The sequence below is a fragment of the Bacteroidales bacterium genome (assembly GCA_023229505.1).
Classification (GTDB): Bacteria; Bacteroidota; Bacteroidia; order Bacteroidales; family JAGOPY01; genus JAGOPY01.
In genome coordinates this window covers 1-55057 of the sequence record JALNZD010000029.1, presented here as the reverse complement: position 1 = coordinate 55057, position 55057 = coordinate 1, and the positions used below count along the sequence as shown (strand labels likewise).

The 55057-nt window shown below is 42.3% G+C and carries 38 protein-coding genes; 12 read left to right on the top strand and 26 right to left on the bottom strand.

The window, feature by feature from the left end; all coding sequences use genetic code 11:
• On the top strand, window positions 1-240 hold a 240-nt coding region (locus tag M0Q51_11150), incomplete at its 5' end, for a transposase (GenBank protein ID MCK9400535.1).
• Window positions 241-408: 168 nt separating this feature from the next.
• Here M0Q51_11150 and M0Q51_11145 read toward each other — a convergent pair.
• From M0Q51_11145 to M0Q51_11105, 9 genes are all read right to left on the bottom strand, one after another.
• The gene (locus M0Q51_11145) at window positions 409-1419 is read right to left on the bottom strand and encodes a pyridoxal-phosphate dependent enzyme (GenBank protein ID MCK9400534.1); all 1011 of its coding nucleotides are present in this window, start codon (window positions 1417-1419) and stop codon (window positions 409-411) included.
• Window positions 1400-2620 (bottom strand): hypothetical protein, encoded by a 1221-nt coding sequence (locus M0Q51_11140; protein MCK9400533.1) that lies wholly within the window; start codon window positions 2618-2620, stop codon window positions 1400-1402. The genes M0Q51_11145 and M0Q51_11140 overlap by 20 nt, the downstream gene beginning before the upstream one ends.
• Complete coding sequence (locus M0Q51_11135; GenBank protein MCK9400532.1) at window positions 2604-3992, bottom strand: hypothetical protein; 1389 nt, start codon at window positions 3990-3992, stop codon at window positions 2604-2606. The genes M0Q51_11140 and M0Q51_11135 overlap by 17 nt, the downstream gene beginning before the upstream one ends.
• A gap of 3 nt (window positions 3993-3995) precedes the next feature.
• Window positions 3996-4778 carry an ABC transporter permease gene (locus M0Q51_11130; protein ID MCK9400531.1) on the bottom strand — a complete coding sequence of 261 codons (783 nt, stop codon included), beginning with the start codon at window positions 4776-4778 and terminating at the stop codon, window positions 3996-3998.
• Window positions 4762-5523: an ABC transporter ATP-binding protein gene (locus tag M0Q51_11125; GenBank protein ID MCK9400530.1), complete on the bottom strand. Its 762-nt coding sequence runs from the start codon at window positions 5521-5523 to the stop codon at window positions 4762-4764. Before M0Q51_11125 ends, M0Q51_11130 begins: the two co-directional genes overlap by 17 nt.
• A gap of 18 nt (window positions 5524-5541) precedes the next feature.
• Window positions 5542-6492: an ABC transporter substrate-binding protein gene (locus M0Q51_11120; GenBank protein MCK9400529.1), complete on the bottom strand. Its 951-nt coding sequence runs from the start codon at window positions 6490-6492 to the stop codon at window positions 5542-5544.
• Window positions 6493-6963: 471 nt separating this feature from the next.
• Window positions 6964-7371, bottom strand: a complete 408-nt coding sequence (locus tag M0Q51_11115; GenBank protein ID MCK9400528.1) for a class I SAM-dependent methyltransferase — start codon at window positions 7369-7371, stop codon at window positions 6964-6966.
• Window positions 7368-8600 carry an insulinase family protein gene (locus M0Q51_11110; protein ID MCK9400527.1) on the bottom strand — a complete coding sequence of 411 codons (1233 nt, stop codon included), beginning with the start codon at window positions 8598-8600 and terminating at the stop codon, window positions 7368-7370. Before M0Q51_11110 ends, M0Q51_11115 begins: the two co-directional genes overlap by 4 nt.
• A 37-nt stretch (window positions 8601-8637) precedes the next feature.
• A complete protein-coding gene (locus tag M0Q51_11105; protein MCK9400526.1) occupies window positions 8638-9183 on the bottom strand; it encodes a hypothetical protein in 546 nt (181 codons plus the stop codon).
• Between the two features lie 171 nt (window positions 9184-9354).
• Here M0Q51_11105 and M0Q51_11100 point away from each other — a divergent pair, with 171 nt between their 5' ends.
• On the top strand, window positions 9355-9561 hold the full coding sequence (locus M0Q51_11100; protein ID MCK9400525.1) for a DUF2892 domain-containing protein: 207 nt from the start codon (window positions 9355-9357) through the stop codon (window positions 9559-9561).
• 103 nt (window positions 9562-9664) lie between these two features.
• On the opposite strand, the gene M0Q51_11095 is transcribed toward M0Q51_11100, so the two are convergent.
• The gene (locus M0Q51_11095; protein MCK9400524.1) at window positions 9665-12634 is read right to left on the bottom strand and encodes a phosphoenolpyruvate synthase; all 2970 of its coding nucleotides are present in this window, start codon (window positions 12632-12634) and stop codon (window positions 9665-9667) included.
• 292 nt (window positions 12635-12926) lie between these two features.
• Between M0Q51_11095 and M0Q51_11090 the strand changes: the two genes are divergently transcribed.
• The 5 genes from M0Q51_11090 (at window position 12927) to M0Q51_11070 (ending at window position 19105) form a co-directional block, all read left to right on the top strand.
• The gene (locus tag M0Q51_11090) at window positions 12927-14213 is read left to right on the top strand and encodes an SLC13 family permease (protein MCK9400523.1); all 1287 of its coding nucleotides are present in this window, start codon (window positions 12927-12929) and stop codon (window positions 14211-14213) included.
• Between the two features lie 1205 nt (window positions 14214-15418).
• On the top strand, window positions 15419-16297 hold the full coding sequence (gene era / locus M0Q51_11085; GenBank protein MCK9400522.1) for a GTPase Era: 879 nt from the start codon (window positions 15419-15421) through the stop codon (window positions 16295-16297).
• A 27-nt stretch (window positions 16298-16324) separates the two neighbouring features.
• Complete coding sequence (der, locus tag M0Q51_11080; protein MCK9400521.1) at window positions 16325-17629, top strand: ribosome biogenesis GTPase Der; 1305 nt, start codon at window positions 16325-16327, stop codon at window positions 17627-17629.
• 6 nt (window positions 17630-17635) lie between these two features.
• Window positions 17636-18046 (top strand): RNA-binding S4 domain-containing protein, encoded by a 411-nt coding sequence (locus M0Q51_11075; GenBank protein MCK9400520.1) that lies wholly within the window; start codon window positions 17636-17638, stop codon window positions 18044-18046.
• 6 nt (window positions 18047-18052) lie between these two features.
• Window positions 18053-19105 carry an endonuclease/exonuclease/phosphatase family protein gene (locus tag M0Q51_11070; GenBank protein MCK9400519.1) on the top strand — a complete coding sequence of 351 codons (1053 nt, stop codon included), beginning with the start codon at window positions 18053-18055 and terminating at the stop codon, window positions 19103-19105.
• Between the two features lie 23 nt (window positions 19106-19128).
• On the opposite strand, the gene M0Q51_11065 is transcribed toward M0Q51_11070, so the two are convergent.
• From M0Q51_11065 to mfd, 13 genes are all read right to left on the bottom strand, one after another.
• Complete coding sequence (locus tag M0Q51_11065) at window positions 19129-19560, bottom strand: hypothetical protein (protein MCK9400518.1); 432 nt, start codon at window positions 19558-19560, stop codon at window positions 19129-19131.
• A 12-nt stretch (window positions 19561-19572) separates the two neighbouring features.
• A complete protein-coding gene (locus M0Q51_11060; GenBank protein MCK9400517.1) occupies window positions 19573-20949 on the bottom strand; it encodes a dihydroorotase in 1377 nt (458 codons plus the stop codon).
• A 51-nt stretch (window positions 20950-21000) separates the two neighbouring features.
• Entirely contained in the window at window positions 21001-21732 is a 732-nt protein-coding gene (locus M0Q51_11055; protein MCK9400516.1) for a polyprenol monophosphomannose synthase, read from the bottom strand.
• 96 nt (window positions 21733-21828) lie between these two features.
• Window positions 21829-24048 carry a phospholipase D-like domain-containing protein gene (locus M0Q51_11050; protein ID MCK9400515.1) on the bottom strand — a complete coding sequence of 740 codons (2220 nt, stop codon included), beginning with the start codon at window positions 24046-24048 and terminating at the stop codon, window positions 21829-21831.
• A 63-nt stretch (window positions 24049-24111) separates the two neighbouring features.
• Complete coding sequence (locus M0Q51_11045) at window positions 24112-26877, bottom strand: TonB-dependent receptor (protein MCK9400514.1); 2766 nt, start codon at window positions 26875-26877, stop codon at window positions 24112-24114.
• 11 nt (window positions 26878-26888) lie between these two features.
• Window positions 26889-27878 (bottom strand): lamin tail domain-containing protein, encoded by a 990-nt coding sequence (locus M0Q51_11040; GenBank protein MCK9400513.1) that lies wholly within the window; start codon window positions 27876-27878, stop codon window positions 26889-26891.
• Window positions 27879-28169: 291 nt separating this feature from the next.
• Window positions 28170-28616 (bottom strand): cold shock domain-containing protein, encoded by a 447-nt coding sequence (locus tag M0Q51_11035; protein MCK9400512.1) that lies wholly within the window; start codon window positions 28614-28616, stop codon window positions 28170-28172.
• Between the two features lie 939 nt (window positions 28617-29555).
• Window positions 29556-30344, bottom strand: a complete 789-nt coding sequence (locus M0Q51_11030) for a DUF3825 domain-containing protein (protein ID MCK9400511.1) — start codon at window positions 30342-30344, stop codon at window positions 29556-29558.
• Between the two features lie 547 nt (window positions 30345-30891).
• On the bottom strand, window positions 30892-33330 hold the full coding sequence (locus M0Q51_11025) for a tetratricopeptide repeat protein (GenBank protein ID MCK9400510.1): 2439 nt from the start codon (window positions 33328-33330) through the stop codon (window positions 30892-30894).
• 3 nt (window positions 33331-33333) lie between these two features.
• Complete coding sequence (locus tag M0Q51_11020) at window positions 33334-34230, bottom strand: hypothetical protein (GenBank protein MCK9400509.1); 897 nt, start codon at window positions 34228-34230, stop codon at window positions 33334-33336.
• 436 nt (window positions 34231-34666) lie between these two features.
• Complete coding sequence (locus M0Q51_11015; protein ID MCK9400508.1) at window positions 34667-34981, bottom strand: type II toxin-antitoxin system RelE/ParE family toxin; 315 nt, start codon at window positions 34979-34981, stop codon at window positions 34667-34669.
• Window positions 34969-35151, bottom strand: a complete 183-nt coding sequence (locus tag M0Q51_11010) for a hypothetical protein (protein ID MCK9400507.1) — start codon at window positions 35149-35151, stop codon at window positions 34969-34971. The genes M0Q51_11015 and M0Q51_11010 overlap by 13 nt, the downstream gene beginning before the upstream one ends.
• An 87-nt stretch (window positions 35152-35238) precedes the next feature.
• A complete protein-coding gene (gene mfd / locus M0Q51_11005) occupies window positions 35239-38604 on the bottom strand; it encodes a transcription-repair coupling factor (protein MCK9400506.1) in 3366 nt (1121 codons plus the stop codon).
• Window positions 38605-38672: 68 nt separating this feature from the next.
• Here mfd and M0Q51_11000 point away from each other — a divergent pair, with 68 nt between their 5' ends.
• Together M0Q51_11000 and M0Q51_10995 are read left to right on the top strand one after the other, a co-directional pair.
• Window positions 38673-39944: an aspartate kinase gene (locus M0Q51_11000; protein ID MCK9400505.1), complete on the top strand. Its 1272-nt coding sequence runs from the start codon at window positions 38673-38675 to the stop codon at window positions 39942-39944.
• Window positions 39945-40010: 66 nt separating this feature from the next.
• Window positions 40011-41228, top strand: coding sequence for a 6-phosphofructokinase (locus tag M0Q51_10995; protein ID MCK9400504.1), 1218 nt, complete (start codon window positions 40011-40013; stop codon window positions 41226-41228).
• Window positions 41229-41232: 4 nt separating this feature from the next.
• Here M0Q51_10995 and M0Q51_10990 read toward each other — a convergent pair whose 3' ends face one another.
• Window positions 41233-42312 carry a hypothetical protein gene (locus tag M0Q51_10990; GenBank protein MCK9400503.1) on the bottom strand — a complete coding sequence of 360 codons (1080 nt, stop codon included), beginning with the start codon at window positions 42310-42312 and terminating at the stop codon, window positions 41233-41235.
• 126 nt (window positions 42313-42438) lie between these two features.
• Here M0Q51_10990 and M0Q51_10985 point away from each other — a divergent pair, with 126 nt between their 5' ends.
• From M0Q51_10985 to M0Q51_10975, 3 genes are read left to right on the top strand one after another with little or no spacing between them, the layout of a single operon-like run.
• On the top strand, window positions 42439-44844 hold the full coding sequence (locus tag M0Q51_10985) for an MMPL family transporter (protein MCK9400502.1): 2406 nt from the start codon (window positions 42439-42441) through the stop codon (window positions 44842-44844).
• Window positions 44845-44848: 4 nt separating this feature from the next.
• A complete protein-coding gene (rfbA, locus tag M0Q51_10980; GenBank protein MCK9400501.1) occupies window positions 44849-45715 on the top strand; it encodes a glucose-1-phosphate thymidylyltransferase RfbA in 867 nt (288 codons plus the stop codon).
• 25 nt (window positions 45716-45740) lie between these two features.
• Window positions 45741-46715: a polyprenyl synthetase family protein gene (locus tag M0Q51_10975; GenBank protein ID MCK9400500.1), complete on the top strand. Its 975-nt coding sequence runs from the start codon at window positions 45741-45743 to the stop codon at window positions 46713-46715.
• A 7-nt stretch (window positions 46716-46722) separates the two neighbouring features.
• On the opposite strand, the gene M0Q51_10970 is transcribed toward M0Q51_10975, so the two are convergent.
• Window positions 46723-48684, bottom strand: a complete 1962-nt coding sequence (locus tag M0Q51_10970) for an ABC-F family ATP-binding cassette domain-containing protein (protein ID MCK9400499.1) — start codon at window positions 48682-48684, stop codon at window positions 46723-46725.
• Window positions 48685-48730: 46 nt separating this feature from the next.
• Window positions 48731-54826, bottom strand: a complete 6096-nt coding sequence (locus M0Q51_10965) for a T9SS type A sorting domain-containing protein (GenBank protein MCK9400498.1) — start codon at window positions 54824-54826, stop codon at window positions 48731-48733.
• Between the last annotated feature and the right edge of the window lie 231 nt (window positions 54827-55057).

Below are 55057 nucleotides of genomic sequence, written 5' to 3'. Positions count from 1 at the left end.
TTCTTTACAAACCAAAATGTTCCTTTCGATAACAATCTGGCAGAACGCGACTTGAGAATGATAAAATTAAAACAGAAAATATCCGGTTGTTTTCGTACAAGAAAAGGAGCAGAGGTTTTTTGCAGAATACGTTCTTATATTTCCACAATAAGAAAACAGGGGTATAATATTCTTGATTCAATACAACTGGCTATTGACGGTAACCCTGTAGATTTTCTGTTAGCTACCGCTGAACAGTAACGTTTTTTATTAATTTACAATAATTAAAAATACTTTCAACTTGAAAAATTTCATACTGTAATTTTATAATCAGTTGGAAATGTTTTAACTAAGACGCAACTTGAGTGGGTTAAATTTTAGAAACTTTTACTTTATAAATAATAGAATAAAATACAATCAATTTTTCTTTTACTTAAAATTCAATAATCCATTTCCTGTGTTAATGACAAGTACTACATCTTTTTTAGGGTCAAATTTTGAATAAATATTTTTAATATTTTTCACCATAGCAAACCCCGCAGCAGCGCTTGGCTCTGAACTAATTTGTAACTTCTTTAACTCTATTAGAGAATCCAAAATATCTTCTTCTTGAATATTATATACGTAATAAGGTTCCCTTAATCTTCCTTTTTTATCTATTTTATTATATAAAGTCTCTCCTTTGCCATATTGTAATAGAGATTTTGTATCAACCCAATAAGGTCCATATAACATTAAAGCAATTGAATTGGGATTCCCTGTACTCACAGGAATTACTTTTGTTTTTAATTTACGGTCATTAATATAATCAATTATTTCATTACATAAAATTCCTGCACCAAAAGGAACAATAATATAATCAGGAACAGTTTTTAAATCGTCAACTGATTCAATAAATAGTTCATCATATACAGGATATTCAAGTCCCTCCGAAATATTCTTAAAGATTTCAATTTCAGGAAATCTGCATTTTGCTTTTTCAAGTAAATCATTATCAGTATAAAATTTTTTATCAATATCTATCTTGATTATTTTACAATATCTTGATATTTCCTTTAACATTGATATTGCTTTAACATATTTTCCATCAGTATCGGGACCTAAAGTTTTTTCCTTTAATTTACTAGGTACAAAGACTATGGCTTCGCATATTTCTTTATTATATAATTTATTTATTTCATTGCAATAATAGCCCAAACTATATGCAGTATTCCCGTATGATATACATCCAAAATAATTTTTTTTATTTTTTTCTATATCCTTTACAAACTGTTTTATTAAATGAAATGAAAGCCTATCTTTAAAGGTATGAGTAGGATTAGTACTTTCATCTTTAATATAAAAATGAGTAATTCCTAACATCCCATTAATTTTAATGATAGGTGTATTAAATGGTTTTTTAATTTTCATTATCATTTTCTCAAGATATTTTTTTTCCATATTTAGCAAGTATATATTCAACAGTAAAATAAGCAGCAATATCAGCACAAAAAGATTGCCATCTTTTGTCCTTATTTGCAGTTGACCAATCGCATACTGATTTAATTATTCGAAATTTGGATTTATTATTAACAACTTTATAACAACCCGAAGCTTCCATTTCAACTGCTAATACATCAGAAAAAGTATTTTGGATGTTAGTCTTATGTCTTTCCTCTTTCACAACTGCAGGTCCTGAAACAAAATAACCCATGTAAACGTTACTTGTTTTATTTTCTTTTTTCTTATCTTTAATACGAGGTCTTTTTTCATATATTTCTTTAGGCTGCCATTTTTTTTTATCAATTATTGATGGCTTTGAATTTTCTAATGGGATAACATCTTTTTTGCTGTAATCAATTTCTATATTTAACTTTTGGGGATATGCATCATAAAAACCTGTCGATATCACAATATCCCCTTTTTTAACGATATTTTTTTTATCCATTTGACCAGCTATTCCAACCAGTATTATTTCTTTCGGAAATCCTTTTAAATCCGTATATCCTTTTAAAGCTACAGAAGAATCTATTGAGCCATATTCAGACAAATTAATAATTGCAATTTTCGCAAAAACATTTTCGTTTTTTATGATTCCGAATGCTTGTAAATCCCTTCTAAGTTCTTTTTCTTTATCTTTTTTTCTGTCTAAAGCAACTTCGAGACTTCTTAAATCAGTGACCTCAATCATTTCTTCTAAGTACCTATAAATAGCTCTGAATTCAACAGGTACAGCAACTATAACTACACAGCTGACGGGTTCAATAGAAAAAAAGGAATAAACTCGATTCCTTTTTTGTGCAAGTGATTTTGTTTTTAACAGTACCTCATCTTGAGAGAATTGATTATACAATAATTTTAATTTTTCAGTTAAAATATTTATTTCATATTTTACTTTTGGCGTTTTAGCAAATTCATATGTTAAAAAATGCTTAACATTATCAATCCATTCAATCTTATTAAAAGTTGTTACATTTTCATTTTTAATTATTATATCTAACAATATATCAGCACGTGAATTTTTATCTAATACGGAATCTAATAATAATCGAAATTCATTTGGCACATACCTATTAAAAAAATCATAAGTTTCTTTATTAATCTCCGTAATTTCAATTAAAGTTTCCTTTAATTTTGAAATTGCACTATTTACTGCTCTCATTAAAATAATTTTTGAACCTTTTCCTTAAATAAATATCTTGCACTAATTTATCAAGAGCATTGAACTTTTTATCAATTTCATAAGAGAATTTTTTTAACCAAAATAATTCTTCCCCGATTTCAGCTATTTCGGTAATTGCTCCACCATCAAACAAATAAGGTGATGGATCTTGTAAAAACAATCCATAAAGCACTCTACAAACAAATAATTCATCTTGCACATCTTCTATATTATCAGCATGCGCAACCGTTCCAAATGTATCGTCAAGTTTTAAATTTACAATACTGCCTAAATGCCATCTTGACCTTAGTATTTCTACTAAATTCAGAAGTGTTGGAATAACATAATAACTAGGATCATTATTTAAATTCGGAGTAATCGCTAATGCACTTCTTTTTCCAATCGTATAAAATAAATTTCTATGATGAGAATAATTTTTTAATCGTATGCCGTATTCATGTCCGCCATCACCATTACATATAAAGCATCCCAATGAATTATAAATATATTCCCTTTTCAATAATTCATAATCGCTCAATATACGGTCATTGTCTAAAGTTAATTTAACTGCAATAGAACCTATTTCTTTTATTTTCTCTCGTGTTGGATTATTTTCAAATTCTTCATACTGCTTTTCATCTACTTCAGCAATAGTTAATATATAAGGTGTTTGCCAGTTTTTAAAAGTTCTATTATTTCTTTGTATTACTTTTTTATCATACCATAAGTCTTTTTCATTCCAAATTTTGGGCATCAATCCATTTGTTATAAAATGGTCATATAATTCAGTTAAGTGAATGTTCTTTTTATTATTATTATCTAATTTATTGAATTTTTCATAAATGCTATCTGAAACTGGCAAATAAGAAAAAGTTAAATGTCCAATGTCTTTATTTTCTGGACCCAAAATTATTCCTGAAGCGAGATGTAAAATGTAGTGTATATGTTGAAATGTTATATTCTTTGATAAAGTAAATGAAAATGTACAATTTCCAGAACCATTCTCATAAATACGCAGATCATAATTTAGTTCTGCTTTTATTTTTTCTGATGTAACTTTCCGTTTTTCTTTTTTTGATGGAATATAAATTTCAGCATTATCATCTATAAGACCAGAACGTTGTATTACTAATAAATTTTGAGAAACAATATTAGGGCGATAAAATAGCTGATTCTGGTTTTCTATCCAATTCACAGGTCTGTTAAATAATTCGAAACTTTTAAATTCAGTTTCATCATTGGCTTTAATACTTTTTAAAATATCTTCAAAAGAACACTTTGTTATATCCCACGAAAAGGAATAAATAAAATTTATAATTACTTTTTTATAATCAAAAAAGGAATTTTTCGTACTATCAATTATTTCATTCATTTTTTATACATTTTTAGACCATGGTAAAAATTTCTTTTCCAAAAGAATATATATTCTATTTGTTACAAAACCAGTAATTCCTAAAATTATTATTGTTGCGTACATTTCAGGGATTCTATATTGTAAATAGTAGTCATATATCATTTTCCCAATGCCTTCGTTTGCACTAAGAAACATTTCTGTAACAACAACTAAAACAAAGGATAATGAGAGACAAACCCGAATGCCTGCTGAAATACCGGGTAAAGCATCTCGGCATATTGCAAATGTAAAAATTTGCAAGTTTGAAGCTCCAAAGCTTCTCAACATGTTTATCCTGTCTAATTTCTCTTGATTTGGTAATGCGCCATAATATGAATTAACTAACATTATTAATGAACATGCATAAAATACAACTCCAATTTTTGAAGCGTTTCCTATACCAAAAAATAAAATAAATAATGGGAATAATGCTGATGATGGAATTGCTCTGAAAAATTCTATTGGTAATTCGAAATATTTGTAAATCCAATTTATTCTTCCAAAAATCAGTCCTGCAGGTACTCCAAATGCAATTGCTATCAATAAACCTGCTATTGCTCTATATACTGTAAATCCCAGACTAATATATGTTGTCTTATCATATAATAAATGTTTGGCGCTTATAAAAGTATCATCAATTTTAGGTATAAATAATGCATTAACAATTTTAAAATATCCTATACCACTCCAAATTACTATAATAACTAATATTGAAAGCAAGGTCTTACTGTAGTTTGAAATATTTTTTTTACTGAAAATCTGCATATTCAAATTTTAGTATTTTCTTTCTTAGTTCTATAAAAGTATCAGAGAAAACAATTTGTCTTGACCTGGGTCTTGCAATATCAATTTTAAAGGAAATAGAAAAAGTTGCAGGTTTTCCTTTTAAAACATAGACGACATCAGAGAGATATAGAATATGATCAATTTCATGCGAGACTAATAACATAGCTATATCCCTTTGTTCATGAATATTTAATAAAACATCCTGAAGTTCAAGACTTGTCTTATAATCAAGATTTGAGAATGGTTCATCAAGTATTAAAATATCGGGATTATTTATTAATGCTCTAGCAATTGCTACTTTTTGTTTTTGTCCCCCGCTCAATTGGTTTGGAAAATTTTTTAATGGGATGTTATCAAATTTTAAAAGTTCAAGAATTTCATTAGTTTTTTTATTTTTTTTATTTTTATTAACTCCTTTAATTGTTAAAGGTATTTGTATATTTTTTTCAACATTTAACCAAGGCAACAATGTTGAGTTATAATTTTGGAAAATCACACCGATCTTTATTTTTTTATCATCATTTCCGATTTTAACAATTCCTGATGTTGAATTTTCTATTCCAGCAATTATATTAAATAAAGTTGTTTTTCCAATACCATTCTCTCCTCTAATACCAATTATTTCTTTATTCTTAATTTCTAAGCAAACATTCTCCAGCACCTTTATTTTTCCAGTAGGTGTATCAAAAATTTTACTGACATTATTTATACTAATCAAACTCAAGTAATCATGTATGAATTATTATTTACACATATAATCATTAATGTTTTCTTTATTTTGAATTGCTCCATTCTCATAAAGTAAATCAATAAATGATTGAATTTCTTTATAATCTAACTCTTCATGTTTTTTCCATTTATTAAGATTAACTTTTGATAATACATCTTCACGAACATTTGCATATTTCACTATATATTTTTTTGCTTTTTCCGGATTAGTTTCAATAAAATCGATTGATTTGTTATAAGCTAATATTATTTTCTTTGTTACATCTTCACCATATTTTTTTTCAAATTCCTCAGATATCCAATGCCCTGATAAAGGGACATTCGGCATTAGTTCTGCATATAAGCCGTTTACTATTGGATATGCTATTTTATCCTTTATTATCTGTGATGCCGTTGGTTCCAATGCGGATAGCGCAGCTATCTGTCCAGTTTTCAACGCAATAGCCCAATCTTTTGTCTGTAATTCAATTAATTCATAATCATCTTTATTTAAACCATGTTTCATAAAAATTAGATTACAAAACATTTTAATGACAGAGCCAGGGAAAACCCCTATCTTTTCTCCTTTTAAATCCTCAATTTTCTTAATTTTATTTGTATCAGATACAAGCAAATAATCCGAAATATATCCTTTTTCATTAGAATATGGATTCGTAATAATTAACTTATGCTTGATTTTTGAAACAAAACCTACATCAAAAACTACGTTTGTCGCAGCCTCAAATACATCGATTTTCCCCAAAGTAGCTGCATTAACCTGATCATTACTTGAAGTAAATCTTACCAATTCAACGTTAAAACCCTGTTCTTTAAAATACCCTTCTTCTACAGCCGCAAAAATCGGTAAATCAACTGCTATTGGTTTATAACCTATTCTTAATTTACTTGGTTCATAATTGCAAGATAACACAATAATGATTAAACTGGCTATAAAAAATATTCTTTTTAAATGCTTATTTTTCATGGTCCTATCTTTAAATTTTTTTCTAAAAATAATGCTTTTATTCTTTTCTAAAAAATTTATTATTTATCTAATCGCTACAGGGTTAGTTCCCTGTCGCTTGTAGTGAATAAAAAATAATTCCCATAGATACCCCGCTGCTCTGTGGCGAGGATGTTCATTTTTCAGTTTTGAAATTTTTTAACATTTTCTTTTTATTCATCTTTCTCATTATGCACGGCCCAAGTCAATTAAAAGTGAGCCATTTTTTTCTTTATCCATTATTCGGTACAACTTATAAAGTGTTGGCAAAATGCACTCATTGGTAAGCTTTGGTTTGAGTGACGGCTCGCGGTTTGCCAATGTGTACAATGTGGGTCGGCAGTTAAAAACAAAAAATGAGGGTAGGCAAAATATAAAACCTTTTCGGGTTGGTTGGTGTGGTCAGCAGTCATTCCGTTTTATCCTTCTTTTCTGTTGCTATGGGTTGTCCTGTCAAGTTTCATTCTGTTCCTGTTTTTTTTGACTTGTTGGTACCTGAGGAATGATCTCCAGGGCATCGCCATCATGCAGCACAATGCGATCTTCCAGGTTTGCTTTCCTAAAATATTCCCTGGCGATTTCGGCATAAGAAGGATCAGCTTCAATGGTATGAAGCATTCCGCCCGGGGCAAGTCCGCCGGCCAGGCAAATGGCTGAATACCCGGTAAATGTGCCGATTTCCAGGATACTTTCAGGCCTGATCATCCGGCTGATCATTTCAAGGAAACGGCCCTGGACAGGCCCGGATAACATCCTTGGATGAGGAGTATGCAGGAAAGTCCTGCGGCGAAGCTCATACAACAATTCAGGCTCCTGCGTTGTGTGGCTTTCAATATATTCTTCCAGGCGGGGATCAATCATGTCAGTTGGTTTTGAAAGATGAGCATACTCAGCTTCTCCGTGTTAAAAATTTCCTGCGCCAATTCCAGTATTTGTTCGCCGGTCACCGCTTCGATCTTTTTCCTGATCTCGTCAGGTGCATAAAGGCGGTTATCATGTAAAAATGATTTTCCCGCCGCCATCAGGTAATTCAGGTTCGATTCATTGGCGATCTCAATCTGCCCTATCAGTTGCTTCCGGGCCTGGCTTAGTTGTAACGCTCCAAGTTTTACCGTACGCATCTTTTCCATTTCCTTCCGGATAAGGGCTAAGGATTTGTTGAGATTTACGTTGTCAGTCCCAATATATATGCTGAAAATGCCGGTATCTGTGTAAGGCAAAAATGCTGACTCAACGGTGTAGGCATAGCCATGCCTTTCCCTGACGGCCAGATTCAGGCGGGAGTTCATCGCCGGTCCGCCGAGGATGTTGTTCAGCAGATACATAGAAAACCGTCTGGGATCTTTCCGGTCGTAAGCCACATTGCCGATCATGCAATGGGTCTGGTAAGTTGTCCGGGACAAATTCAAATTGAAAGGCTGGTAAGAAGAAAATGCCTGCCTGTTTCTTCCCGGCCTATCAGCAGGAATAGCTTCAAAGAATTTCTCTACCTGGTGACTGATCTTTTTGAAATCAAGGTTTCCGCTGGTACAAATGACCAAATTCCCTCCAGTATAATTTTTGTTGATGAAGCTTATCACATCCTGGCGCGTAAATTTCAGCAAATCTTCCGGGTTTCCCAGAATATTTTTCCCGAGGGCATGACCATGGAAAATATTTTCTTCCAAAACATCGTAAATTTCTTCGGAAGGATTATCCTTGTAAGAGTTTATCTCATCAAGGATGACATCCTTTTCTTTCTTCAGTTCCTTTTCAGGGAAAGTGGGCTGGGTGATAATGTCCGCGACAAGATCCAGGGCACGAAGGAAGTGCTCAGTTAAAAAAGTGGCGAAAATACAGGTTTCCTCTTTAGATGTGAAAGCATTCAGCTCGCCGCCCACGCTTTCCAGGCGGGTGAGCACATGATACGCTTTTCTCTTGCGGGTGCCCTTAAAGATCGTATGTTCTATAAAATGAGCGATGCCGTTTTGATTGTGCTCTTCATCACGTGTCCCGGCATTGATATAGACTGCAAGGTGCGCTACCGGCCCACCGGCCGGGATATGCAATAAGCGGATACCGTTGCTAAATGTCCTGGTTTGAAATTCCATTTTTCGAAAATGAAGCGCAAAGATAGGGAACAAAGCGTTACTTCGCCGGGTACTGCTCATCAAGGTATATCCAGAAAAGTAATTGGTTAAAGCTTTCCCCCGCGATCTCCTTCTGAATGACCGGCCCTATGGCTATAACTTTCTTATCCATCTGGAGTGATCCGGGGTTCCAGCTCCATTCCTCCATAAAGCGGATCTTCGTGATATCCCGGTAGGATATCGCATCGATCGTCATGGTATCATATTCCTCGTACGGAGGATATTCCCGGAGGAGTGTCCTGTAAATTGTATCGATGCACTGAGCCTGGACCTGCAACGATGTCAGCTGTTGGTTAAAATAGTCGTATACCCTCACCTCCCCTCTCTCAGAGGCTTCCATGATCCTCTTCAGGAAAGGTTCCCTCCTGGAACCTTCGATATTATTGATCCACCAGTCGAGCTGAGGATCACTGCTGATTACAGGCACATCATACTGGATTTTTTCAGTCAGGATCTGTTGTTTATGGGAATTTCCGGAACAGGCTGTCAGGGCAATCAGAAATACAATAGAAATAAATAGATAATACTTATATATTCTCATCATGTTGAAATTTTGAACGGAGGATTAAAGGTACAAAAGTAGGCTAGCTCTCTGGTGGGCGAATGAAAAAATTGAGATGCCATCTCAGGATAAAAATTGCATTTCTAAAATATTCTGACGATCTTTGGTAAGATTTAACTGCAGATTAACAATTAATACTTAAATTTGAATACTATGAAAAAGAACATGGGATCAGTCGACAAGATTATCAGACTGCTACTTGCCGCATTATTTATTATCTTATTTGTTTTCAATGTAGTAAGCGGAATATTCGGATACATCCTGCTGGCGCTTGCCGCAATCTTTATCGTTACGAGCCTGATCAGTTTCTGCCCGCTTTACACTATTTTCGGCATTAAGACGACACCGGCCAAAAAGTAGGTTTAAGGTTTAAATTTTAAGGGTTAAGTTGGGGAATATTTCTATAAATAATTAATTTACAGACAATAAACAAATCCCAGAATGTAACCTTAAACCTCAAACCTTAAACCTTATAAATAACGCCGAGGTTTTTCTTCCCGTCTATTTCCACCAGGACAGGCTGATCGAAATGAATATGCCTGATGTATTCATCTTCATAAACGGCTGGCATGTTCTTAAGGTAATTCAGATCGTAAAAACCATCATTCATGTATGGGTTGACCGTGAAATAACCTACCCGGAAAGAGGTCAGGTTCTGGAAAAAGTGGGTCCCCTGGCTGGGGTCTATGCGGTAATTTTCAAGGCCTGATTCTACAATCACCCGGGCAGCGGAAATCTGGGGCCATTTCACCGGGATGCCAAGCCAGGGGTCTTGTGAGCCCCAGCGGCCCGGTCCAATCAGGATATAGTTTTTATGTTCATTCCTGAATTGATCATTTATTTTACTGATACGTTCAGCAAGTTCGTTGTTTTTAGCCGGGTTGAACGATTCAGGCTTAACGTAAACGATATCGCAAAGATCTGTTATGGCCCCGTTGCCAAGAGCAGATTTAGAGTAAATAATGGTCTTCTCTTTAGGAACTTTCTCCAGGTTTGTTGTTACACTTTCTTTGTTATCCACTATCGGCCTGATTTGCAGGCAATAGAATATCTTTGGATCGTTAACCGGCCGGTTCAGATCAACAGCAAATTCGATCTCGATCGGTTTGCCCATTTCTTTCTGTCCGATTTCAAGGATTGTCTGCAGGATTTCAGCAAGTGGGAAAACATTATGCTTGAGGATATTTGAAAAAGTGACCAATTTCCTGCCTTCATAATTCACCCCATCCCTCAGTACGCCATTTTGCATGTCATAGGTAGACGCCAGCCATTTTAATGAGCCGTCGGCCTCGGCTTCTTTAATGGGAAGCTTCAGGATATTGATCCCGTCATCGATATTTGGCCGGAAAACTTCAGGGTGCATATCAAGGGCATAGAAGTATTTTTGTGTTTCCCTCAAAGCCGCCTCGGGAGAATAAGTCTGCAAAACCCTCTTAGCGTATTTAGGAGAAAAGTGCAGGGCCAGGCCGCCATCAACAATATATTTTCCTAACCCCAGCGCTACGCTTGCAATACCGTCTTCGGGTTTCTCAGGTTCAAGCGGGTAAAAATTGATCGAGCGAGCGACTCCGGAAAAGGAAGGATAGAAGCGGTTTCCATATTTGGTGCCTGCAACAGTCTGCATGACAATGCCCATTTTTTCTTCGTCAATAATATTGGCTGTCGCCGTCATGTAAGCCTTGCTCGATTTGAAATAGGTAGAAGCATAAACGCTTTTGATTGCATTGCTGAGCATTTCCATCATTATGCGTTCATTATCCACGACATAAGGCACCATATAAGTTGAATAGACGCCTGCAAAGGGCTGGTAATGTGAATCTTCCAACAAGCTGGACGACCTGACCGCGATGGGGCTGCGGACATACGAAATCAGGGTATAAAGGTCTTCATGGATGCGGAAGGGAAGGCGGGCCTGCACAAACTCCTTCAGGATTTCCTCATCGCTTCGGTCCGACAAGGCAATCTCATAAAGGTTATTATCCTCCATGAATTCATCGAAGATATCGGTACAAAGAACGACTGTACGCGGGATGGTAATATAGACGCCCTGCCATTTCTCGAGGATGCGGTTGCGTTTGATGAGCATGTCGAGAAACGCCAATCCACGGGCTTTCCCGCCAATAGATCCTTCACCGATCCTGGTAAAAGTCAGGTATTCATCGAAGCGTTCCCGGCGGAACTGGGCGATGACACCCCTTGACTTGCTGATGCGGAAGCTGGCTATGGAGTCGAAAAGATAACGGCGGACTTCATCCAGGTCAGCGAAATCGTCAAGCGTGATATCGACCAGCATTTCAGCAAGCGGAAACAAAGCCCTTGCCCTGAGCCACTTGGAGAGCTTATTCCGGACCAGCTGGTAACGCAAAGCTTCATCAGGCACCTGGAACAGTAATTCCTGCAGACTCTTAAGGTCTGTTGCACGGGCGATCTCTTCACCGGATTCGGGATCAATAAAAACAAAATCGCCGAAGGCAAAATATTCCCTGATGAAATTCTTTAATTCAACCGAAATGGTTTTTGAGTTCTTGTTGATAAAGCCCACTTTCAGTTTTTTAGCCAGATCATCCCCTTCCTTGTCAGACGATTGCAGCAGGATAGGCATAAATGGATCGTCGCGTTGCACTTTTTCACAGAACTTCACCCCGGCGTATTTTTCCTGCTGCCCGTTCCTTGGATAACTCATATCGGTGATGATCCCCAGCAGGTTACGTTTATATTTCTCATATAATCCAAGCGCCTCTTCATAGGTGGTTGCCAGCAGGATTTTCGGCCTGCCGCGCATCCTCAGCATCATCTGGTGCTCGTTCAGGCCTTCAGTCATGAAATCCTTCGATTGTTTGAAGATAATCTTATAGATGTTAGGCAGATAGCTTGAATAGAACCTGATGGAATCTTCCACCAGCAAAATAGCCTGTACGCCGACTTCCTGGATGTCGTGGTCGACATTCATCTTGTCCTCGATGAGTTTAATGATGGCCAGCAGCAGGTCGGCATTACCCAGCCAGCTGAAGACATAATCGATGACGCTTTTGCTTGCATCATTCATTTTCAGGGTGACTTCCCTGGAAAACGGGGTCAGGACAACGATAGGAATGGCAGGGTTTTTAACCTTGATTTTTTCCGCCAGGCCGAAGGTATCCATTTCTTCGGAGCTAAGCATAACGATGACCAGGTCTATTTTTTCATCACGCAAAAGTTCGAAAGCTTTCTTCTCAGAAGAAGCAAGGATAAATTGCGGGGGATAACGAAGGTTGAGGGATACATATTCGATGAAGATCTGTTCGTCGATCCTGCCGTCGTCTTCCAGGACAAATGCATCATAAGCGCTGGAAATCAGGAGGACATGATAGATCCTTCGTTTCATGAGCTTACTGAACGATGTATCGCTGAAGTAATATTTAGGAGCCCGGTAGGCTATATTGGAGAATGGCATGTTATGAACCGTTTGTTTATCCTGATATAGCAAAATTACGGAAAAAGATTGATCCCGGGGCACGACATCCAGATGGATAAATTCCAAATTCCAAATCCCAAATCCCAAACAAAAAATAAAATTCAAAATCCAAAATTTCAAACAGTTTGAAGTAGTGGTAATGAATAAATTTATATTTTTATAAACGTCTGAAATGAGGTATAATCAAAGAAAATAAGGAAATATGAAGATGGTCAATATTCTGCAATAACCATCCTATCAACATCTTCAATAATATCCAAAATATACTTATATGCTGCTTACCGATGTTGCCATGACCGTTGCGGAGAGCTCTTCTGCAATACCTTCCATCGGCCCTGTCAGGGTTGAATTTATCTTGTTCGCCCTCACACTCATCGGGGTGGCACTGTTCCATAAAAGGACCATGTATGTTGCTTTAACCGGACTTGCAGCGGTGCTGATCTTTAAATTCATTTTCGATCCCTCCTTCAACCTGGGCCATCATATACTTGGCTCAGCAGGGGAAGAAGGTGAATGGCGGATATTGCTCAACCTGATGGGTCTTTTATTTGGTTTTGCTATCCTGGCCAAGCATTTTGAAGAATCAAATATTCCGAAGATACTTCCAAAATTTTTACCAGATGACTGGAAAGGCGGGCTGGTACTGCTTGTCATGGTATTTTTTCTCTCTGCCTTCCTCGACAATATTGCCGCGGCCATGATTGGAGGAACTATCGCGATGGTGGTTTTTAAAGGTAAAGTACATATCGGCTACCTCGCAGCTATTATCGCGGCAAGTAATGCGGGCGGAGCCGGAAGTGTTATCGGGGATACGACAACAACCCTGATGTGGATCGATGGCGTTGAAGCTGTATGGGTAATGCATGCATATGTTGCTTCTTTTGCAGGATTTTTAATCTTTGGAATTTTCGGATCAATCCAACAACATAAATTCCAGCCTATTATCAAAGATTCGGGTCCAGGTGTAAAGATCGACTGGGGAAAAATCTTTATTGTGGTTTTGATATTGGTTGGGGCCATTGCTACAAATATCATGTTTGATTTTCCGGCACTGGGCGTTTGGACAGCCATCATTATGGGAAATCTGATGCGAAATACTCCCTGGCAGGAGTTGAAACACGCCTGGCAGGGAACGATCTTTTTAGTGTCGCTGGTGACGATTGCTTCCATGATGCCTGTGGAAGAGCTTCCGCCGGCTTCATGGCAGACCGCCTTCATCCTCGGATTCGTTTCAGCAGTTTTTGATAATATTCCACTCACCAAGCTTTGCCTTGAACAAGGCGGATATGATTGGGGAATACTGGCTTACACGGTTGGTTTTGGCGGTTCCATGATATGGTTCGGCTCTTCTGCAGGTGTTGCGCTTTCAAATATGTACCCTAAAACAAAAGACACGGTTAGTTATATAAAAAGCGGGTGGCATGTTGCATTAGCCTATGTGGTCAGTTTTTTTGTGATGCTGGGCGTGGTGGGATGGCATCCTCATGCCCCTCATAAAAAGGGAATGGATGCTAACACTCCAGCAATGCAAATCACGCCTGATGAAACCCCCAAATAATAGCCACATCATCATAACAAGCCTTTTCAATTTCCCACAAATACCGGACCAGGGATCATGAAGGCCTATGCTACGATGATTTACCCTTAAGAAGGGCAGCGCGGAAAGACAGGGGAATGACTAAGGTTATTGATGTTATTTTTTCGAGACTTCATTGCAAAAGCAACCATTTTTTTGTTAGATTTACGGAATAATGAATAACAGGATCATTATTTACCTGAAAATGCACCACAATAAAGGACATTCCAAAGCTTTGAACCAAAGGACGCTTCTTTATGGTTTCCTGCTCCTATTTTTAGGTTTAATTAATCCTGGGATACCTGAATTAAGGTCCAATGTTTGTCCCGGAAATTTAATTGCTAAGGTTTACCCTGTTGACATTTTTAAAGTTAATTTCTCAGATTTCAAGAATTTTAGTGTAAAACGGGATATTCCTGTTGCTCCCCTCACAAAAAAGCATCCGGCAAATAATGCCAAGTCACAATCACCTTCGGATCAGTGCTATTTTAAAGAAGGACACAGATCAATTGCAGATAAAGGACCTGAATCTGCATTACTTGTCTTTTCCGGAATATTTTTGGGCTACCCGCTTAAACCCATATCTTTTATTTCCCATATACCGTTCGTGATATTTTCATCAAGGATCGGTAATAATGCAAAAATCCGCCCTCCTCCTATGTCATAACAAGATGACCAGGGGTCTTCTTCCAGGCCATTCGCCGTATATACCTCACGATCGAAACGTGTAGAACATTGTCACGCAATTTGTGAACGCAATTATTGCAATTCTCATTTGACGATAAAATGAGGCTTTGACGCAATGGAAGTCTTACACTAATTCTGAATTTCATCAAATATTAGTTCAAATTTCAAATCAATACTATTATGAAAAAAATCAAAATAACTGGCGGTTGGGCTGTGTTGATATTTTTTGTATCGGCAATAATTTTAATATTTCTTATTAAGATATTGTTTCTTTAGCAAGGTGATAATAGAGTGATCATTCCTGCCAAATACCAGGCAAATCCCAAATCCCAAGCACCAAATCCCAAACAAATTTAAAAACTCAAATCCCAAAACTCAAACTGTTTTGAATTTTTGTTTTTAGATTTTGTTTTTTGTTTGGGATTTGGGATTTGGTGCTTGGAATTTACTTCCTCTGCCCCGGGTCTCCTTTTTCTCTACTTTTGCAAAAACATTATCTCATGGCTCACCAAGCCGGCTTCGTCAATATCATCGGGAAACCTAATGTCGGGAAATCCACCCTGATCAATGCCCTCACCGGGGAAAAGATTTCCATCATCACCCATAAAGCCCAGACTACCCGGCAGAGGATCATCGGGATCGTTAATAATGAAGAATACCAGATAGTCTTTTCAGATACCCCTGGTATGATGCAGCCTCATTATAAACTGCAGGAGGCTATGATGAAAGAGGTCGAATCTGCTTTTGAAGATGCAGATATCCTGCTCTACCTGGTTGAAATAGGCGAATCTGCCAACCAGGAAGAGATCATCAGTAAGATCAAAGACACGAAAATACCGGTAATCGTGGTGATCAACAAAATAGACCTTACTGACCAGCCAACGCTTGAATCGAAGATCAGGGAATGGCAGCAGGTCTTTCCTGATTCCGACATCATTCCGGTTTCGGCTTTGCGGAAAGCCAATCTTCAATCCGTATTCGCCTCGATCCTGGCTAAATTACCCGAAAGCCCCGCTTATTATGATAAAGATGCCATAACCGATAAGAGCGTACGGTTCTTTGTTGCAGAGAAAATCCGGGAAAAGATCCTGCTGAATTACCGGAAAGAGATCCCCTACTCTGTGGAAATTGCTGTCGATCAATATAAAGAAACTGAAGCGCTTATTCACATTATTGCCTACATTTTCGTGGCCCGTGAATCACAAAAGGCCATCATCCTGGGCCACCAGGGCCTGGCCATCAAACGGGTAGGTACCCAGTCACGGATAGAACTTGAAGCATGGCTCGGCAAAAAGATCTTTCTTGAACTGAGCGTAAAGGTGGTAAAAGACTGGAGAAACAGTGAAAATGAGCTGAAGAAGTTCGGATATGACCTCTGATTGGAATTAGATCACTACCTTTGTGCCATGCCAAACATTATTGCAATAGTCGGCCGACCTAATGTCGGTAAATCAACGCTTTTCAACAGGCTGGTCAAAAGCCGTCAGGCCATTGTCGAAGAAACGGCAGGGGTTACCCGCGATCGTCATTACGGAAAGTCCGATTGGAACGGTGTTGAGTTCTCCGTGATCGATACGGGCGGGTATGTGGAAGGGTCGGATGATATCTTTGAAGAAGAGATCCGCCGGCAGGTGGAACTTGCCATCGGTGAATCCGATGTGATCCTTTTTATGGTCGATGTAAAAGACGGCTTGACCGGCATGGATGGGGACGTATCTTCCATGCTGCGGAAAAGCAGGAAAAAAGTGTTCCTGGTGGCCAATAAAGTAGATAATACCTACCGGACTTTTGACATCAATGAGTTTTACGAGCTGGGCCTCGGCCAGGTTTATGGGATTTCTTCCATTAACGGCAGCGGCACTGGCGAATTGCTGGATGATGTCGTCAAAGAATTTAAGGATACGATTGCCGCTGATATTCCTGACCTGCCGAGGATCGCGGTAGTCGGCCGCCCCAATGTGGGCAAGTCATCTCTGATCAACGCGCTGCTTGGCGTGGAAAGGCACATTGTCACTCCCATCGCCGGAACTACCCGTGATACCATCTTTACCCCCTACAACTCGTTCGGATTTGAATTTCTCCTGGTTGATACTGCAGGTTTGCGGAAGAAAGGGAAAGTAACGGAAAATATCGAATTCTATTCGGTCATGCGGGCTGTACGGGCCATTGAGCAGAGTGATGTCTGCCTGCTGATGATCGACGCGGGTGATGGTTTGGAAGGACAGGACCTGAATATCCTCAGCCTCATCGAAAAGAACCATAAAGGGGTGGTCATCCTGATCAATAAATGGGACCTGGCAGAGAAAGCAAATAATACCATGCGCGACATGGAAACTTACATAAAATCGCGCACAGCGCCTTTTACCGATATTCCCATCGTATTCACATCCGTGCTGAACAAACAACGCATTTTCAAAGCGATGGAATGGGCAAGGCAGGTTTATGAGAATAAAAACCGGCAGGTGCCAACATCCAAACTTAATGAATTGCTGCTTCCGATCATCGAAGCCACACCTCCGCCGCAGACCAAGGGCAAGTACGTTAAAATCAAGTACATCACCCAACTGAAGACACACTATCCAACCTTTGCCTTTTTCTGCAATATGCCCCAGTATATCAAAGAACCATATGCACGTTTCCTGGAAAATAAGCTGCGGGAAAATTTCGATTTCACCGGTGTGCCGATACAGATCTTTTTCAGGCAAAAATAACAGGAGATGGTCACATCAGACACACCCGATACCGATAATGTCCGTGTAGACAAATGGTTATGGGCAGTAAGGGTTTATAAAACGCGGAGCCTGGCCACGGAAGCCTGCAAAGCAGGAAGGGTCAGGATCGGCGGGCACATCGTTAAACCGTCACGGGAAATCCGCATTAAAGATGAGATTTCCATCCACCTGGGAATTTATACCAGGACCGTCAGGGTCATCGCCTTGCTCCACAATAGGGTGTCGGCAGCGCTGGTGCCTGGTTTCCTCGAGGATATTACCCCCCAGGCAGAATACGATAAGTTGAAGGTTCAGCAGGAGATGAAACCGGAGTTCCGCCCCAGGGGGGTTGGACGACCGACAAAAAAACACCGCCGGCTGATCGACCGGCTAAAAAATACGAAAGACTTTAGTTAATATTTTATGAAAAAGCTCTTCTATCCAATCCTTTTCTCCGCTCTCCTGATTCTGATCGCACAATTGGTCTTCGGACAGGCCAATCAGAACAAACTGGCAGGCAAAACTTTCCGCATCGCCTTTTATAATGTTGAAAACCTCTATGATACTATTGACGATCCGCTTATCAATGATGCCGATTTTTTACCGGGAGCCAGGATTCCCTGGACAAGTGAGCGTTACGAGGTAAAACTCAGCCGGCTGGCAGATGTCATTCATGCTCTTTCCCAGCCACAGCCGGTTGCCGTCATGGGTTTATGTGAGGTTGAAAATAAAATGGTCCTTGAGGACCTGGTCCGCTCCCCGCGCATCATCCCCTATCGTTTCCAGGTCATTCATCGCGATAGTCCTGATGAAAGAGGGATTGATAATGCCATGATCTATGATCCGGATCAGTTCCAGCCTTTGAATGTCCTCAGCATCCCGGTGACTTTCCCTTTTCAACCGGAAGACCGCACCAGGAATATCCTCTATGTTAGAGGATTAAGCAGTAAGATAAAGAATGACACCCTGCATATCTTTGTCAACCATTGGCCATCCCGGTCGGAAGGAAAAGAAATGAGCGAACCGAAGCGGATCATGGCTGCCGAAACCCTGAAAGCCCTAACCGATTCTATATTCAGCCGAAATCCCAATGCGCTTATTGTGATTATGGGTGATTTCAACGATGAACCTGTTGATAAAAGCATCACAGAAGGATTGAAAGTTAGACCGTCTACAGAAATGCCGGCCAATAAAGGGCTATATAACCTGATGGATCCGCTTTACCGGCAAGGAAAGGGAACTTTGTATTATAAAGATTGGGATCTGTTTGACCAGGTAATCATCAGCGGCAGTTTCTGGAATAAGGAAAAAGGGGTAATCTTTTACGACCGCGAAGGGAGGATCTTTGAACCCGAATGGCTGATGTTTAAGACAGATGACGGGACATTACGTCCAAACCGCACTGCTGCTAAAGAATACTACGGTGGCTACAGCGATCATCTCCCTGTTTATATAGACTTTATACTGAAAAAATAAGTCATTGGTCACTTTAAGACAACTTACTGCTCTTTATCGTAATCGATTTCTTTAACCAACTTGCCGCTTTCATCCCAGAACTTCCAGGTACCAACCCGGGTTCCTTTATCGTACTTCCCTTGATAATGCTTGCTGCCGTTTTCATGCCAGGTCTTTCTTAATCCGTCATCCTTCCCCTCGTAGAAATACCCCTCGCTCCACTTTTTCCCATCCTCCCGCCAGTAAACCCATTTGCCATGCTTCTTGTTGTCCTGGTTATAAAACCCATCCATTTTCTTCTGACCATTCTGGTAATAAAAAATTTCCTTGGCCATATAGCTGTTCTCAGGACCCGGTGTATAATACTGGACTCTTTTAGGTTTCCCATCCGGGTATGTTTCGGTAATTCTTTCCTGCAATTTCTGGCCACAGGAGGCCAGGAACACGACGATAAAAAAGAAAAAGACTTTCCTCATGCTTTCAGCTAATTATCGGTTAAATTTCAACCGCATACCCCTGACAGATTCATCAAAATGACTTTCAAGAAGTTGCGGCTCCGCCTCATACACTAAATTTCCATTGACAAAAGTATGGGTTATTTTTGAACTAAACGCATGCCCTTCAAAAGGAGACCAGCCACATTTATAAAAGATATTGGAAGGATTGACCTCCCAGGGCTGGTCAGGATCGATAAGGGCCAGGTCGGCCCAATAACCTTCCCGGATGAAACCACGCCGGTCGACCTTGAAACAAACTGCCGGGGCATGGCACATTTTTTCGACCACCTTTTCCAGGCTTATCCGACCCTGCTGGTAAAAATCCAGCATCGCCGGCAGGGAATGCTGGACCAGTGGTCCACCTGAAGGCGCTTTTAAATAAATGTTTGCTTTTTCTTCCAGGGTGTGGGGGGCATGATCGGTCGCTATCACGTCAAGCTTATCTTCCAAAAGGGCTTTCCATAATGTTCCGCGGTCATGGGCCGACTTGATGGCCGGGTTCCATTTGATCCGGTTGCCCAGGGTCAGGTAATCGTTATCGGAAAACCACAGGTGATGGACACAAACCTCTGCCGTTATCTTTTTGTCAGCAAGCGGACGGTCGTTGCTGAAAAGGGCCATTTCATGAGCCGTCGACAAATGAAGCACATGCAGCCGTGTATTATATTTTTTGGCTAACTGTATCGCCAGGGATGTAGACCTGTAACAGGCTTCCTCACTGCGGATAAGCGGGTGGGCGAATAGCGGCACATCCTCGCCGTAAAGCTCCCGGAAGTGCTCCATATTGCTCCTGATTGTAGTCTCGTCTTCACAATGGACCGCTATCAGGAATTTTACCTTACTGAAAATATTGTCCAGAGTTTCGGGATTTTCGACCAGCATATTGCCGGTTGAAGCGCCCATAAAAAGCTTAAGCCCGCAGACATTTAACGGATCGGTCTTAAGGATTTCATCAAGGTTATCGTTCGACGCTCCGATGTAAAAGGAATAGTTTGCGAGCGATTTTTCTGCCCCCAGGCTGTACTTCTGTTCCAGCAATTCCTGGGTGAGGGTTTGTGGAATCGTATTAGGCATATCCATAAAAGAGGTCACACCCCCTGCAACGGCGGCGCGGCTTTCGGTAAAAATCTCACCTTTGTGGGTAAGGCCTGGCTCGCGGAAATGGACCTGGTCGTCGATCACGCCAGGTATAAGGAATTTTCCCCCTGTATCCAGGGATGGCATCCCTTTGAATTCCTCATGATAACCTTCAGTTACTTCATCCCTGATCACCTTATGGATCATTCCATCCCTGATAATCAGACTGCCATGAAATATTTCACCCTCATTTACAATCCGGGCATTATGTATATAGTAATTCCCTGGCATAAGGTTTATTGTTAGATGGAAAAATCAACATTGATCAAATAGGGGCTTTCCCTATTTGCGGTGGATTTTCCTGATATTTCTGCATCGCAGGCTGATGACGCCAAGCACGGCTTCCTTGAAGATCCCGGAACTCATCTTCGACTGGCCTTCTGTCCGGTCGGTAAAAATGATGGGCTCCTCATAAATCTTGAATCCGAGCTTCCAGGCAGTATATTTCATTTCAATCTGAAAAGCATAACCGATAAACCGGATACGGTCAAGGTTAATAGTGTCCAGCACTTTCCTGGTATAACAAACAAAGCCTGCTGTAGTATCACGCACCTTCATACGGGTTATAAAGCGCACATAGGCCGAGGCGTAATATGACATCAATATCCTTCCCATCGGCCAGTTCACCACATTCACACCCCGGATATACCTGGACCCGACCACAAGGTCAGCGCCTTGCGAGGCACAGGAATCATACAATTTCAGCAAATCGGCAGGGTTATGGGAAAAATCGGCATCCATTTCAAAGATATATTCATACCCTTTTGCCAGTGCCCATTTAAAACCGTGAATGTAAGCTGTTCCCAGGCCAAGCTTTCCTTTTCTCTCTTCCATGAATAGCTTGTCAGGAAATTCTTTCATGAGCTTTCTGACAATATCAGCCGTCCCGTCAGGAGAATTATCCTCAACGATCAGCACATGAAAAACCTTCGGTAATGAGAAAACAAACCGGATGATCTTTTCAATATTCTCCTTCTCGTTATAAGTAGGGATGATGACTAAACTATCTGACACAGGTCAATACTTTTGGTGTATAAATCAGAATGTTGATGCAAATTAACAAATTATTTTACTCTGCCTGTAACGAATTAACAGAATGTTTTATTTGGATTAACGTATGATTACCAGTTTTTCACTGATCCGCATGTTATTTCCCGTCACTTCGAGGAAATAAATACCGGTATCCATATCACTGATATTCAGCTTTATTTGTGATCCCGGTGTAGCTCTTTCATCGGCCTGGAATACCAACTGCCCGATACGGTTATAAATTCTCAGGTTGACAGGGCCTTGAACTTTTTCATTGAGCTGGACCATAACCTGGCCTGCAGAAGGATTGGGATAAACCAAAGATGGTATAACCTGGTCGGTTTCGTCAACTGCGAGGGGCACACCAAGTGCCCAGCGGGCCATAAATTCCTGGTAGAAGAGATTGGCGATGGTGGCATCATGGATGATCAGGGTATTCTCATCGTTTTTATCATTAGCGCTGGCGCTCCAGTTATGGCTGCCAAGCAACACCTGCGGATCAGAATTGGTGTTAGACTGGTCGACGATCATTGATTTACTATGCAACAAACCCGACTCTCCGTACTCCTTGAAATTGCTTCCCAAAGCCGATATTAGCGTACCTGCAACCGTTTCGGAACAATCCGCCTGTTTGTTGACTATTACCCGGGTGTCTATCCCCGCAATCTTTTCATCACGCAATGCATAACCGATATCTGAACGGGTAATGAGCATAGTATTGACTTCAATATCACTATTTGAGGTTTGAATTGTTTCAATGATTTGCTGGTTTACCCCATCGGTTGGGCTAAAGTAACAATACACAGATTTTCCGTCAATGATAAACTCATGTGGTGTATCATCGATTTTATTGAAACCAAAACGGGAGTTCGTAAGGTTGGGATCAGGTCCGGAAGTTCCCCACATCTCATTAAATTCAAGGGTATAAGCTATGGCCAGGCTCTTATCCTGTATAACGACCACGTTATTGGCATCTGTATTAACATTGCCGGACGTCCAGTTGGTAGAACCAGTCCAGACGATCGGATCATTGGGATCACCGGAATAGGCATCCATCACGACAAACTTATTGTGCATAATGCCCCAGTCAACGCCTGCCGGGCTGGCAATCTTGCGGATACTTGCATTAAGGCTTTCAATGCCCTGGTTAGCGGTACTGCCATCGACCACTATACGGATTTGAACTCCCCGGTTATACGCATTGTTCACAGCTGATGCAATATTGGAAATGCCGTCCATGCCAAAATTGTAAATGGCAATATCAAGCGTCTGTTTAGTCCTGTTTATATAATTGATGACGGTATCATCGACCGCATTGTCCAGTTGAATGGCATTAGTCCCGGTTGATACCGAATTATCAACTGTAGAAGTGAAATATACTTTCATATCCCCGGTTGAAACCGAAGTGGTAACGACTGCGCGTACTCCGGAGAAAGCTGTATCTGATCCTTTGACTGAAAACGCTTTGACATAAAATAATGTAGAAGGGGTTGCTCCGCCAAGGGTAACAGTATGGTTTGTATCAGCCGGTCCGGGCCCGGTAAGGACACCGAGTTCAAAGGCAGTCGTATTACCATAAAGCATCTGGCTTGTTCCTGCCAGGTTTGTTTTCCAATACAATGAAAAACCTGCTGTAGTCAGCCCCATCACTTCCAAAGAAGAAGCCATGGCAATTTGTTCTCCCAGGATAATATCATCCGTATTCCTAAGCAATAGCTGGTAGCCCTCATTTGGATTACTATAATGAAACTGGCTCATAACACCGACCAGGTCAACTTCTGCCGTCGGGATTAACTGTCCCACTAAGTTGGAGGCTGTATTAATCCTGATCACTCCGGTTTCTCCGCCTGCGGTGATATTGTAATTGGTGTTGCCGCTGAAAGTTCCGCCGGCATTCACAAACTGGACCTGGTTGACCCTTACCAGCTCACCTTCCAAATCTTCACCAAAATCATCGATCACAATTAATTCCGGAACCGGCAAAGGATTACCGGAAGAAGTAACTGAATGGGCCGTTAAAGTCCCTATTTCAAGCAGTTGGTTGTAACTTTCAACTTTACCGGTAACCGTAACCAGGTCCCCGCGTTGAAAATAAGAAACATCGCCATCATAAATGCCGATGCCGGCCGTTTCATCCTGGATATATCGGATGACTCCTAATTCCAGTCCGTTTGTAACAACCCCGGTAACAGTAACAGTAGCGCCAACAGCATAAGTCCTTGCATCAGCAATATTATCCTGCGAAAAAGCACTGATTGCCAAAGCAACAAATGCCAAAAGGATGAGTAAAGATCTTTTCATACAAATTAAAAATTAAAAATTAAAATTCCCAAATCCATTAACCATGCTTCCATGCCTCCATGCTCAAAACGACACTTTCACCGACAAATTAAATCTTCTGCCCAAACCAAAGAATACTCCTGCGGATTGTGCATCGAAGGACTGTGTAGGCGAGCTGTATGTATCGTTGTTCTGGGCATCAGAAATATATTCCGTATTCAGTAAATTCAACACAGAACCCCTGAAATCGACATAAACTTTTTTTATCTTAAGCGTATATCCGGCATTGATGTCGATTAAAGCGTAATTCGGTATTTGCCATGATTCCTTTGGATTTCCATTTTCATCCAGGTAATTCGGGTTAATATCCGGAGAAAGGCTGATGGGATCGAATTCAGAGAAATAACGGGTAAAATAAGTTGCTGAGCCTGAAATGTAAAGGTCATTGATAATCTCCCACCGGATACCTCCTGAAAATTGGGTCTGTGCGGCATCACCGACATGAACACCTTTTGCATTAAAATAAATTGAATCAGCTATATGATTGTTGACGTAAACCCTGGCAGTATCTTCAGAAGTCCATATCCAGTTTCCAACCGACACCATCAGGTTATACGACAGTGACCTGGTGATATCATGATTAAATTCGGCTTCAATACCTATGTGCCTGGCATTCATCCCGTTGATATTGACCTGGTAAGTTGTCTCCTCGACCGGATCGACAAATGTTGATGTGCGGTCAGCGGGTTTGTTCTTCCAGAGGGTAAGATAGCCGTTCACATCCAGGGAAATCTTCTTGCTGTAATAGCTGTAACCCAATTCAAATGCCGTCACATTTTCATTTTCCGGATTACTGAATTCCACATTGTCATAATAAAAGACATTGTTAAACCGGGGTGATTTCGATAAGTAGCCCAGGTTCATAAAAAGATTCGACCGTTCGCTCAGGTTATAATTCACTCCGCCTTTTAAGGTAAATCCGGGAAACCATCTCCATGGCGTCTGGTTAACTTTTAATCCTTTTGAATAGCGTGTATACATTTGTCCTGAATAAATAACCGAGTCACTATATCCGATGAGAAGGGCAGTATCCCCAACCTGGAGCTCTTTTGGAATGTAATAATCGACACGCTTATAGCCATTGTATGAACCGGAAAGGTTGGCAAAAGCCGACCAGTTCCCGCTGCGCCATTTCACCAGCCCGAACATGCCTCCCCAACGAACAAGGCCATCATCACTGTACTGGATATTATCGCCCTCTTTTCTGATTATATCTCCCCTGTTCTGATTGGAATTATCAAGGAAATAATCCCCGCCCAGCAGGTCATGAACGATCATATAATGTTTGCCCTTGTATGTTCTTAAGTCGATACCGCCGGAAAATTCCCAAAGCTCATTGATCCGGTAATTAAAGGTAGACAAGAATCCATACCAGTAATGGTCATTCACACTGCTTCGCAATATACCCCGCGATCTTCCGTCTTCGGAATAGTGATTCAGATCATAAATCCCTTGAAAATTGATCTGTCCGGTCGAATCAACGATAGGAAAGGTAGAACTGCTGGGGGTTCCGTATTTATCAGATTTTGCAGGTCCTGTACCACCGCCTTTTCCAAGCGAAACATAAAAAATATTTGATAAATAAACCCTTTCACTGATATTCCAGAAATCACGCAGGCTGATCAGGGGTTTGTGATAATAATTCATCCGTTCGGAAAGCAGTTCCCTGTCTTCTCCCTCACGCTGCAGGTAGCCCCAGTTCTCGTTGAATTTGAACCCGTGGGAAGCCTGCATGCCGGCAGTATCTACACCCTGTTCGGCTGCATATGACTTATCAAAGAAGGCAATAGATTTTTTGTAAGACCGCTGGCCGTGTTTTTGCGGGGCTCCCATGGCAGACAGGCTAACTAAGTGTCTACCCAGTTTTTTATCAATGCGAGCGAAATAGAACCAGCCCTCGGTCCAGGTTCCATCCACCCAGCCGTCACCTCTTTTATATGAACCGGCGAGTGTAATCCCCCATCCGTTTTTAAGCTGGCCGCTGTTCCAGCCGAGACTGGTCCGCAGAAAAGCGTCACTACCGTATTCCTGTTTCACGGAAAACCGGGCCTTGTCTTCAATTCCCTTGATGATGATGTTCACAGTACCTCCAACGGAAGGGATGACCAGCTTTGATGCTCCGAGCCCTCGTTGAACCTGTATATTGCGTGTTACAGCATCAAGGCCGAACCAGTTAGACCAGTAAACCCAGCCGTTTTCCATATCGTTGACCGGGATTCCATCCACCATCACGGCAATATTGCGCTGGTTAAAACCGCGGATGTTCATCCGTGCATCGCCATCACCTCCACCCTGTTGGGTGGCATAAACACCGGGGGTGCGGGTCAGCAGCATGGGTATATCCTGAGAAGCAAGTTCTTCCTCAATCTTTAAAGGTGAGATGGTAGTGAATGCCACGGGTGTTTCACGGGTCTGCGCCAGGTCCGCTACAACTTCAACCTCCGATAGGGTTATATTTTTCAAACTGATATTCAGGTTCATCGTCGGAGCGTTCACCACGATCCGGCTCGTATGGTTGACATAACCGACATAAGAAACCTGCAGTTCGTAGGTTCCGTAAGACAACTCGAGCCGGTATGATCCGTCGGATCCGGTAACAGTGCCTTTGCCGGCAGCATAGACAACATTCACACCAATCAGTAATTCACCATTGCCCGCATCTTTAATGGTCCCTTTCACCACGCCGGTCTGGGCCATTAAACCAATCGGGGTGGTCAGCAGCATGAAAATCAGAAATTTCTTTCCTTCCCGGAACACCCTTGACCAGGTTGCTACTTCTTTTTTCAACATAGGACACCCGATCAATAAACCATTAACTTCCTGGCGGCAGACCTGTTTTCCCTGTCGAACACCCTGACAATATAAACCCCATTGCCCAGACCGAAAGGTAATGCATAGCTTGCCTTGTGGCCGGTAACAAGCTTTTCATCAATCAAAGTGCCGAATAAACTTATAAGCTGAATTCGGGTCATTTCCACATCGCTGCTGACAGAAATCTTATCTGAAGTAACCGGATTTGGATACAGTGTTGCGCTAATTTCACCCGGTCGTTCATTGATAGCTGAAGACTTGCAATCACAACGGTGAAATCCGAGGCTATCGAAAGTGTCATTGGGCAAAGAATCATATTCCAAAAGTGCATTAAAACTATTGGGGCCGTAAAGGTTCATCACATCACGGTTAATCCCGACCTTCACACTGGATTTGCGCACAAGGGTCTGGTCTTTGGTCAGGTAATTGCCCTGTCCATCGGCATAAGGCGGGTTATCATCCCAGGCGCCAACCGGATCTGTGGTCCCCTGCCAGTTTAAAGGACGCACACCTATTTCGCCGAAAATATCAATATCTGTCCAGGTGCCTGTCAAAAAATGCTGCAATGAAACCGCATCATCGCCATTCCAGAAAACCACCCGGCAACCAGGGGTTCCCTCATCATAGTCAGCGGGTGCCATATAGTTTGCCCTTTGTTTCAATCCTATGTCAATCATGGTATCCTGACCCGGGAAATTCGTATCCTGGATCATCACAATCACACCATAAGACGGGATCGTACCGGTCAGGGGCAGGACATATCTTGAATCCTGGTCTGCCGTCTCATCACCGTTGGACCACCTGATCAACCGGTAGGCAATAAGATCGATCGGATCGGGCGTAGGATTGTAAATTTCAACAGACTTATTATTACTCCAGCCTTCCACATACTCTGAAATGATCAGGTCAGAGCAATCGGCCTGAGCCATTAACATGCTGGAAAATAGCGAGATGAATGAAAAGAGTATTAATTTCTTCATGGTATCGTTTTTAATATTTCTAATTTGACAAATGTAATATTCCTTCATGATTTTTCAGGAAGAAATACTCTGCATCAGAGTTGATAACATCAATTTAAAATTCGTATAAATTAGGGTGGAGAATTGATGTCCGGGGGGGTGGGATTCCAGTTTGCAAAAATCCTGATTCTCTTATAAATTGTTCATTAAATTTCAAGCTAAGGTAGCTAACGTTATGCAGATTTGCGATGGCGGGGCGTTTTATTGAATATCAATTATTTTGAAATAGCTCAGGTAAATTTAAGGAAATTTCTACACCTTCTTCACACGGATGGCATTCATCCCTTTAAAACCCCGCTCGAGCTCAAAAGTAACTGCATCGTTTTCATTAACTTCATCCAGCAAACCGCTGATGTGAAAAAAATATTTCTCCTGGGTCTCGGGTTCTTTAATGAAACCAAAGCCTTTTTTATCATCGAAAAATTCAACTCTGCCCGTCCGTACTGTCACAGCTTCCTCCTTTTCCCTTTTGGGGACGCTGACTTCTATATTATCTGCAATGACCTTCGTTTTCTTCGCCGGATCTGGTGATGTATCGGTGATGTTTCCATTTTCATCGACGTAAGCAATCATGCTTTCAAATCCACCGCCTAGTGAGTTTGACTTACGTTCTTCTTTTTTTTGTTGCTTCTCCAGTCGTTTCTTTAAACGTTTTTTCTCTTTTTCCTGTTTGTTAAAAGTAACTTGCGATTTCGCCATTCAAGGTTTGATTTAAATTTATGTCAAAGATACGATAATAATCCAACCGCACCCCCTTATTAGAGGTTGTATCATAAGTTCAAAGGGGATGCGGTCAGTTATAAATTATTTTTTACTATTTATATTTTTTCCTGTTTAATAAGAATACCGGAACTATGAATATGAGCAAGATTATTACTCCGATTATTATTACTCCTAAATCCATTTTTCTGTTTGTTTTTATTGTAAGACATCAAATACGACAAGATATAGCAATGAATTGTCAGCTAAGTCCTTTGTCGACATAAATGAAATTGCTTTGCTTCAGGAGCAAAGCGTCCTGAGAAAAATATGGATTACCAGAAGTAATGGAAAGGATATATAATGTCAGTTTGCTGAAACCGGACTATAATATTGCCAGTGTAGAAAATGTATTTTGAAAAAGTAATTTCATGGAATAATTCCACCTCCTTAAAACAAGCTGAAAATTTATTCAGATAATTTTTAAGAATTGAATAAGGAAGGTCAGGAAAACCATTTATATTTTTTGTATTAACTGCAGGACTGTACAAGTTAGCAGAAAATAATAAAAAGTAGCTTTCATCTTCAGTTAGAGGATCTTTATAGAAGGTCGCATTTGAAGTTAAAATACTGGTGCTGTATAAACTCATTATGAAGCTATACAGAACCAACACATGAAACAGCCCGGATAATTTTAAGATCTTTCTCACGATGCAAAGGTAATACGTTTTATAAGAATTTGAATCGGGTTAATAACAGGTGAAGCCTTTTATAATGAAACTCAAGTTTCTTTTAATTGTAGTTAAGCCATCTTCAACTTGGACATCATGACTAGGTTAATGTCCAAGCTTAGCTACTTTCGGTTAGTCCGATAAAAAAGAGGGGATCAGGCTGGCGCAAATCGAAGGCTTAACTTATTGTGTGTCGTTTCTCTTATACTTATGGTTTTAGCCAATTACTTTGTGGTTTCACAATAAGCCGTGCATTATTGTATGCCATTTTCAACGTCAGGCAGGTACGGGCAGTATAGGTCTTGTCATTTAACCTATGAACTACTAACGCTAAGTCGGGATTTGGAGAACCTGAAGTTAGGCATAAAGGAAGAAGAAGTTGAATTTTGCCATCATAGTATTGAGAAACAGCAATTTGATAATTTGTTCTAACTCTTTTTTTTACATCCTCAATTGCCCCAGTCACCTGTCTGCGTAATTCTGCATCGTCGGCTTTTTGCAGATGGGAAGGAAAACGGTCAATGTTGTCTTTGATTATATGGTCTATATCGGGAATTAGCTCACATTTAGGGTTGAATATTAACAGTTCTGGCTTTTCGAAAAAGTTTGCAATGTCTGGCAGGTTATGAGAAAAGTGCCTCAAAACATTGTTATCACTCTTTTTTAAAAACGCTTTGAAACAATATGGGGTATTAAATCCTGGTCTTGGATTTTTGTATTTTTCGAAAAAAGCAAAAATATCCTCAAGATTGTTTGTAATGAGTCCAGTGTTGAAGCAAGCAAAATTGTTATCTTGTGTGAAAACAACTTTTTTTTCCTGCTGCAATTTCCTGAATGTAAATTCAAGATAATTTTTGAGAATAGAATAGGATTTAGTCTGAGAATCTGAGAAGTCCCATTCTTCTCTGTCTGTAAGTGTTTCGGCTAAAAACCGAATACTGTCGTTATAATTTGGGAATAGCGCGAACTTGAATAGTTCAGAATTGAAGGTAGCCATATTGATTTATTTTTAAAATTCAATTATATATGTTGAAAAAAATAAGAGCCGTCAACTTTATCAGGACGGCTCTTTTTATCTAATCTTCGTTTTATCTTTTTGTCTTGCAGTTAGACCTGCAACCGTCTTTATGTAACAATATGTGGCGCAAATATACGTAAGTTTTAAGTAAATGATACGATAAACGGAAAAATTTTTATTGTCGTCAGTGTATATTCCAAAATTAATTGTCCTCCCATTCAAGTTTAATGGCCTTTCTTTGAAAGCTCCCCCAAAAATTACCCGGAACATAACCGGAAATCCATTCCATACGGTAAAAGGCAATCAGCCTTAACTCCAGTATCCAAAGAAACAAAACTCAATCCCCAAAGAACCGGTTATAACTACCTTCGGTTCTTCCACTTATAAAGCGGGGCAGGCTGTGCAATAGGGGGTTTACTATTTCATGTCAAGGCAAGACAGGCTGTACAATGGATGGAACGAATGCTTGGTTGTTATGGGCAATGGTTCTTTGTCGTATTTGGTTAAAAGATTAGTTTTGTTAACCTTATGCAGCTATTAAAAGAGGTTCGGTTAACAAATCAAATTCTAAATCTTCAATTTTCTTTTCTAAATCTTCTTTCGATTCACATGTAAAAAAATGTTGATCAACTAAATGATAACGGTCAGAAAGATACTTAGAGGTATCCTCAATTTTTTTAATTGGTGATTTGCATATTGAATTATAATGCATTTTGGACTCTTCCAGATTGCCATCAGCGGCATAAGCATGTGTTACTAAAACCTGAAAAACAGGACGAGGATGCATTTCTTTATTAAATTGTGCAACAGCATCCTTGAACTTCCTTTTTTTAATATACGCATAAGATAATGCCGTGTTGTAATAGTTAAGTTGTTCAATATCTTTAATGTTTTCTACCCCGTGTTCCAGTTTACTGATAGCTTCATCAATTTTATTTAGCTTAATTAATAACATACAATGAACATGATTTAAAATCCAGTCTTCTTTGGATTGCGGATTGGGAACCTGAATTTGCTTTTCTAATTCATTCAAATTTTTCCCTATTTGGATGAGCAAAACAATTCGTGCTATTTTTGCAAAAAAATCATAAGGAAATTCATTAATAATCTTATCGAACATTGCTTTTGCTTCATCCATTCTTCCCATCTGTCGCAAGGTCTCCGCTTTCCCAGTTCGAGGAACCGCATCATTTTTAAAATCGCGAATGATTTCTTCATAAGCAGTCAATGCTTCTTCCAGTCTTCCCATTTGCCGCAAGGTCTCCGCTTTGCCAGTTCGAGGATATACTTCTTCTTTAAAATCGCGAATGGTTTCTTCGTATGCAGTCATTGCTTCTTCCAGTCTTCCCATTTGCCGCAAGGTCTCCGCTTTGCCATTTCGGGGATATACTTCATCTTTAAAATCGCATATGGTTTCTTCATATGCGTTCAATGCTTCATCTAGCCTTCCAATTTGCCGCAAGGTCTCCGCTTTGCCATTTCGAGGTACTACATCATTTTTAAAATCGCGAATGGTTTCTTCATATTCAGTCAATGCTTCTTCCAGTCTTCCCATTTGCCGCAAGGTTTCCGCTTTGCCATTTCGGGGATATACTTCTTCTTTAAAATCGCGTATGGTTTCTTCATATTCAGTCAATGCTTCTTTCAGCCTTCCCATTTGCCGCAAGGTCTCTGCTTTGCCAGTTCGAGGTACTGCATCATTTTTAAAATCGCGAATGATCTCTTCATATTTTATTATAGCATCTTCTAATTGTCCTTTAGCGCGAAAATTTTCTGCAATGATACAATATGGAACAGAATCTACTGGGAATAAGTCAATTGCTTTTTGTGCAATACAATCAGACATTATAATCAGATTTGCCTTTTGAAAACAATCAGCAATATCGCTTAATGACTTACATAAATGTTCTGGTTCACTATGTAAATTCTGATGCTCGATTAACTTAAGGATTGCATCTTCGGCACTTTCGATGTTTCTTTCATTGATTCTTTCTTTAATCCATGCAACCTGTTCATTTATATTAATTTCTTTGAAAAATCTTGATAGAAGAATGGTTTTGATTCTTTTACCTCTTTTCCCTTCCTTAATACTTTTGCTTTTCCCTTTAAAATTATCTATTAAAGTATTGAATCTTACAACAAAATTTTCCTTTCCTACCGCGTCATACTTCTTGTCTTCATTTTTTATTTCTTCCAAATTAACTTTATCTACTTCTTCCTGTATTATAGAAAGAGCATTATAAACCATTTGTTTTAAAGTTGCAAGGAAAACCGCAGGTTGCCCGATTTTTAATTCTTTTAATTTATCAGCGTGAATGACAATTGCATTGTCAATGGTTTGGTCGTCGTTATAAAGTAGTGCTAAAACGAAATCGGAAAAAATTCCACGATCAGTGAATTCTTTATCGAGTACTTCTATAATTAAATCCGTCTGATTTCCTTGATTAATAATAGTTTTTTTCCATGTATCCCGCACGGCTATAATGATTTTATTGGCATGAGATAGGTCCTTATACCATTTAGCAAGGAGTTTATCACCAATATTCTCAGCGATTTGAAATGCGGAATCAGCGTCAAATTCAGCAGGGACTTTTGTTGCAAAAATCCTGTTACGAAGAAAAGTTTTAACTTCATTTTTTGATATAAGGCACGCCAATAACATTTCCATCGCTTCTCTCCTTAAATCATAGCTTAATGATTTATCCATTCCCATAAGGAACATGTTGAGAGCATTGTGCTTTTCTGCATCGTTGTTTAGTTCACTATATAGGCGTTCTGTCTCCCATTCGATATTGTTATAATGGGTGATCTCAGGTTTAGCTAATGTGAAACTGTTTAAGTCGAAATGATTAATCGGCATAGAATGGTAACCATTATCACCTGATCTCTCAAGAATAAAATATTCATCCTCTTTTTTAAAGATCGCTCTTTCGACTGCTCCTGCTATATATGCTTCTGTAATCATATTTTAAAATCTGTTTACTTTACCCGGACATTTTTCCTCAATTGCTTTAACAAAAATTTTATCTTTACTATTATTTTTTGGTGCAGGAACAAAAATAGATTTGACGGCTAAATTAGTGAGTTTCTTATAAATATGCACCTCAATAAATTCATCTGTATCTTTATCTTCTTTACTTGAAAGAACCATTTCGTTAAAATCTTCCTCTTGGTTGCCTAAAGCTAATTTCGAATGAAGTTTTGCGCCTGCAAGCTTAAATTTATCGTGCCATGTGGAGCGGTACCCAGCAGGAATATTTAACGTTTCAAAATTGATTTTATGAGTTTTTACGAAATTAAATGAATTCTCTTCTAGTGTAGAAGAACGGGATTTTATTGAGTCTTCATTGAATATAACTCTACAATTACCATAAGATTCAATTCCTTTGTCATTTAACGTCAAAGCAGCAAAATTAATATCTCTACCGTAAGTTCCGTAAAATAAACTGTCAATAGTAGTACGTTTTCGGTCGTTAAACAGATTAGCAACATCTCGTAGCCCTTCCTCCACTGCACGTTGATAGGATTTGTATGCTCCTGTTAGGACAATCCATTTGTAAAGCGTTTGCAAAGACATGTTTTTAATTACCTTGACATTGGTATTAAAGTAATCTTCAAATCTATTTAGTGCATCTTCCGTCCCATGCTTAATAGTGTAATTTCTTGCATCGTCATATCTCCTTTGAAGTGCATTTAATTCAATTTCAGTCATTACAATATTGACATTGGGTGCACCTAAATCATAACCGCAATATTCACAATTAGTTAGATTTATTTGAGATTGAAGATGATTACAATCCGGACAATAAAGAATATTTCCTTTTATAGGCATAATTTCAAATTGAAAAAGTTTATTAATATCCAATGTTCTTGTTTATAATCCACTTAACAATTTCAAGAAACCAGTTATAGAATTTATAAGATTTCGAATTAACTCAATCGCTTAAATACTTATCTACAACCATCTCCTACCCGCCATCCAAGCAGTCCATGACACATACTATCAGGCAGGTAGATAGGCGATCAAGCGTAGCATTTTATGAAAGATCCATTATTTTGAAATAACTCACGTAAAGTTAAGGAAATTCCGGCGTTTTATTTCTTTATGTAACTAAAACAGATTACCCGGCTCCTTTCATTGGAAATCTTGGCAGATATGAATCACTAAACCTCATGCTAAATCTTCTTTAGCCGCCCGTCCCCTTCAGCAACCTATACGCATCCCCCAAACTCCAATCATTCCGGAATGTAAGCGACAGCTGGGTTTCGTTTTCCTACAGACAGTAGGTTGTAGGAATAGATTATTTTATTACCTGAGCCAGGAGCGATTTCTTCTTTAAATTTCTCGAACTGTGATGAATTGTTAAAAGGAAGGCTTTTTTCTCTTTAAATTGAAAGATAATTCGATATTGGCCTAAGATAAATTCCCTTATTTCAGGATCATAACCAGCTTCAGGAACCATTCTTGCTGCCTTTGGACTGTGCTCAATCCTTTTTATCTCCAGCCAAATCTTTTTTGCCATTAGTGAGGCAAAATGCTCTGAATCTTTTGCTATAAATTCAATAATATTTTTGTAATCTTCGTAAGCTTTATATGTCCATATTATTTCAGCCATTTCTCCATCTTTTTCTCAACTTCTTTTTCGGCATACACTCTTCCTGCTTCTACATCGGCTAATCCTTGTTCAATTTTGCTTAATAGGACAAGCTCTTCAATAATATCATCTATGCTAAATCTTTCAGGCATTTTATTAATCACCTGGATTAGCTTTTCCTTTGTTATCATTTTCTGATTGTTTTTCGTAAAGATAGTGAAAATGTCATATTTAAATTGCACCAAATCTGAAAATTCTTTGGTTTCATTCCAGGTCCTTTATCCGTTCATCCCCCGCATCAACCGTATTGCATCCCCCACACTCCTGACATTCCTGAATGTGAGCGACAGCCGGGTCTCATTTTCTTTCATCCGGCAGATGGATGGATTGGCCTGCACAAAACGTAGCATGGCCGCGAAGTCTTCGGATTGATAATAAGGGGAATCCTGGTTACTAATAAAATAGCCGATGAATCGCTCGTTCTTCAGAACGATCTTCTCAAATCCGGCCTTTTTCGCCAGCCAGCGCAAACGGATGGTGTTGAACAGCTCTTCTGTCTGCCTCGGCACGGGACCGAAGCGGTCAATTATCCGCTCCCGGCATTTTACCAGCGCCTCCTCGGTTTCCATGCTGTCGAGCTCTTTATAAATGATGAGCCTTTCGGTGGTATTCGTGATATAATCGCCCGGGATCAGGATCTCCAAGTCGGTCTCGATCTGGCAGTCTTTCACAAAAGGCCTGGGCTTATCATCTTTGAAAAGCTCGCTGAATTCAGTCTCTTTTAGTTCCTGTAAGGCCTCGTCGAGGATTTTATGGTACATCTCAAAGCCGATCTCGGAGATAAACCCGCTCTGCTCCGCGCCCAGGATGTTGCCCGCCCCGCGGATATCCAGGTCGCGCATGGCGATGTTGAACCCGCTGCCGAGGTCCGAAAATTCTTCGATAGCCTTGAGCCGTTTGCGTGCTTCGTCGGTCAGCACGGAAACCGGCGGCGACAAAAGGTAGCAGAAAGCTTTCCTGTCGGAACGCCCCACCCTGCCGCGCAACTGGTGCAGGTCGCTGAGGCCGAAGTGATGCGCGTCGTTGATAATGATCGTATTGACGTTCGGGATATCGAGGCCTGATTCGATAATGGACGTGGCCAGCAATACATCATATACCCCATCGATGAAATCGAGCATCACATTCTCAAGATGCGATCCGTCCATCTGGCCATGGGCCACGCCAATCGTGATGTTGGGCAAAAATCTCAAAAGCATGCGCTCTACATCATGGATGTTCATGACCCGGTTATGCACAAAAAACACCTGTCCTCCACGCGATACTTCGTAAAGGATAGCTTCACGGATCACTTCCTCGCTGAATGGACGCACCTCGGTCTGGATTGGATAGCGGTTTGGCGGCGGAGTGTTGATGATCGAGAGGTCACGGGCGCCCATCAGGGAAAACTGCAAAGTCCGCGGGATGGGAGTAGCCGTAAGGGTAAGCGTGTCAACATTAACCCGCATTTGTTTGAGCTTTTCCTTAGCTCCGACGCCGAACTTCTGCTCCTCATCGATGATCAGCAGGCCGAGATCCTTGAATTTGACATCCTGGCTGATCAGGCGGTGCGTGCCGATCAGGATATCCAGTTTCCCCTCCGCTATCCTTTTCAGGGTTTCTTTTTGCTTCTGCTGGCTCTTAAACCTGTTGATGTAATCGACAGAGCAGGGAAAATCCTTCAGCCTTTCGCGGAATGTCTTGTAATGCTGCAAAGCGAGGATGGTTGTAGGAACCAGCACGGCGACCTGCTTGCTGTCGGTAACCGCTTTGAAAGCAGCGCGGATCGCAATCTCGGTCTTGCCAAACCCCACATCCCCGCAGATCAGGCGGTCCATCGGGAACGTCTTCTCCATGTCGGCCTTGACATCAGCGGTGGATTTTTCCTGGTCAGGCGTATCTTCATAAATAAAAGAAGCTTCCAACTCAGTCTGCAGATAAGTATCAGGTAAAAACGGGAATCCTTCAGCACTTTTCCGTTGGGCATAAAGCTGGATAAGCTCCTTGGCAATGTCTTTGACCCGGTTCTTGGTCTTGATTTTCAACCGGTTCCATGCGCCCGACCCCAGCCGGTCCATCTTCGGCTCTGTCCCTTCCTTGCCGATATATTTGGATATCCGGTGAAGGGAATGGATGCTGATATACAACAGGTCGCTGTTCTTATAAATGATCCTGATGGCCTCCTGCTGCCTGCCGTTGACATCGATCTTTTCCAGCCCGTCGTAACGGCCGATGCCATGGTCGATGTGCGTGACGTAATCCCCGGGGCTCAGGTTGTAAAGCTCTTTGAGGGTAATGGCCTCCCGGCTGCTGTAGCTGTCTTTGAGGTAGAACTTGTGATAACGCTCGAAAATCTGGTGATCGGTGTAAAGCGCCAGATTCAGGTCCCGGTCAATAAATCCTTCATGTAAAGAAATATTCAGGGTGGAGAATTCGAAATTCCTTGGCTGTTGCCGGCTATGCATGAGGTCCTCGAAGATCGTATAGATCCTTTCGATCTGGCGGGGATTTTCCGAAAGGATATAATTGCTGATGCCTTCCTTTGAATTTTCCTCCAGGTTGGCGGTCAACAGGTCGAAGTTTTTATTGAAAGATGGCTGCGGGCGGATATCGAATTCGGGCTGGAGTCCCGGTTCCAGGTACGGACGGCTGCCTGATTCGACAATAGCGTGTTCGAGCAATTGCCGCATGAATTCATCTGGCCCGACGAAGTGGTCTTTCAGGTTAGCGGGGTAAATGCCTGCGGTGTCAGCATCCAGCAATTTCTGCAATTTCTGCTGGTGCAGACTTACCAGGTCTTTAAGACCTGGTAAGTCTTGCACCCAGATCATTGCTCCCGCCGGCAGAAAAGAAAGGAACGACTCCCGTGATTCGACCTCCAGGCGCTCCGACAGGTCGGGCAGAATGGTAATCCGGTCCATTTTGTCGATGGATAATTGCGAGGCGGGATCGAATGACCGGATGGATTCCACTTCTTCCCCAAAAAACTCTACCCGGAAGGGATAGTCATGGGCGAAAGAAAAGACATCGAGGATACCGCCGCGGATGGAGAACTGGCCCGGCTCATAAACGAAATCCTCGCGGTCGAAACCATATTCATTGAGCATGTCAGCTACGAAATCAAGCGACACTTTCTCCCCTACCTTAAGCCTCAGCGTGTTTTTAGTGAGTACTTTTTTTCTTACCACCTTTTCGGTGAGGGCTTCGGTATAACTGACGATAATGGCTTTTTTCGGAGAAGATACAATCCGGCTCAGCACCTCCGACCGCATCAGCATATTGGTCCGGTCAGGCCTGTCGAACTCAAAATGACGCTTATAAACAGTCGGGAAAAACAGCGTATTCTTATGTTCATATGGCTGTCCCTTTTCCTGGAAGAGGGTTTCCAGGTCGTTATACAGGTAGGCGGCCGATTCGGCATCATTGAGGATCACCAGGTGGTTCCGCTGCAAATGGTGGAATACCGCGGCTTTAATAAGCGCGGGGGAAGAACCGGTCAGCCCTTTCAGGAAAATCCTGGGCGTGGATTGGTTCTTCAGCATGTCAACCATTTGCAGCACCTGCGGGGTGGCTGCGTATAATCTGATAAGTTCTTCTGTTTTCAAGCTACCTATTACCCGAACAGTTCCGCAAATGTATTATTTTTGCCTGAAGCATTGACGAATTCTACCTGATGAAAGTTTTCAAATTCGGCGGAGGCATCCTCTATTCAGCGGAAGCGGTGAAAAAGATACCCGCTATCATAGGTATGTTCCCCGGTGAGCCGCTCATCATCGTCGTTTCCGCATTTGGAAAAACCACCAATGCCATCGAAAAGCTTATTACCAGCCGTTTTAACGGGGAAAGACAAACCCGGGAGATTTCCGGGAAGATCATTGATTATCACCAGGAAATCCTTCAAGGACTGTTTCCTGACCCGGGCCATCCTGTTTATGCAGAAATACAGGTTTTATGGGATGAATTATATGAAATTATCCTCCGGGAACCACCGGCTTCCTATTCCGAATTCTACGACAAGATTATCTGTTATGGTGAATTACTTTCCAGCAAGATAGTAAGCCATGCCTTAATCAGCGCCGGATTGGAAAATAACTGGATTGATGTACGCCGCATCCTGAAAACCGATTCGGCTTTCCAGGAAGCATCCGTTGATTGGGAGGCCAGCCAGGCGAATGCCGGCAGGGAAATCATGCCATTGCTGGACAAGGGCGACGGAAAACGTCCCTTAGTCGTGACACAGGGTTTCATCGGCTCCGATCAACAGGGCCGGGGCACTTCCCTGGGCCGCGAAGGCTCCGATTATACGGCTTCGATCTTTGCCAGCCTGCTCGACGCTACTGAAGTGATCATCTGGAAAGATGTGCCCGGTATCCTGAATGCCGATCCCAAACATTTCCGCCAGACGATCAAACTCGACCAGATCTCCTATGCCGAAGCGACTGAACTGGCCTATTACGGGGCCAAGGTCATCCATCCGAAAACTGTCAAGCCGCTTCAAAACAAAGGGATTCCCCTGCAGGTCAGGTCATTCATCAACCCGAAGGTGCCCGGCACCCTGATCCACGCCGGCGCTGAGCTCGACACATCAATCCCCAGCTTTATCTTTAAATTCGACCAGGTTCTTATATCGGTTTCTACCCGTGATCTTTCGTTCATCAACGAGCAAGTGTTTAATGATGTCTTCGCCCTGCTTTCGCGTTTTTCGATCCACATGAACATCATCCAGAACTCCGCACTGACCCTGTCGTTCTGCATCGATGACCATCCGAATTTCCAGGACCTGATCCGGGAACTGCAGGAAAATTACGCCGCCAGGTATAACCAGGGGCTGGAACTGATCACCATCAGGCATTTCAATGAGAAAGCTGCAGAGCTTGTATTGCAGGGTAAACAAATACTGGTGGAGCAGCATAATCGGACCGTCGTACAATATGTGGTCAGATAGGGTCGGAAATTCAGGCAAATCTTCATACTTTTGCACCCTCGAACAATAAAAAAAATCTATCCCAATATGAAAGAATCCATTGTCATAGTTGCCGGCGGAGGCCCCGCGCCAGGCATCAACACGGTGATCAGCGCCATCGCAAAAGTATTTCTGAAAGACGGATACCGGGTTATCGGGGTGCATGAAGGTTATAAGACGATATTTACCCCGAATCCCAAATTACAGGAATTCGATTTTGAACTGGCCGACAAAATCAAAAACCAGGGAGGCTCGGCGCTGCTCATGAGCCGTCATAAACCGAATGACGATGAATTCAATACTGATTTTTTCGTAAAAAATAACGTCAGGCTGCTTGTCACCATTGGTGGAGATGATACCGCATCGACAGCTAACCGGATCTCAAAATACCTGTCGAACCACCACGTGAAGATCCAGAATATCCATGTGCCCAAAACTATCGACAATGACCTTCCTTTGCCTGAAGGACAGCCCACTTTCGGCTACCAGTCGGCAAAAGAAGAAGGGGTCCGGATTGCTTCGACCATTTACGAAGATGCCCGCACCAGCGGCAACTGGTTCGTGATCTCGGCCATGGGCAGGGAAGCCGGCCACCTGGCATTCGGCATTGGCGGCGCCTGCCATTTTCCCATGATCATCATCCCCGAGATGTTCAATAAATCAACCATCTCTTTCGATAAGATCACCCGGATGATCATCTCTTCCATCATCAAAAGAAAAATTCTCGGCATCAGTTATGGCGTGGCCATTATCAGCGAAGGCGTTTTTCATTTTATGACCGATGAAGAGATCGAATCCACAGATATCAATTTTACTTATGACGATCACGGCCATCCCGAGCTGGGAAATGTGAGCAAGTCCCATATCTTTAACCTGTTGTTGCAGCGCAGGCTCAAGGAACTGAACATCTCTGTGAAGAGCCGCCCGGAAGAGCTGGGTTACGAATTGCGTTGCGTCACCCCTTCCGCTTTCGACCTGATGTATTGTTCCCTGCTGGGTATTGGAGTCAAAAAATTATTCGATGAAGGACTAACTGCTTGTATGGTTACTTCTGACCCAAAAGGGGATATACATCCTCTGTTCCTGAAGGATGTGGCCGACGAGAAAGGAAAAGTGAAACCCAGGATGGTTAACATCTACTCCCAGAAGGTGATGATGGTGTACAACCATAATATGCAGTTTATTACGGAAAACGATTACGAAGCCGCCAGGAAGTACATTCCTGATCCTGAAAATTATGATTTCAACAAGATCCTGAACTGGTAAGGGATCATTCGGCGAGAATGATCTCCCGGGCCTTTTTGGCAAATTCTTCCGTTGCCGTGAGGATCATCTGTTCATCCGAAGGATAGGCCGCTTTTTTGGAAATAAGCAGTTGCCGGGTGGCTTCCCCCGCTGCGTTTGGATCTCCCTGGAGGGTGGCATAAGCATTTGAGAAGACAGTCTCCACTTTAATCGATACACTGTTAATGACCTGCCCAATCCTTGGGTCGAAATATTCAAGGCTTCCGCTAAGTTGTGCCCTTTTTAGCTGGCGGGATTCTTCGATCAGGCATCGGATGGTATCAACTACCGTTTCACCCTGGTAAAGATCACGTTCCTCCTGGTATTCCAGCTTCTTTATCTGGTCAGAGCCGATATTCATGTCATCCAGGATAACCCGGAGGGTGAAAGCATAGGAATTATCGTCTTCGGCCGGCTTAACCTGGCCATATCTTGCTTTCTTAAATTCCCAGATGATGATCGATAACTGGTCAATCATCGAAGAGCTGATCAATTTACCAGTCCGGTTATGCATTTCATACACCACATTCGTTGCCCCGCCGAGGATGGCTTTACGGATAAGTTTGTCAAGATTTCTGTATGAATCAATCATCCCGGCCACTTTCACCAGTTCATCGTAGGCCTGCCGGGCAGATTCCGGTTTCACATCCTGCAGCAATTTCTCCGCATGGGCATATAAGTAAGCAGTGGCTTTAAATTTTGACTCATTTAAGTCATTTTGATAGTCTTTATTTTCAAAACCTAAGAGCAGGTAAGTTTTTTCAGGTATTGTCATGACCATTTTTTGCCTGCTATCCATTTTCCTGTATGTCTGATAAACTTCATACCAGATGTCGGGTTGCCCGGTGCTCAGCAAGCTATGGATCAGGTCAAGGTCAATTTTGTTCGCCAGGAAATAATTTTCCTTAAGCTCATCCAAGTCCTTCGTCCGACCGGGGTATTGATGGATCTTGCCCACAATACGGCTGATATTCCCGTCGTAATTGGCTGTCGTCTGACCAAATCCCTGAAAACCCATGTAACCGAAAACCAGGACGAGGGAAAAGATGTATTTTATCTTGATCATAATCAAAAAATTTTAAATTAAATAAGTTGAAAAAAAAACTAACTTTGGATTCAGTAATACGGAAAAACAAGTACTTTGCACCAAATTTTGTGCAAAACTATTACAAAGTCAAAATAATTTTCATTCATGTCCCAGTTCCTGGTCAGATTCATTCTGCGCAATAGGCTTGCCAACCTTATAGTTATCCTGTGCCTGACAATGATCATGGGTTACCTGGCCACTGGTCTTAAGATTTCTTATGATTTCAACCAGATGCTTCCGCCTTCTGATTCGACCAGTATCGAGTACCAACATTTCAAAGAAATTTTTGGAGAAGATGGAGCGGTCATGTTCATCGGTATTAAGAGCGATAAGTTATTCTCCCTGAAACAATTTAACGACTGGTGGGACCTTACTTATTCGATTAAAGCGATGGAAGGGGTGGGAGAAGTGGTTTCGCTGGCCAGGATCTATCAATTGGAGAAAGATGACAGTTTGCGAAAGCTCAATTTCAACCTGGTTTTCCGTGACAAACCGAGAAGCCAGGCTGAACTTGACAGTTTAAGGGATGTAGTTTTGTCAATCCCGTTTTATCAGGGTTTTCTGATCAATAAAAAGACAGGTGCCACGATGATGATGGTCACCCTCGACAAAGATAAACTGAAGAATAAAAACAGGGTCAGGCTGGTCGGAGACATCGTAGATCTTACCAATAGATTCGGGGAAAATCATGATATCCAGGTTCATTATTCAGGCCTGCCATATATCAGGATTAAAGTCGCGGAAAAATTACAGAAAGAACAGGTCATTTTTGTCGTCGCAGCCTTAATCCTTACCGTGCTGATCCTGCTTGTATTCTTTCGTTCTTTCAAGATCGCACTTTTTACCCTGCTCATCGTTTTGATCAATGTGGCATGGATCCTTGGGTTAAATGTCCTGCTGGGTTACAAAGTGACAATACTCACCGCGATCATTCCGCCTTTGCTCATTGTAATTGTGGTGGAAAACTGCATCTTCATGCTCACCAAGTTCCACCATGAATTCAGGCTTCACGGCAACAAGGTAAAAGCGCTGTCGAGGATGATCCAGCGTCTCGGAACCACAAACCTGCTTACCAATGCGGCAACTGCAGCCGGTTTCGCCACCTTTATCATCACAGGGAATAAAATCCTGGTGGAATTTGGTATCCTGGCTTCCATCAGTATCCTGACCGCCTATGTGCTCACTTTATTCCTTGTACCGATCATCTTCAGTTATCTTCCTGCCCCGAAATCACGCCATGTGGCTCATTTGGAGTCAGGCCTGGTCCTTCATATCATTACCAGGGTTGTCAGAATTGTGGAACACAAAAGGACCCTGATTTACGTGATTGCCATACTGTTGGTCATCATTGGCTTTGCAGGTATCACCAGGCTGAAAAGCGTCGGGAGGATAGTGGATGATATTACCCGCCGCGACCCGATTTACCGCGATATGGCTTTCATCGAAGAGAATTTCAAAGGTGTCATGCCTTTCGAGATATCCATCGATACAGAAAAGAAGCGAGGGGTTATGAAATATTCGACTATTGAAAAAATAGACGAGGTGCAGAAAGTACTTTCGGAATATCCGGAAATTTCCAAATCATTATCTATCACCGATGTGGTAAAATTTGCCCGCCAGGCGTTTTACAACGGTGATACAAGCTATTACGGCCTGCCCAACACCCAGGAACTGAATTTCATGATAAGGTATCTTCCCAAAATGGAGGAGGGCAAACGTACCATATTAAATTCGTTCCTGGATACCAATATGCAGGTTACGCGCATCACCTCGCAATTAGCCAATATTTCTACCGTTGATATACAAAGGATCAAGGATGATATAAAACCCCGCATCGACTCTATTTTCCCGCCCTCTGATTATAAGGTGATCCTTACGGGAACAAGCATTGTTTATCTGGAGGGATCCAAATACCTGGTGAAACACCTGGCAATGAGTCTTATCCTTGCCATTATCCTGATCTCGGCTTTAATGGCCATGCTTTTCAGTTCGGCACGAATGATCATCATTTCACTCATTCCCAACCTGATCCCCCTGATCATGACAGCCGGTATGATGGGTTTCCTGGGTATCAACATTAAACCATCCACCATACTTATCTTCAGCATTGCTTTAGGTATTTCTGTGGATAATGCTATTCAGTATTTGTCACGGTACCGGCTTTATCTTATGTTCAATAACTGGAAGATCAAGCCCTCAGTCATTTCCGCTTTAAAGGAGACCGGATTCAGCATGATCTACTCCTCCAGCGTGCTGTTTTTCGGTTTCGCCATTTTCATCTTTTCCTCTTTTGGCGGAACTTCAGCTCTGGGATACCTGATCTCCTTTACTTTGCTGATGGCCTTACTATGCAACCTTTTTATTCTTCCATCCTTTCTCTTAAGTCTTGACAAACATCTTACAACCAAGAAGTTCAAGGAACCTCTTCTCGACTATTTTGATGAAGAAATAGACATTGAAATGGAAGAACTGGAAATTGAAAACAAGGAGCAAAAAGGAAAAAACATTTAAACTTATGAAAGGAATTATCCTCGCAGGGGGATCGGGAACCCGGCTATACCCAATCACAATGGCCATCAGCAAGCAACTGATGCCGATCTACGATAAGCCCATGATCTATTACCCCCTTTCCGTGCTTATGCAGGCTAATATCCGGGAAATACTGATCATTTCCACTACATATGACCTCCCAAACTTTAAGAAACTTCTGGGTGACGGGAAGCAGATAGGCTGCCGGTTCAGTTACGCCGAGCAGGCAATTCCAAATGGACTGGCCCAGGCATTCGTGATTGGTGAGAAGTTCATCGGGCAAGAAAAGGTCGCTTTGATCCTGGGTGATAACATATTTTACGGAACAGGATTGCACAGGTTGCTGCTTGAAAACAACAATCCCGAAGGCGGAATGGTCTTTGCTTACCATGTTGCTGACCCGGAAAGGTATGGCGTGGTTGAATTTAATGAAAAAAATCAGGCTATTTCGATAGAGGAAAAGCCAAAGCTGCCCAAATCTAATTTTGCAGTGCCCGGTTTATATTTTTATGATAACACGGTAGTTGATGTGGCAAAAAATATGAAGCCAAGCGCAAGGGGAGAATACGAGATCACCGATGTAAACAAGTGGTACCTTAAGAAGGGCAGGCTGAAAGTAGGCATCCTTGACAGGGGTACAGCCTGGCTGGATACAGGGACTTTTGAATCACTTCTCCAGGCATCACAGTATGTCCAGGTGATCGAACAACGGCAGGGCCTGAAAATAGGATGTATAGAAGAAATTGCCTATCAGATGGGCTTTATCGATGCCGGTCAATTGGTAAAAGTCGCCGAACCATTGCTGAAGAGTGGTTATGGCCAGTATTTGCTTGGCCTTCTTGAAAGAAAATAACAACCTGAAAAATTTCCCACCTTAAATGTACACAGCCGAACATCTTTTACAATCCATCAATGAGGCCATTGACAAAGAAAACTTTCTTAAGGAACCGCATGAGCTTTATGAACCAATTACTTATATTTTTTCTATGGGCGGTAAGCGCATCCGGCCTGTCATGTTGCTCATGGCTGCCGATATGTACGGAGGTGACCTTCAGCAGGCCATGCCGGCTGCCCTTGGAATTGAGATATTTCACAATTTCTCCCTGATACACGATGATATTATGGACCGTGCTCCGCTCCGCAGAGGCAGGCCCACGGTGCATGAAAAATGGAATGCCAATACGGCTATCCTTTCCGGAGATACAATGTTGGTTAAAGCTTATGAGCAGTTTCTCAGATTGCCTGAACCTCTGATAAAACCCGCCATTGCTGTTTTCAACCTTACTGCCACGGGGGTTTGCGAAGGACAGCAATTAGACATGAATTTTGAAGAAAAGGACGATGTGACCATTCCGGAATACCTTGAAATGATCAGACTGAAAACGGCGGTGCTGATCGGGGCTGCATTAAAGCTGGGAGGCCTTGCAGCCGGCGCCCCCGATGAAGATCAGCAGCAGCTTTTCGACTTTGGTATCTATACCGGGCTTCTCTTCCAACTCCGTGATGATTTGCTTGATACTTATGGTAATGCTGAAGTCTTCGGCAAAAAACAATATGGCGACATTATCGCTAACAAGAAGACCTACTTATACCTGAAAACGCTGGAGCATGCAACCGGGAAGGACCGGAGAAAGTTTGCGGAACTCTATGCCAATTCTGCCATCGATCCTGAAATCAAAGTAAAAAAGGTCCTAAAATACTTTGATGACGCAGATGTTAAAAAACTTACGGAAGAAAAGATCAGCGAATATTATCTGCTTGCCCGTAAAGCTTTTAATGCTGTAAAGGTAGCGAAGGAAAATAAAGCACCTCTTGAAAATTATACTGAACACCTGATGGGAAGAAATTCTTAATGTCTCATCAATTCATGGAAACCCGCTGTTCCTGGAGTTTTTCCAATTCGAGGTTTAATTTTTCCCAGTTCACCACTTCAACATCAAGGTCTTTTTGCATGGCTGTATATTTTTGGTAGACCTGGTTAATATCTTCCCCTTTTACCATTTTAGACGGATCGGCAAGCCGTTCATTCAACTTCCTGATAAGATTTTCCAGGTTATGGATTTTAACTTCACACTTTTCAATCTGACCGGAGACTTTTCTTATATCCCGCTCAAGTTGTTTTCTTCTTTCGTAGATCTGCTTATTATCCGATAGATCCGTACCGGAATTTGCAGAAGACGGCCTGGCAGTATTAAGCTCCAATTCTTTAAGTGACCTGATCCGGCGGGATTCCAGGAAATCGTAAATATCACCGATATATTCCCTGATCTTCGTGTCTTTGAATTCAAATACCTTATTGGTCAACCCCTGCAGGAAATCACGGTCGTGAGAGACCAGGATAAGGGTTCCTTCGTATTGGATCAAGGCATTTTTCAGGATATCTTTCGATTGCATATCGAGGTGGTTGGTAGGCTCATCGAGCACAAGAAGGTTTGCCGGGGTAAGCAACAATTTCGCCAGGGCAAGGCGGGCTTTTTCACCACCGGAGAGAACTTTAACCTTCTTATCTATCTCATCTTCCCCAAATAAAAAACCACCCAGTAAAGTGCGGATCTTCGAACGGATATCCCCTACCGCCACCCTGTCGATTGTTTCGAAAATCGTCAGCTCCGGGTCGAGCATTTCGGCCGGGTTCTGGGCGTAATAACCCATCAGGACATTATAACCAATGCGCAATTTCCCGTCGTGTTCCAAAGCACCCATGATAATCCTGGCCAGTGTGGTTTTTCCTTCTCCGTTCCGTCCGACAAAAGCGATGCGGTCGCCTTTAATAGCCGCAAAACTGTTTTGATCGAGAACCAGCTTGGGCCCGTAGCTTTTCGATAGGTTCTCCGCTTCTACGACAACCTTACCAGACGTCGGTGCGGGCGGAAACCTGAAGCGAATGACAGAGGTGTCGAGTTTATCAATTTCGATTTCCTCCATTTTTTCCAACATTTTGATCCTGGATTGAACCTGCCTTGATTTTGTGTTTTTATAGCGGAACCGCTCAATAAACCGCTCTATCTGCCTGATCTGCTGCTGTTGGTTGTTAAATGCAGCCATTTGGCCTTCCAGCCGGGTTTCCCGCTGGCGGACGTATTCCGAATAGGATGCCTTATATTCGTAAATTTTGCCCATTTCTATTTCGATGGTGCGGGTGGTCACATTATCAAGGAAAGCACGGTCGTGCGATACCAGCACAACAGCTCCGGGATAATCAGCCAGAAATCCCTCCAGCCATTGAATAGCTTCGATATCAAGGTGGTTGGTGGGCTCATCGAGGAGTACCAGGTCAGGCCGTTTGAGCAGGATCTTGGCAATTTCGACACGCATTTGCCAGCCATTACTGAATTCATTCAATGGTCTGTTGAATTCCTCGCGACGAAAACCCAGCCCGGTCAAAACTTTTTCCACATCTTCCGCCATCGTATGCCCACCCAGTATCCGGTGCTTTTCGTTCAGTTCTGATAACCTGTCGACTAAGCGATGGTAAGACCTGGAATCGTAATCATCCCTGTTTGTGATCTCATAGGAGATATCGTGAATTTTCTGCTCCAGTTCGCGGATCTCCTGAAAAGCAGACATGGCCTCCTCCATGACCGGTTTAGTATTATAGAGTTGTATTTCCTGCGGAAGATAGGCTGTTGTTTTATCGTTGGGAATAACCACCTCTCCTTCGTCAGGGACATGGAGTCCCATAATAATTCTTAACAAAGTTGTTTTCCCGCTGCCATTTTTCCCGGCAAGTCCGATGCGGTCTTTCTGGTTAATGATAAAGCTTACATTCCTGAATAAAGGACTGCCACCAAATTGAACAGTGATATTTTGAACTGAAAACATGAATAATCCGGTCAGTGGGCAAAAGTAGGGAATTTTGATATTCGGATTACCTCCGGATTGTCAGCTTGCGGGTGCCTATTCCGGCTGCAGTTTCCACGTGTACCATATATAGACCAATAGTGTAACCGGCTGTTTTTAGTTCAAACTGCCGGCCTGTGGTATTTTGATCAAAGACAAGCTGTCCTGTCGCGTTAAATATGGTTACGCGCTTCAAGCCGTCCGAAGAGGTGATGAATGCCTGGTCATTGGCCGGGTTCGGATAAATATTGAAGCTGCCCTTAGCAGGATCAGGATAATTAGCGATCGTTGTCCAGAGTGCGCATGCCTCATTAGAGAAAATACTCTCACACTGGTCGGTTGGACTTTCCCATACCGAGCTTACCTCGTAACAGTTCACTGAGCCTGTAACAAGGCCATCTTCCGGATCAATGTAAGTCATTTCTGATGATGTTCCAATCAGTATATATTCACCGCCATTTACACTCCGGTAGATGTTGAAACCTGTCAATTCTCTTAAGCCATCTTCTGCATTCATCCCCGCTGCAATATTGCTATTTTCAGAAAGCAGCCAAGTCAATAGGATTCCCTCGCCAAAGGCTGGTTCTGCAGTAAGTTCAGTTGGTGCAGCGCAGGTCCGGTAGACATGGATATTATCCACAAACCAACTCCTGATGTTGAGTGAGTTGACACCCATGGCCAGAAATCTGATCTTGAACACTTTGTCCATCGCCTGGGCGCTGATGTCGATATTTTCGGCCGTCCAGTCAAAGCTTCCGTCTATATTGCTGTATTCAGCCACTGTTGTCCATGTCTTGCTCTCCCAGTTCCAAACCTGTGCCAGTAACATCTCCTCCCCCGTTGGCTGGACAATATAAAGTGCCAGGTCGAAATCCAACCATATATTGCCTTCGGTGATGCCAACTGCACATAGCGGGTAACTCTCAAGGGCGATAGTATAATTTGTCCGGATCGGGTCCCAGGTGAATTCCACCGAAGGGGCAGGGTTACCAGCCTGGCCATTCACTGACCAGTTGATCCCGTCACTTATCCAGTCATTATCCTCAAAGCTGCCCAATGACCAGGTTTCCATGAATTCAAGGTCATAGCAATAGTCAACAACCACTTCTGCCGGGCCATCTTCCGTGGATTCGCCAGACTCGCCGTCATTACCATAAGGTGTCAGATCGTATACGGCAGTTGCAGAGTATTGGTAGATACCAGGGTCAAGACCCTCATCCACATATACCTGAGGTTCCATTTCTCCGACATGACTCGTGAACTCTACAAATACTCCGTCACGGTATATGTTATATCCAAGAAGGTTCTCCGGTAAATCGCCTGCCGGTTCGCGTTGATCAATATGGGTTGATGAAGGCCACAATTCAAGTGGCGGATCCCACATCAATATCGCTGCATCATCCGGTGCGCTGCCTGTCAGGTTACGTGGCGGGAAAAGGTACTCACAGAAGAAAGTATAATAATCCTTAGATGATAATCCGCTGGAATAATGGGCCGCGACACTTGCCGTGTAGGTCTTGCCGTACCATAATGGTGCGTAGTTCCAGTTAGTTTCTGATGTTATTCCCATAAAAGCGTCATCAAGGAATACCCAGAAATCAAGATAGGTTGCTGCCGGTGCAGGTACCTGCACCAACACGTTATCAATTGCCCAGCCTGATCCCCACATTGCATCATTGTCAGCATGAAATGCGATCCATATTTGTGAAGGGCCAGTCAGGCCACTGAATGCTGACAGATCTACTTCCATTTCAGCCCAGCTCGTGTCGGGCATGACCCACAATAAAACTTCCCAAGTGGCACCTTCATCCAGCGAGTATTCAATAAATGCAAGCTGGCCATAAGCGCCATTATAAAAACTATCGAAGTATAAGGCATAACCTTCGCTCTCCCGAAGGTCAAGGGGTGGCGTGATCAGGTAGTCGCAGCATCCGTTATTCACTGAGCCGGCCGTATCGTTATTGACAACGGCATAGTAGCTGTCCCATGGTGGGATGACAAAGCCGGCACTGCTTGCATCGTTGCTGCGGAACCAGCCGAAACCCGCGCTTGCGGTAAGACTTTGCCAACCAGGTGGTGGAAACTGCGTATCTTCGAAGCCCTCCTCAATTGCAGTCCGCAAGGGTGAATCCCAGGTGGCTTCCATTGATACCGGATTCACTAAAAGGCTTGTCGGTGGGTACTTTTTCTCGCTCAGAATAATGTTGACCACATTTTCAGCAGAGAAATAAGTATTTTCAATTAAATAGTTATCATAGCCTATCTTAAATGCACTTATATCATAGTGGCCTGTCCAAACCTGGTCAAACAATACTGTGCCGCTTGCAGGAGTGGAAGCGATAAAGGTTTCGTAAGGATAATCTGATCCCTTCAGTTCAACCTCCACGTTTACCGGTTCCAGCCCCGTGGACAAAGTCACATTCACGATTACCCGGCAGTCCATTAAATGGCCCACAATGTTGGATATCGTGAAATTGGAGTAGAGACCACTGGTATACATAGCTTTTACACCGTAGGCATACCAGCCTAGCGGCAATCCAGCCCATTCATAATCATCATAAAAGAGGCTTCCGGTGTCGGCCAGTTCACTCAAGTTCCCGGTCGTTGGTGAATCGTTCGGGTCGAAATCCGAATACCGGCCAATGCGATAATTCGTCACATCACGGTTGCTCATGCCTTCAACACCCTTGTAGGTCACATCGTTACACTCAAAGCCCGGGAGAATCTTCGGCAAAATGCCGCTTTGGGTCCTGGCATATTGCTGCCATTTGGCTGGTACCTTCGGAACAGATCTCCATACTTTATTAGCATTATCGGTTAAACCATCGCCTTCCGGACCGTCAACCCAGGCACGTATCATAAAATCCTGGAGAGGAGAAAGGCTCCAAATATTCGCCTGGAATTTATTATAACTCCTGAAATAGGTCAGGCTGTCAAGATCGACGCCGATCGGGGCCGCATCCGGGGCGTTTGTGGCCTGGTACATGGCTAAATAGAAGCTGCCATCTTCAATTGGTGCACTCAACCAGTCGAAGCTTACCCATCCGTAATTGTTTACGGTTACCTCATTGGAGTCGAGCATCGTGCCTGGAAGGCCGTCTGCACCGTCATCATCAAAGATGGCTATGCCGAATTCTGTCCCAATGAACGATCCGGGGAAGTTGCCGTCGCCGACATAGATCTGGCCGCCTATCGCAGTGGCCGGATAACCTGACGGAGTGAACTTCACCGCGTTCCAGCTTCCAGCCAGGGCATAGATGAAATAGTCGTCGGCTTCCCCATCGTCCATCACGATTTCATATGGTCCGTCAGGCAGGGTCCACGTCACTTCGCACCAGGTGTTGTCGTCCATCACATCAGCATGGACAAAGCCAGGGGCGTAGTTCATATCCCACATATCAGTGCTGATCGGGGTAACCACTCCTTGCAGTGCAATAGTATCTGCTACCGTTACGGTCATGTAACCCAGTTTTTCAAAAACTACAATATAGTTACCCTCGTCCACAAAAAGGCTGTATTGACCATCGTCACCAGTGGTAGTCTGGAATGGACCGGCCGTAACTAAAACACCGGGCAATGGAATGTCATCATCGTGATCAGCAACTGTACCGGCAAACTGCGCCGGTGCATAGACATGCATCGTGTTAACGATAACAAATTCTGCGTTGTCCGGATCGTTGGATTCCAATAAAAGATCCTGTGCATAATCTTCCGGATTGTATCCTTCGGAATCGTATGTGATGGTGATCTGTTTCGAACTTCCCTGAATAACGGTCCCGAAAGCAGGCTGTACATCCACTATAAAATCGGCCGGAACGCTAAATAAAAGGGCCAGGTCATTGTGCAGGTAATTTGTATTATAGGATACCTGTAATCCAATGCCTGGGTTTGACGACTGAATACCCACAGTGCAACTGTTCAATGTAACACCGGCTGCAATATCATCGTACATAATTATGATCTTACCATTCCTGTAAAGGATCACTTCAGCATTGATGTAAAAACCGGCTTGTCCATAACGTTCGTAATTCTTGAACTGAATGATCGTTTTATCAGAAAATGTCTGATAAAAGACCTGGCTTGTACCGGTCCTGAAATACATATCATCCCAAAACCATGCAATAAAATCTTTGTACGTGGAACTGTTCGTTGGGATGCCGGTGTTGCCTAAGGTGATATAGGTCGAAGCAAAACCTATAACTCCATTCGAGTTGACCCAGAACTGGGTTTTATTCTCGCCATAAAATGAGAAATCAAAACCAATATTATAAGGTCCGACTACATTGTCATCACTAAGACCCCATACCGGTGAACCAGTGGTAGAAATGTCAGTATAACTGTAATTTGGTCCGCCTGATTCATCGCTGTCGATCCAGATATAACCGAAATCATCTGGTCCACCGGCGCCCAGGATTACCGGGTAACCGGCACCATTGTAGCTCTCATCACCTTTCTGAATATCCGAGCGGGTCTCAACAGGAGAACCGGGTTGGTTCTTATGCATATTTGGGTCATTCAACAGGTTCAGGGCGGCAAATTCCGGAAAGGTATAAGCCAGGGTCCCGACACCCAGGTTAGTAACCGTTGTATAAACATCTTCTGTAAAACCAACCCACACCCAGCCTTCCAGGTTATCCGGGTCGACATACAGGACCGGGTTTGGCCATTCGATGCAGGAAGGGCCGGCTGGTGAGGAAGATCCTTCATCATAAACAGCCTGAACCGTAAAACAATAGTTACCGTAATCCGGCAGGATACCCGTATAGATCTGGCTGGTCATTGTTCCGACGATCACACCGTCTCGTTTGATTATGAAGAATTGAAAAGAATCGCCGTTCCATTCCCAGGTAAGTTCCACTTTCCCAGTAACATCATCAACCAGCGAAACTTCCAGGTTTTCCGGAGCTATCAGTTCGTTGCCCAAAATGGTCATGGTCAACGGGACGGTAATAGTTGCAACGTTAGGATTGGAGGTAAAAACAACCTCGGCAGTGTAAACTTCACCAGGGTTGGTGCCGGTGGCATCCAGGTGGGTTGGAACATTTGCAACGCCACCGAATGGAAGCACGGTATCATTATAAGAATCCATCGTCAACCAGTTGCTTCGGTCATAAGCGGCATAAATAGCCATCGAGTAATCGCAGGGTGTAACAGGCATGGATAAGTAATTTACAGTTGCCTGCCAGCCAAGCGGACCGTTGCCATTGTTAAGAATATTCAGCGAGGTGGTGAAGTATTCGCCCGGGTTAAGGGTTTCCTCGATATAAAGCGGGCTGATCACCATGTTTGGTTGGGTCAGTGTAAAGTCATGGGTGACAGTATCACCGGAAGGGACATTAATAACCGTCGAAGTGGGGTTATAACCGGATTTGCCACAGCCAACCGTCTGATCACCGGAATTTACTCCCGTAAGGAAGTAATGTCCGTCAGCGCCGGAATTGGTCGAGGGACCATTCTGTACGGCAACCATTGCGCCGGAAATGCTTAACCCATCATAATTAAAGACATACCCTTCAATGTTTCCGGGTAATGTCAGCGGCGACCAGTAAAAGCGCATATTATCGTAGCAGGTGCTGGCACCACTGTAATCAGGCGGGGTTTGCGAATCAGCATAACCGATAAGCATGCGGGTAGCAAATACTGCATTTGTTTTATAAGTGCGAAAATAGGGGCTTGTATAATAGCCATTATCTCCCCAGACAACTTCAATGATCAGGTTGTTGGTTCCAGTCCATATATAATCAGTTATATCGAAAATTTTCCAACCTGTTGATGTTGCCGGAACAAGGCTGGCAGCATAGAATACCTGGGTAGCACCGGTCAAATCCGCATATGCCCCGCCAGTCAATGAAGTATCCTCAGTTTCCTTGATCTTAATTGTAACATTGCTCAAGTAATTGGCTCCTGGAGGAATCTGTTCAAAATTCCAGGCCAGGCTGGTAAATAGTTTTCCTGTCGGGGCTCCTAATTCTGAAGCCAGGTATAGGGTCTGTGTCCTGCAATTTTCCCAGTAGTTGCCCCATGGGCCATAATACGAAGGATAAGTCCCGTAAGTCGTCCCATTGCCAATCTCAACATATTGGGCACAGGGTCTTTGTGAGGACAATACAAATAGTACTGCCATCAACATAAAGGACTTTATTAGAATACTCATTTTATAATATATACACGAAAGCACTAGTAAGACATGTAAATCAACCAATTGGTTGCATAATGGTAAAAAATAACAAAAAAGGCCGGCTACCTGAGGTAACCGGCCTTGATCATGATCTGAAAACTTTCCAGTTTATCGCTGGATGGTCAGCGTGCGGGTGGTCACACCGGCTGCTGTCTCCACTCGTACCATGTATACACC

Coding starts and splice junctions, on each gene's coding strand:
- rfbA (MCK9400501.1), top strand. CDS start 44,849: ATGAAAGGAATTATCCTCGCAGGGGGATCGGGAACCCGGCTATACCCA.
- M0Q51_11090 (MCK9400523.1), top strand. CDS start 12,927: ATGCTGCTTACCGATGTTGCCATGACCGTTGCGGAGAGCTCTTCTGCA.
- M0Q51_10990 (MCK9400503.1), bottom strand. CDS start 42,312: ATGATCAAGATAAAATACATCTTTTCCCTCGTCCTGGTTTTCGGTTAC.
- M0Q51_11065 (MCK9400518.1), bottom strand. CDS start 19,560: ATGAGGAAAGTCTTTTTCTTTTTTATCGTCGTGTTCCTGGCCTCCTGT.
- M0Q51_11145 (MCK9400534.1), bottom strand. CDS start 1,419: ATGGAAAAAAAATATCTTGAGAAAATGATAATGAAAATTAAAAAACCA.
- M0Q51_10970 (MCK9400499.1), bottom strand. CDS start 48,684: ATGTTTTCAGTTCAAAATATCACTGTTCAATTTGGTGGCAGTCCTTTA.
- M0Q51_11025 (MCK9400510.1), bottom strand. CDS start 33,330: ATGATTACAGAAGCATATATAGCAGGAGCAGTCGAAAGAGCGATCTTT.
- M0Q51_11000 (MCK9400505.1), top strand. CDS start 38,673: ATGAAAGTTTTCAAATTCGGCGGAGGCATCCTCTATTCAGCGGAAGCG.
- M0Q51_11070 (MCK9400519.1), top strand. CDS start 18,053: ATGAAAAAGCTCTTCTATCCAATCCTTTTCTCCGCTCTCCTGATTCTG.
- der (MCK9400521.1), top strand. CDS start 16,325: ATGCCAAACATTATTGCAATAGTCGGCCGACCTAATGTCGGTAAATCA.
- M0Q51_11140 (MCK9400533.1), bottom strand. CDS start 2,620: ATGAGAGCAGTAAATAGTGCAATTTCAAAATTAAAGGAAACTTTAATT.
- M0Q51_11135 (MCK9400532.1), bottom strand. CDS start 3,992: ATGAATGAAATAATTGATAGTACGAAAAATTCCTTTTTTGATTATAAA.
- M0Q51_11110 (MCK9400527.1), bottom strand. CDS start 8,600: ATGGAATTTCAAACCAGGACATTTAGCAACGGTATCCGCTTATTGCAT.
- M0Q51_11050 (MCK9400515.1), bottom strand. CDS start 24,048: ATGAAAAGATCTTTACTCATCCTTTTGGCATTTGTTGCTTTGGCAATC.
- M0Q51_11095 (MCK9400524.1), bottom strand. CDS start 12,634: ATGCCATTCTCCAATATAGCCTACCGGGCTCCTAAATATTACTTCAGC.
- M0Q51_10985 (MCK9400502.1), top strand. CDS start 42,439: ATGTCCCAGTTCCTGGTCAGATTCATTCTGCGCAATAGGCTTGCCAAC.
- M0Q51_11075 (MCK9400520.1), top strand. CDS start 17,636: ATGGTCACATCAGACACACCCGATACCGATAATGTCCGTGTAGACAAA.
- M0Q51_11040 (MCK9400513.1), bottom strand. CDS start 27,878: ATGAAGAAATTAATACTCTTTTCATTCATCTCGCTATTTTCCAGCATG.
- M0Q51_11015 (MCK9400508.1), bottom strand. CDS start 34,981: ATGGCTGAAATAATATGGACATATAAAGCTTACGAAGATTACAAAAAT.
- M0Q51_11120 (MCK9400529.1), bottom strand. CDS start 6,492: ATGAAAAATAAGCATTTAAAAAGAATATTTTTTATAGCCAGTTTAATC.
- M0Q51_11045 (MCK9400514.1), bottom strand. CDS start 26,877: ATGTTGAAAAAAGAAGTAGCAACCTGGTCAAGGGTGTTCCGGGAAGGA.
- M0Q51_11100 (MCK9400525.1), top strand. CDS start 9,355: ATGAAAAAGAACATGGGATCAGTCGACAAGATTATCAGACTGCTACTT.
- M0Q51_10965 (MCK9400498.1), bottom strand. CDS start 54,826: ATGGCAGTACTATTTGTATTGTCCTCACAAAGACCCTGTGCCCAATAT.
- M0Q51_11035 (MCK9400512.1), bottom strand. CDS start 28,616: ATGGCGAAATCGCAAGTTACTTTTAACAAACAGGAAAAAGAGAAAAAA.
- era (MCK9400522.1), top strand. CDS start 15,419: ATGGCTCACCAAGCCGGCTTCGTCAATATCATCGGGAAACCTAATGTC.
- M0Q51_11030 (MCK9400511.1), bottom strand. CDS start 30,344: ATGGCTACCTTCAATTCTGAACTATTCAAGTTCGCGCTATTCCCAAAT.
- M0Q51_11115 (MCK9400528.1), bottom strand. CDS start 7,371: ATGATTGATCCCCGCCTGGAAGAATATATTGAAAGCCACACAACGCAG.
- M0Q51_11105 (MCK9400526.1), bottom strand. CDS start 9,183: ATGATGAGAATATATAAGTATTATCTATTTATTTCTATTGTATTTCTG.
- M0Q51_10995 (MCK9400504.1), top strand. CDS start 40,011: ATGAAAGAATCCATTGTCATAGTTGCCGGCGGAGGCCCCGCGCCAGGC.
- M0Q51_11060 (MCK9400517.1), bottom strand. CDS start 20,949: ATGCCAGGGAATTACTATATACATAATGCCCGGATTGTAAATGAGGGT.
- M0Q51_11130 (MCK9400531.1), bottom strand. CDS start 4,778: ATGCAGATTTTCAGTAAAAAAAATATTTCAAACTACAGTAAGACCTTG.
- M0Q51_11010 (MCK9400507.1), bottom strand. CDS start 35,151: ATGATAACAAAGGAAAAGCTAATCCAGGTGATTAATAAAATGCCTGAA.
- M0Q51_10975 (MCK9400500.1), top strand. CDS start 45,741: ATGTACACAGCCGAACATCTTTTACAATCCATCAATGAGGCCATTGAC.